The organism is Paraburkholderia tropica, from assembly GCF_914484835.1.
Taxonomy (GTDB): domain Bacteria; phylum Pseudomonadota; class Gammaproteobacteria; order Burkholderiales; family Burkholderiaceae; genus Paraburkholderia; species Paraburkholderia tropica_A.
Window position 1 is genome coordinate 113,755 of record NZ_CAJZAR010000049.1, and the last position, 54,472, is coordinate 168,226.

A 54,472-nucleotide genomic window follows, 5' to 3' on the forward strand; every position below is an offset into this window, starting at 1 on the left:
GTACTCGTGATGAGCGGGCGCGGCCAGTCGGTCTGGTTCGGCTCCGCCTTGTCGATCGCGCGTGCCCGCGAACTGGCGCCGTACAACAACGCGACGAGCTTGCAGGTGGCGTCGAGCATCGTCGCGGGCATGCAGTGGATGCGCGAGCACCCGCGCGAAGGCATCGTCGAATCCGACGCCATCGACGACGAAGCCGCATTCGAACGCGCGCGTCCTTACTGGGAGCCGATGCAATGCGCGACGACAGCGTGGCGGCCCGAACCCGCCTCACCCGCGCTCACCTTCGACGAATTTCTCCTGCCCGGCCGCACGCTGGCGACGCCGGACTCGCCCGATCCGGCGCTCGCGCACGCGGCTTGATCATCGCCATTCCACACTCGACACCATGCAACGTATCCGCCAGATTCCACGCCGGGGCTGGCCCGCGCGCCTCGAATCGATTGGGTTTCACTTTCACTCGCTCGACGAGCACGACGTGCCGCAAGCGGTGGACGACCACACCTTCGTGTACTGGCGCGAGGACCACGCCTATCGGTTTTCATCGGAAGAAGTCGAGCGCATCTACGCGGCGGCGCTGGAGCTCAACCAGCGCTGTCTCGACGCGGTCGAGCACGTGATCACGAAGCGCGACTTCGCGCGCCTCGGCATTGCCGCGCCGATGGGCGACTGGATCACGCAATCGTGGGAGCGTGACGACCCCACGCTGTATGGGCGTTTCGATTTCACGCTCGACGCGCTCGGCACGCCGAAGATGTTCGAGTACAACGCCGACACGCCCACCTCGATCATCGAGGCGAGCCTCGCGCAATGGTTCTGGAAGCAGGATGTGCGCCCCGAGGCCGACCAGTTCAACAGCCTGCACGAAGCGCTGATCGAGCGCTGGCGCGCGCTGCGCGCGCATTACCGCGACATCGATCTGCTGCATTTCGCCTGCATGTTCGACAGCCAGGAAGATGTCTGCAACGTCGAATATCTGATGGATACGGCGGTGCAGGCGGGCTGGTCGGTCAAGCTGATCGCGATGCAGGACATCGGCAACGACGGCTGCGGCCAGTTCATCGACCTCGAAGGGCGCGTGATCCGGCTGATGTTCAAGCTGTATCCGTGGGAGTGGCTGGCCGGTTCCGATTACGGCGGCGAATTGCTCAAGGATCGCTGCGCCTGGGTCGAGCCGCCGTGGAAGATGATTCTGGCGAACAAGGGCATCTTGCCGATCCTCTGGGAGCTGTTTCCGCATCATCCGAACCTGCTCGAAGCGTCGTTCGATGCCGCGCGCTTCGCGGGGCGTCCGCATGCGAAGAAGCCGCTGCTGTCGCGTGAAGGCGCGAACGTCACGCTCATGACGCCGGACGGCGTGATCGAGCGCGGCGGCGATTACGGGGCGGAGGGTTTCGTCTATCAGGACTACATGCCGTGTCCGCGCATCGGGACGGCGGAGGGCGAGCGCTTCGTCACGCTCGGCGCCTGGATCGTGGACGACACGCCCGTCGGGCTCTGCGTGCGCGAGCAGGCGTCGCTGATCGCGAGCAATACCTCATGGTTCGTGCCGCACTATTTCGTGGCGGAGTGAAGGCGTTGAAACATCATTCGGGAAGACCTGGCAAGCCATGAGCAAGCGAAACAACAAGAACGCGTCGAATGGCGCGAAGCAGGCACGCCGTGCGCCGCTGGAGAGCGGTTCGCGCCGCCCGGCGTCGAGTAGCGGTGGCGCGGGCAAGGGCGCGCCCACGCCCACGCCGCCCGCGCGTGGCAACTCGAACATGCTGACGCTCGTGCTGATCGGCGTGGGCGGCGCTGTTGCGCTGGGCATGATGCTGCACGCCTGTACCGATGACGACGACGACGATCAGGCCGCGCAGGTCGAGCAGGTCGAGCGCGCGCGTTACGACTCGCAGGCCGCGTGTCTGGCGGACTGGAATCAGCCGTCCGATTGCGGTTTCGTCTGCGAGGCGCCGGACGCGTCCGGCACGGCGGCGAACGGCGCCAGCGCCGCGCTCGCGTCCGCCAGCGACGCGGCGATCGACAGCGGCCTCGCACCGAACACGAGCGCGTGCGCGCAGACGGCCGCCAGCACGCAGACGAGCGGCGGCGGCCATGGCTATGGCGGCGGTGGCGGCGGGCATTCGAGTTTCGTCTACGCAGGCCATTGGTACGGCCCGTACTACACGCAGGCCGGCACGGTCTATCACGCCAACGGCACGCAAACCCGCGACGCCCCAAGCGGCCCGCTGCACGGAACCGCCTCCTCGCTGCTCGTGCGATCGAGTTCGCTACACGCGGGGAGCGACGTGTTTAGCCGTTCGCCGCGTTCGGTCTCGGTCAGCGAAGGCCGCGCCATTTCGCGTGGCGGGTTCACGTCGGGGCACGGCGGCGGGGGCGGTCACGGTTCGCGCGGCGGCTGAACGCCGCGCCGTCTCGCACGCAACGCTCACGCCTGACACACCAACCCCGGCTTAGGCTCCAGCAAATTCCGCAACGTCTGCAGCGAAACCGGCCGCGAGAACCAGAAGCCCTGCGCCTCGTCGCAACCGAGTTCGCGCACGCGCTGCGCCTGCGCGGCGGTCTCGATGCCTTCGGCGGTCACGCTCAGATCCAGCGCGTGTCCCATCGAGACGATCGCGCCCACCAGCGCGTCGCTGCGCGCGTCGGTGCCCATCTTCGCGATGAACGAGCGGTCGATCTTGAGGCGGTTCAGCGGCAGGCTCGCGAGCCACGCGAGGCTCGAATAGCCGGTGCCGAAATCGTCGACGGCCACCTCGATGCCGAGCGCGCGCAACGCGTGCAGCGTGCGCACGGTGCGCTCGGTGTCGGTCAGCAAGAGGCTTTCGGTGATTTCGATTTCGAGCTGCTCGGGCGCGATGGCGGCTTTTTCCAGCGCGCGCTCGATCTGCTCGATCAGACGCGGATTGGCGAACTGCTGCGGCGAGACGTTGACGGCGACCTTCGTGGGCGTGCGCGCGAGGCGCTGCAACTGGCCGATTTCGCGGCACGCCGTGTCCATCACCCACGCGCCGATTGCGTCGATGAGCCCGGCCTGTTCGGCCACGGGAATGAATTCGGCGGGACTCACGAGCCCATATGCCGGATGACGCCATCGTAGCAATGCTTCGGATTGCGTAATATGCCCCGTCTTCAGCGAGACGCGCGGCTGATAGTGCAGAAAAAATTCGCGGGCGTCGATGGCGCGCCGCAGCGCCTGTTCGAGTTCGAGCTGGCGTGTGGCGCGCGTTTCCTGCGCGCGCGCGAAGCGGCAGAGCTGGCCGCGTCCCGCGCGCCGCGCTTCCGAAACGGCCACGCCCGCGCGGCGCACGAGCGTGGCGGCGTCCTCGCCGTCGGCGGGAAAGCGCGCCGCGCCTACGCTCATGGTCGCGCCGCGCGTCGGCTGCGCGCGGTCCGTGCGTGCGAACGCGTCGATCAGCTGCTGCGCGAGGCGGCTCGCATCGTCGCCGAGACCGGGCAGCGCAATCGCGAACTGATCGCCGCCAATCGAGCCGACCACGCTCTCGCCGCACTCGGTCTGCACGAGCCGACGCAAGCGCTCGCCCGCGTATTCGAGCACGAGGTCGGCGCCATCGGGACCGAGCGCGTCGCGCGTCTTGTGCAGATCGTCGATCTCGACCACGAGGACGGTGAGCGCCATGTCCGCGCGCCGGCAGCGCGCGAGCGAGAGATCGAGCCGTTCGAGGAACAACTCGCGATTGGGCAGATGCGTGGCGCGGTCGTGATGGGAAACGTACCAGAGCTGCGCCTCGGCCTGCGCGTGACGCGTGGTGTCGACGGCGATGCCGATGTAACGCGCGTCGCGCGCGCCCGGCAGCGGCGCAAGCGCGAGCGAGACTGGCACGCGCGTGCCGTTGCGCTTCACATAGGCCCATTCGCCCCGGAAACGTTCGATGGCGCTCGCGCCCGCGAGCGGCCCGATGCGGCGCGCGAGTTCGGCGGGATCGTGCAGCGCGATGAATTTTCGCTGGCCGATCAGGTCTTGCGCGCGATAGCCGGTGAGCTGTTCGTAGGCGGGATTCACGCGCGCGAACACGCCATCGGCGCGGCACAGAAATGCGCCGAAGGGCGCGGCGAGAAAGGCCGTTTCGTAGACGGTGGACGTGCTCATCGAAGTCGCGTGTAGTCCGTGCGGGCGTGCGCCGCACGTGGGGTTATGCGCTTCGTTCAAGCAGGAGCCATGCCACGGCGCGGCGGCATCCGGTGCGTGCGCAACGGGCTCGGCGTGTTCCCGGGCGCGCGCAGGTTACGTAACGCGGCGCGCGCGCCGACTGCGCGCGTTACGTTACGCCGGACGATGGCGCGTGGCGGTCACGCGCGCTCATACGCAGGCACGCGCGCGTTACGGCGCTTCGGGCATCGGCAGATTCAGAGCGGGCGCGAGCCGCGTGGCCTTGAACTCGGTGACCGCATAACTGGCGAGCCCTTGCTGCGCGAACGGATCGGCGGCGAGGATCGCATCGAGACGCGCGCGATCCATGTTCGACGCGACGATCACGCCGCCGTCGCGCGGCAGCTTCGGCCCGGCGGCGATGAAGTTGCCGGCGGCGAACTGAGCATCGAGATAGACGCGATGCGCGGGCAGCGCGTCGTCGATGCGTTCGTGCGAGACGAGATAAGTCAGGTTGACGATGTACATGATGATTCCGTGACAGTGGGCGCGGCCATTGTAGCGGCGCGCTGATCAGGCGGCGCGGGGGCGATCCGTGAGGCCGCGCAGCGCCGCATACTGCAACAACATAATCGTTTTCCCATCGACGATCTCGCCGCGCTCGATCATCGCCAGCGCCTCGCGCAACGGCAGTTCGAGCACTTCGAGATCCTCGCCTTCATCCGCGAGCCCGCCGCCGTCGCCGGTGCGCAGCGAGGCATCGTATTCGCCGAGATAGAAGTAGAGCTTCTCCGTCACCGAGCCGGGGCTCATGAACGCCTCGAATACCTTGCGCAGATTGCGCACGCGATAGCCGGTTTCCTCTTCGACTTCGGCGCGGATGCGGTCCTCGGGCGAGGCGTTGTCGAGCAGCCCGGCCGCCGTTTCGATCAGCATGCCGTCGTGGCCGTTGACGAAGGCGGGCATGCGGAACTGGCGCGTGAGCACGACATTGCCGGTCGCGGGATCGTGCAGCAGGATCGTCGCGCCGTTGCCGCGGTCGTAGGTTTCGCGGCTCTGGCGCTGCCAGCTGCCGTCGCCGCGCCGGTAGTCGAACGTGACCTTCTTCAGCACGTACCAGTTGTCGGACAGCAGGGTGGTATCGACGATGCGGACGCGGTCGCGGGTGGCGGTCATGCGAGTCTCCAATGACGGTTTGCTGGGCGCGAGCCGGGACGCAGCGCGTGCGTGAGCAGCACGAATCCGGCTCGATCTGCCTCGCATGGTAACGTGCAGACTCGTGCAATTTCAAGAAAATTCGTGCAAACCGCCGATGGAAAAAAAGGACGCCTATCGGCTCCGGCTTTTCCGCGCCGTCCCCGCCGCGGTTTTGCCACGCGCTTTCACCGCAGTCGCTTCGTCCACCTCAGTCATCTCCGCAGCCGCTTCATGCTGCGCGCGCACGATCTCGATCAACCGCCGCGCGGCGGGCGACAGATAGCCGTCATTGCGATGCACGACGCCGAATTCGCGCGTCATCGTCGTGACCGGGTTCGGCAGTTCGACCAGCGCGGGCGTGAAGCGGCCCGCCTCCAGGTTGCGCCGCGAAATAAAGCTCAGCAGGCCGGTTTCGGCGATCAGGCGCGGCACCGCCGCGATCGAACTCGTCATCACGGCGGCGCGGGGCGCGGGCAGGCCGTGCGCCGCGAACACGGCTTCGAGCCATTGCCGCGTCGCGACCGACTGCGCGGGCAGCACCCAGCCGCACGCGGACATCGCTTCGAGCGTCGCGCGCTTGCCCGCGAGCGGATGCGTGGCGCTCGCGGCCACCACCACGTCGTCGGCGAGGATGGGGATTTGCACCAGCGCGTCGTCGTGACGGCCGAGCGGGCCGATCACCACGTCGAGCTGGCGCTTGCGCAAGGCGTCCTGCAGCACGTCGTTCATGCCGATCTGCAGTTCCACGACCACGGCGGGCGCTTCCTCGTGCAGCACGCGGCAGGCGGTCGGCATGATGAATTCGGCGATGGTGGCGGCCGCGCCCACTTTCACGAGCCCCGACAAGCCCGCGCCGAGCGTGGCGATTTCGCGCTGCGTCTCGTCGAGCGTGCGTTCGACCAGACGCACGCGCTCCTGCAGCAGCCGCCCGGCGTCGGTCAGGCGGATGCCGCGCCCGCTGCGCTCGAACAGCGCCGCGCCATAGGTCTGCTCCAGCCGGTCGATGCACTTCGAGAGCGCGGGCTGGCTCACGTGCAGCGCCTCGGCGGCGCGTCCGAGATGGCCGAGTTCGGCCACTTTCGCGAAATACATCAGGTCGCGCACCTGCAGATTCATGACCATGCGCGCCGCCTTCCGGCGTCTGCGCCGCGTGAGGAATTCATAGCTGACAGGAATGAAAATATGAAAAATCGAAAATAGACATTATGAGTCGCGGTGTCAACAATGGCGTGAGGAAGCCATCAGGCCTTCGCTTTCAACAAGGAGACACCCGATGTCGTATCGCATTCTCGTCACCGCGCCGCGTCTGGCGCCCGCCGGTCAGCGCGTGCTGGCCGCCGCGCAGTGCGAGACCGTCTATATCGACGACGCCCAGGACGCCGCGCAGGTCGCGCGCATTCTCGCCACGCAGCCCATCGACGCGGTCATCTCGCGCACGGTCGAACTGAGCGGCGCGGCCATCGCGGCCTGCCCGACGCTGCGCGTGATCTGCAAGCACGGCGTGGGCGTGACCAATATCGACGTCGACGCCGCCACGCAGCGCGGCATTCCGGTTTTCACGACGCCCGGCACGAACACGCATTCGGTCGCGGAACTCGCGATCGGCCTGATGCTGGCCGCGGCGCGCAAGCTCAACTTCTTCGACAGCGAACTGCGCGCGGGCCGCTGGACCCGCACGGGCGACGGCCGTCAGCTGCATGGCCGCACGCTCGGCCTCGTCGGTTACGGGCAGATCGGCCAGCGCGTCGCGGCGATCGCGCATGCGCTCGGCCTGCACGTGCGCGCCTTCGATCCGGTCGCGAAGCAGGCCGACGCGCAGCCCTTCGTCACGCTCGAATCGTCGCTCGACGCGCTGCTCGCGCAGGCCGACGTGCTGAGCCTGCATTGCCCCGTCAACGCGCACACGCGCAATCTGCTCGACGCCGAGGCCATCGCGCGTTTGCCGGATGGCGCGATCGTCGTCAACACGGCGCGCGGCGAACTGATCGACGAAGCGGCGCTCGTGGCCGCGCTGCGCAGCGGCAAGCTGGCGGCGGCGGGCCTCGACACCTTCCGCAACGAACCGATGCCCGCCGACGATCCGCTCGCCGCGCTGCCCAACGTCGTGCTCACGCCGCACGTGGGCGGCTCGACGCCCGACGCGCTCGACGCCGTGGCCGTGTCCGCCGCCGAAACCTGCCTGCGCTTCCTGCGCGGCGAAGGTGTCGACAGCGTCAATGCGGCCGCCTGCGTGAACGGCGCCGTGCTCAAACATCATCAATCCGATATCAAGGTCATCGCATGAACTCCAACCAGGATCGGGCCGGCTGGCCCGCAGGCTTTTTCGTCGGCCAGCGCACCTCGCTGCCCAGCGCCGCGCAGATTGAGGCGTTCCGCAGCGTGCCGGTCGCGCACGCGGGCGACTGCATGGGCCGCAGCACCGGCGCTTACGGTCTGAGCGCTTATCACCACTCGGTCACGCTGACGATGTGCGGCCCGGCCATCACGGTGCGCGTGCGTCCCGGCGACAACATGATGATCCACAAGGCGATCGAACTCGCGCAGCCGGGCGATGTGATCGTCGTCGACGGCGGCGGCGATCTGACCCAGGCGCTGATCGGCGGGCTGATGCGCACGTCCGCGCTGACGAAGAAGATCGGCGGCTTCGTCATCGACGGCGCGATCCGCGATCTGGCCGAGTGGGCCGAAGGCGGCATTCCGGTCTACGCGCGCGGTCACACGTTCCGCGGTCCGAGCAAGGAAGGTCCGGGCGAGGTGAACGTGCCGATCGCGTGCGCGGGCATGGTCGTGAATCCGGGCGACCTGATTCTCGGCGACGCCGACGGCGTGATCGCCGTGCCGGTCGACCGCCTCGACGCGCTGCTGCCGCTGGTGCGCGCGCACGCCGACAAGGAAGACACGATCCGCGCGACCAACCAGGCGGGCAGCGCGGACCCGGAGCGCTTCAACGCGCTGCTGCGCAAGAAGGGCTGCCCGGTTTAAAACGCCGACGCGAACGCGAACGCAAACGCGAACGCAGCGACATCAAAAAACAAGACAGGAGACAAGGCTATGCAATCGAGCACCCCCGTCGCCGGTGTGCATGATGCGCGCGAGGCGGCCGATGGGCCGCGTGCCGCAGACGGCGCGCACGAAGTCCATCGCGCCTATGCCGCGCCCGAGGTCCACGCGCGCCAGATTTCGGCGCGTCTCGACCGGCTGCCGCCCAGCGCGCCCGTGTGGCTCCTGATCGGCGCGCTCGCGCTTGGCGGCTGGTTCGAGATTTACGACATGTTCCTCACGGCCTATATCGGGCCGGGGCTCGTCAAGGCCGGCATCTTCACGAAGACGACGGCCTCGCTGTTCGATCTCGGCGGCCTGGGCGCGTTCGTCGCGGCGCTGTTTCTCGGGCTCTTTATCGGCACGATCGGCGTGGCGTTTATCGCGGACCGGCTCGGCCGACGCCGCGTGTTCGTCGGCGCGCTGCTCTGCTATACCTTCGCCGCCGTGATGATGTCGCTGCAGGACGCGCCCGGCTGGATCGTGTTCTGGCGCGTGGTGGCGGGCATCGGCGTGGGCGCGGAACTCGTGACCATCGACGCTTACGTATCCGAGTTCGTGCCCGCGCGGCTGCGTGGCCGCGCCTTCGCGTTCGTGCAGGCGATCCAGTACACGTCGATTCCGACCATCGCGTTTCTGTCGTGGCAGCTCGTGCCGATCGCGCCGTTCGGTCAGGACGGCTGGCGCTGGGTCGTGTGGATCGGCTGCTCGGGCGCGGTGTTCGTCTGGCTGATCCGGCTGGGTTTGCCGGAAAGCCCGCGCTGGCTGATCCAGCATGGCCGCATCGCCGAGGCCGAAGCGATCGTCGCGCGGCTGGAAAAGCGCATCGAGCGCGCGACGGGCAAGCCGTTGCCGATTGCTCATGTCCCGCAGGTCGCGCCTCATATCGAGAACGTTGCGCATGCAACTACATCGGCAGAAAGCGACAGCCCGTGGAGCGCGCGCTACCGCCGCCGCACGATCATGCTGCTGGTGTTCAACTTCTTCCAGTCGATCGGCTATTACGGTTTCGCGAGCTGGGTGCCCACGCTGCTCGCCGAAAAAGGCGTGACGCTCACGCACAGCCTCTGGTATTCGTTTCTGATCGCCATTGCGAGTCCGCTCGGGCCGCTGCTGTCGATGCTGATCGCCGACCGCGTCGAGCGCAAATGGCTGATCGTCGGCGCGTCGGCGGCGATGGCGGTGCTCGGCATCATCTTCGCGCAGCAGCGCGAGCCGATGCTGCTCGTCGCGATGGGCCTGCTGATGACGCTCGCCGGCAACTGCATGACGTTCTCGTACCGCACCTACCAGGCCGAACTGTTCCCGACGCGCATGCGGGCGCGCGCCATCGGCCTCGTCTATTCGGCGAGCCGTATCAGCGCGATGCTCTCGGGCTTCCTGATCGGCTTCTTCCTGCGTCACCTCGGCGTGCCCGGCGTGTTCGCGCTGATCGCCGGATCGATGTTCGTGGTGATGCTCACGATCGGCCTGTTCGGCCCGCGCTCGCGCGGCCTGAGCCTCGAACAGATCTCCGGTTAATTTCGCTTAATCTGGTTTTGCCCGAGGGCACCGCATGTTCTATCTCGATGAACCGCCGCGCGTCGTGCAGACGCGCGTGTTTTCCACGATGCCCGCGCGCTTTCGCCAGACCGGCGTGGGCTCGGCCTGGGCCAACGCCAACAAGGCGGGGCAGAGCGTCGACAGCTTTCTCGAAGGTCCGGCGTTCGACGCGCAAGGTCGGCTCTATGTCGTCGATATTCCGTTTGGCCGCATTTTTCGCATCGAAGGCGACGGTAATCGCGATACCGACTGGACGCTCGTCGCGCAATACGACGGCGAGCCGAACGGGCTCAAGTTCCACCCCGACGGCCGCATTCTGATCGCCGATTACCGCAACGGCATCATGCAGCTCGATCCGCAAAGCGGCCGCGTGGAGCCGCTGCTGACCTCGCGCAACGGCGAGTCGTTCAAGGGCTGCAACGACCTCGCGATCGCCGCGAATGGCGATATCTATTTCACCGATCAGGGACAGACGGGCCTGCAGGACCCCACGGGCCGCGTCTATCGCCTGCGTGCCGATGGCCGGCTCGACTGCCTGCTCTCGAACGGCGTGAGTCCGAACGGACTCGTGCTCGATCCGTCGGGCCGCGTGCTGTTCGTGGCGATGACGCGCGACAACGCGGTCTGGCGCGTGCCGCTGCTCGACAACGGCGGCACCGCGAAAGTCGGCCGCTTCTGCTCGCTGTTCGGCACGAGCGGCCCCGACGGCCTCGCGATGGACGAAGCGGGCAATCTCTACGTCGCGCACGCCTCGCTCGGCCATGTGTTCGTGTTCGCGCCGAACGGCGCGTGCATCGCGCGCGTGAAGTCGTGCGCGGGCGAGACGGTGACCAATCTCGCCTTCGGCGGGCGCGAACGCCAGCAGATCTTCATCACCGAATCGAAGCTCGGCAACGTGCTGGTCGCCGACGCCGTCGCGCCCGGCATCGCCTTGCCGCGCGTGGCCTGATCCGCTGCGAGGAGCGCGCCATGACCGCCGCCTTCAGCCTGAGCGACTATCCGCTCGCGAACCATTCCGCGCCGCGCACGGGCGCGTCGCCGCCTGTGCCGCGCCGTCTCGCGCGCGTGCTCTCGCTCGCCGATTTCGAAGCGGCGGCGCGCCGCCATCTGCCGCGCCCGATCTTCGCCTACGTGAGCGGCGGCTGCGAAACCGACCGCTCGCTGCGCGAGAACCGCGCCGCGTTCGATGAGTACGACTGGGTACCGCGCGTGCTCGTCGATACCTCGCAACGCACGCTCGACACGACGCTGTTCGGCCACACCTATGCCGCGCCGTTCGGCATTGCGCCGATGGGGATCAGCGCGCTCTCGGCGTATCGCGGCGATCTGATCCAGGCGCAGGCGAGCGCGCTCGCCAATCTGCCGATGATCATGAGCGGTTCGTCGCTGATCCGCATGGAGGCCATCGCGCAGGCGAATCCGCAGGCGTGGTTCCAGATGTATGTGCCGGGCGAACCGGAGACGATCGCGGCGCTGGTGGACCGCGTCGCGCAGGCGGGCTTTCGCACGCTGGTGCTGACCGCCGATGTGCCGGTGTCGGGCAATCGCGAGAACAATCTGCGCGCGGGCTTTTCCACGCCGCTGCGCCCCGGCCCGCGTCTCGCGTGGGATGGGCTGACGCATCCGCGCTGGCTGCTCGGCACGGCGCTGCGCACGCTCTGGCGGCACGGCATGCCGCATTTCGAGAACTCGCGCGTCACGCGCGGCGCGCCGATTCTCTCGTCGAACGTGCTGCGCGACTTCGGCGCGCGCGACCATCTGAGCTGGGAACATCTGCGGATGATCCGGCAGCGCTGGCGCGGCACGCTGGTCGTGAAAGGCATTCTCGACGCGGACGACGCGCGCCGCGCGCGCGACCTCGGCGTGGACGGGCTGATCGTTTCGAATCACGGCGGACGTCAGCTCGACGGCTCGATTGCGCCGCTGCGCGCGCTGCCGCGCGTGGTGGCCGCCGTCGACGCGGACTGCCCGGTGATGATCGACAGCGGCTTCCGTCGCGGCGGCGACGTGCTGATGGCGCTGGCGCTCGGCGCGCGCGCGGTGTTCATCGGCCGGCCGTTCAACTACGCGGGCGCGGTGGCGGGGCAGGCGGGCGTGCTGCACGCGTTCGCGATCGTCGCGGCGGAAATGCGCCGCAATATGGCGCTGCTCGGCGTGACGCGGCCCGATGAGGTCGATGCGAGCCGGTTGAGGCGGCGCGGCGAGTGATGAGTCAGTAGCGAGTCAATGTCGCGTTAATAACGAGCGCGCGGCTTCGTTCGCCGCGCTTCGCTCAGGTGAGGTTCAGCCCGCCATCCGAGAGCAGAATCTCGCCGGTCAAATAATCCGAAGCAACGAGCATGGCGACCGCCTGAGCGATGTCCTCGGGGCTGGCGGCGCGCCGCATCGGCGAGCGTTCTCTCCAGAGTTGCTGCGCCTGCGTCCACTCCGCGGTGAGCGGCGTATCGACGAGACCCGGCGCGACGGCGTTCACGCGCACATCGGGCGCGAGCGTGAGCGCGAGCAGGCGCGTGACGTGATTCAGCGACGCCTTGCTCGCCGCGTAGGGAATCGACGCGCCCTTGGGCCGCACGCCCGCATGCGAACTCACGTTGACGACGCAGCCCGCCTTGCCGCGCGCGGCGGCCTCGCGCAGCATCGGCAGCGCTTCGGTGACGAGGCGAAACGGCGCGACTACGTTGACCTCGTTCATTTCCTGCCAGACATCGGGCGTGGCGGCCGCGAGATCGTCGTGAGGAATCACGCGGCTGATGCCCGCGTTGTTCACCAGCACATCGAGGCGGCCCCAGACGGCGCCCGCTTCGCGGATGAGCCGGGTTCGATCCGCATCGTTCGCCAGATCGGCCTGCACGTAGGCGGCGGATTCGAGTTCGCGCGCCATCGCGTGTCCGGCTTGCGCCGAACTTCTGGAATGCAGGATAACTGAATAACCGTCGGCGCAAAGACGGCGCGCAATCGCGGCGCCGATGCCGGAAGTCGAGCCCGTGACGAGGGCGACAGGTCGAGTGGTTTGCATGAGGGCAGTGAGGGAGGGGAGCGAGCCAGCCGTCGATTGTCGATGATTCGGCGGAGGCTGTCACCCGTTCTCCTCGCGCAGCCAATCGTTCGACGCCCGCAGCGACGCGCCGTCGCGCGCGACTCGCGTCAGTTCCACTCGCCTGCGGCGTTCGCGAAACAGCGCCGCGCACGCCGCATCGAATCGCCGACGCGTCCGCTTACTTGAGCAGATCGCGGATCGCTTCGCCCACGCCGGTCGCCGACTGCGGGTTCTGGCCGGTCACGAGTTGGCCGTCGACGGCCACGGTGCGGGTCCATGGCGCGCCCGGCTGCATCTGCGCGCCGCGCTGCGCGAGCGTGCTGGAGAGCAGGAACGGCACGACGTCGGTGAGCCCGACCGCTTCTTCCTCGGCGTCGGTGAACGCCGCGACCTTGCGGCCCGCGACCAGATAGCGGCCGTCGCTGAGCGTCACGTTGACCAGCGCGGCCGGGCCGTGGCAGACCGCGCCCACGACGCCGCCCGCTTCCCACACCGCGCGGGTTGTGTCGTTGACGGCCGCGCTCGCCGGAAAGTCCCACATCGCGCCGTGGCCGCCCGCGAAGAAGATCGCGGAAAGCGTGCTCGCATCGACATCGGCGAGCGCTTTCGAGCCTGCAATCGCGGCGCGAAAACGCGCGTCGTTCCAGTAGCGCGCGTTGACCGGATCGTCGAGATCGAGACCGTCCACGGGCGGCTCGCCGCCCTGGATCGAGGCGAATTCGACCGGGATGCCCGCGGCTTCGAGCACGGCGAGCGGATGGGTCACTTCCGAGAGGTAGAAGCCCGTCGGGTCGCCGCCTTCGCCTTTGCTGCCGTGGCTGGTCATGACGATAAGTACCGGTTTCATGTCGATGTGCGAAAGAGTGAGTGTGGGGACAGTGTGTGGGGACAATCAGGCAACGACGTCGTGCGCGCGTTCGTCTGCGCGTTCGTCCGCAACATCGCCCGTGTAATGCGGATAGTCGGTGTAACCGCGCGCGTCGCCGCCGTAGTACGTGCGCTGATCGACCTTCGCGATGGCCCAGCCGTGGCGCAGGCGCTCGACCAGGTCCGGGTTCGCGATATAGGGCGCGCCGAACGCGGCGAGATCGATCGTGCCGTTGCCGATCAGCGTGCTGGCCTTCTGGAAGTCGAGCCCGCCCGCGAGGATCAGCGTGCCACGGTAGGCCTCGCGGAAGCGTTCGAGAAAACCTGCCGGCATGGCGGGCGCGCCGCGGCTCGCCTGATCCATGATGTGCACGTAGGCGATGCCGCGCGCGCCGAGTTCACGGGCGAGATAGAGGAAGGTTTCCGCTTCGCCCTCGAAGTCGCCGAGTTCGTGCAGGCGGCCAAACGGCGAGAGCCGGATGCCGACGCGCTCGCGGCCGATGCGCGCGATGCAGGCGTCCACCACGGCGAGCGCGAAACGCGCGCGGTTTTCCACGCTGTCGCCGCCGTAGGCGTCCGTGCGGTCGTTGACCGCGCCGTTGATGAACTGCTCGACCAGATAGCCGTTCGCGCCGTGAATCTCGACGCCGTCGAAGCCCGCGGCCACGGCGTTCTGCGCGGCGTTCGCGAAGTCCTCGATCACGCGCGCGATCTCGTCGATCGTCAGTGCGTGCGGCGGGCTGGCCGTCACGAACGCGGGCTGGCCGTGGTCGTCGTAACCGAACGCGGAACTCTTCGCCGCCTGCGTGGACGTCGAACTGACCGGCGCCGCGCCGCCCGGCTGCAGCGAGACGTGGCTCATGCGGCCCACGTGCCAGATCTGCGTGAAGATCGTGCCGCCGAGATCGTGCACCGCATCGGTGACGTGGCGCCACGCGGCGACCTGCGCATCGTTCCAGATGCCGGGGCAATCGACGAAACCATTGCCTTCGGGGCTGATCGGCGTGCCCTCGGTGACGATCAGGCCCGCGCTCGCGCGCTGCGCGTAATAGCGGACCGTTTCCTCGTTCGGCACGTGGCCCGGCGCGCGGGCGCGCGTCATCGGCGCCATCGCCACGCGGTTGCGCAGCGGTCGGCCCGCGAGATCGTATGCGTCGAAAAGTGTCGTCATGTGGCTTCCTGTGCTTGGCTGCGGCGTGCGTGCGCCTTCGAGACATCCATTGTGGCCGCCGCCCATTCCTTTTCCTAGCCGGTGCAATGGAATATCATTTATGAATTAAATTCTCGAATAAGCGGTGACATGGACAGTCGAAGCGGAGAGATGCGGGTCTTCACGCGCGTGGTCGAAACCGGCAGTTTTTCGGCGGCGGGCAAGACGCTGGAGCTGACGCCGTCGGCGGTCAGCAAGGTGATCAGCCGCCTCGAAGAACGGCTTGGCGTGCTGCTGTTCCAGCGCTCCACGCGGCACCTCGCGGTGACCAACGAAGGGCGGCTGTTCTATGACAGTTGCGTGCGCATTCTCGACGACATCGACGAAGCCGAGCACGGCATTTCGGAAGGCATCACGGCGCCGCACGGCGCGCTGCGCATCAACGTGTCGATTCCGATGGGCACGCATTACATCGTGCCGCTGATGCCGTTGTTTACGGCGCGTTATCCGGGCATCCGCGTGGATCTGTCGTTGACGGACGCGGTGGTGGATCTGCAGCGCGAACGCGTCGACGTCGCGGTGCGCACGGGGCCCTTATCGGATGCGAATTTCCACGCGCGCAAGCTCGGTTCGACGGGGCGCGCGGTCGTGGCCGCGCCGGGCTATCTGAAGGCGCACGGCTTGCCGCGCGCGCCCGAGGATCTCGCGGGCCACCGCTGCTTCAATTTCAATTTCCGCCGCTCGATGGACGAATGGCCGTTTCGCATCGACGGGCGCACGTTTCACTTTCCCGTGCGCGGCGACATTCTCACCAACAACGGCGCGACGATGCGCCAGCTGACGCTCGCGGGGCTCGGCATCAGCCGCCTCGGCCTATTTCATATCAAGGACGATCTGGCTTCCGGGCGGCTGGTGGAATTGCTGGCGGATTACAACCCCGGCGATATCGAGGATATCCACGTGATTTTCAGCAATCAGCGCCATATGACGGCGCGCGTGCGGGTATTTATCGACTTTCTGGTGGAGAAGCTGGGGCCGGTGTTGCAGGGGTGAGGGTCGAGCGAATCGACGCGACGACCGTGGCGAGAAACTGCGTGATGGCCGCTTCGTTGTCGGGCGTTTGCAGCGTGGTTTTGACGTCTTCCGGCGATTTTCCGACCAGAGGAATGCGCAGAAAGGCGGAGTCGAGAAAGCCCTCGCTGATGGTGGAGAGAACGAGCCGCAGCGAGGCGAGCATGTCTTCGCCGCGATGCGACGCATGCGCGATGGCGATGGGTTTGCCGATCACTTCGAATCGGGAAACCATCCAGTCGATGGCGTTCTTGAGCCCGCCTGGCAGGGCGTGGACGTACTCGGGGCTGGCGATGATGATGCCGTCGGCGCGCGAGACGAGTTCGATGAATCGGGCCACTGGTGCGGGCAGCGCGCCGTGCTCGGCGTCGGGTGAAAAAACCGGCAATTTGTCGAGCCACGCCACGACGGACAACTCGGCGCCTGGCGGCAAATAATCCTGCATCGCCATCAGCAAGGCGGTATTGGTGGACTCGCGGCGCGTACTTCCGGAGATGGCCAGCAACTTCATGTTGTCGAATTCCTGGTCGGAGAATCTGGTCGGTTGAGCCTGGTCGGTTAAGCCTGGTCCCTTAAGCCGGGTCGGGCCGTGATTCAGCAATAGCCGCTGCGCAGCGCCGTCGCCCAATCGGGTCGTCCGTTTTGTTGCGCGATTGCCGAGGCGGTGTCCCAGTCATAGGCCACGGCGCGCAATTCCGCGATCCAGCCCGACTCGGTGAGCGTGGCGAAGGCATAGCGCGCGTGCGGCGAGCCCATTTCCATCCGATGCGGAAATGGCCGGTCGTCCGCGTAAGCCTGAAGGCCGACGCTGCCCGGATTGACGATCAGGCGTCCATCGTCGAGTTGAACCGCGCGCTGAATGTGAGTGTGTCCGCACAGAATCAGCTTCGACGCGACCTTGCCCGCACGCTCCTCGATTTCCTCGACGGTCGCGGCGCGGCATCCCGAAGGCGTGACGGTTTCCAGAAAGTAAGCGAGATCGTCGTCGGGCGTGCCGTGCACCAGCAGAACGTCGTCGCCAATCGCCAGCGTGCCGGGCAAACTTTCAATCCACTGGCGTTGATCGGCGCGCAGGCAGTCGAGCGCCCAACGGTCGGAGGGACCCATGCGCTCGCGATCGCCGGCCAGCACCTGCCGCTCGTGGTTGCCACGGATCGTCGGCAGGTCGAGCGCGATCAGGCGGTCGGCCGTTTCGCACGGATACAGCGCGCCGGAAACAATATCGCCGAGATTGACGATCACGTCCGCGCCCAGCGAACGGATCTCGGCGAGCACGGCGTCCAGCGCGGCGATGTTGCCGTGAATATCGGAGAGCGCGGCGATTTTCATGACGATAAACCGTAAAGGGCGAGAGGAGATTGTCGCCAGTTTCGGGCCGTTGATGCAACGGCTCATTTCAACGCCGATAAAAAGGGAACTGCGCCATCCATCGTAAGCGTGCCGCTGACGTTCTCGAACACCGCATGGAATAAGCGGCCCGCCTCGCGTGTTTCGGTGAGGTTGAGAGTGGCGTGCATAACGGGAGGCATCATGCGGTTCGCGGTACTGGGCGCCGGCGCGGTCGGCTGTTATTTCGGCGGCATGCTCGCGCGCCATGGTCATGACGTGGTCTTGATTGGCCGGGCGGCGCATGTCGCGGCGATGAATCAGGACGGTTTGCGCATTCAGTCGCAATCGTTCGACATTCGGCTGCCCGTGCGCGCCGCAACCGATATCGAGGCCGCCGCCGACGCCGATGTCGTGTTCGTCTGCGTGAAGTCGACCGATACCGCCGAAGCCGCTCGCGGGCTCGACGCGATGCTCGCGCCGGATGCGATCGTGGTGAGTCTGCAAAACGGCGTCGACAACGCCGCGCTCTTGCGCGAACGCCTCGCGCAGCCCGTGATTTGCGCGGCGGTCTATGTCGCGAGCGAAATGGCCGGGCCCGGTCATCTGCTGCATCACGGCCGGGGCGAACTGGCGATCGAAGCGTCGCTTCAGAGCGAAGCCCTGGCGCGCGTGCTGCGCTCGGCCAGCATTCCCACGGAAATCGCCGCGGACGTGCGAACGACGCTGTGGCAAAAGCTCATTCTCAACTGCGCCTATAACGCGGTTTCCGCGATCGTGCAGTTGCCGCTCGGCGCCATGGCGCATCGCGATGCGCTGCGCGACACCATGCGCGAAGTGGTCGCCGAATGCCTGGCTGTGGCCGCCGCCGAAGGCGTGCACTTCGAGCACGACGCGGCGCGCATGGTCGAGCAGATCGAAGCGACGATTCCGGGCGGTCAATATTCGTCCACCGCGCAAGATCTGGCGCGCGGCAAATCTAGCGAGATCGACTTTCTCAATGGCGCGATCGTGCGGCGAGGCGAGATCGCGGGTATTCCAACGCCCGCGAATCGCACGCTGCATACGCTGGTGAAGCTGCTCGAAGAAAAGAACGCACGTCATTTTGAGCGCTGATTTTTTTGCGCGCTTCAGTAATCACGACGATCGTCTTTATCACAATCAGATAACACGTTGAGAATATGACCAACGCAATGAATTACGCAAACGAGTCCGTCGATCTCGCCGTTGCCGCGTGGCATGACGCGATCGAAACATTCTGCCGATTGCAACCGGACGGCGACGTAAAAGCAGAACCGCGCGGCACGCGAGCGATGGTGAGCGGCACGCCGGTATCGGTATTGAACGCGGTCATCAGCACGAGGCGCGAGCCCGATGTGGACGAGTTGAGCGCGTTCGCTGCATCGTTTGGCAACAAGGGCCTTCCGTGGAGCATTCAGTCGCGCGGCACGGGTGGCGATGCTGCGATTGAGCCAATCGCGATGCGCTGCGGGCTGACGCAGTCCTTCGCTCTGCCGTTCATGATGCGGCGTCTGGATGCCGACGTAACGAATGTGCCGCTGCCCGATGCGGTCAGCATTCGGCGTGTTCCTCCGCAAGATCACGAGGCGTATAACCGCGCGCTGGCCTGCGGCTATGAAGCGCCCGAACAGGTCTTCAGAGGTTTCAGCGCGCCCGCTGTTTTGGGTGCCGAAGGCATGACGGCTTATCTGGTTGAAGAAAAGGGCATTGCCGTTGCGACATCGTTCGGCGTGCTCATAAATGGACACGTGGGCGTATTCAACATATCGACGCAACCCGCCTACCGGCGACGCGGCTACGCGCGCGCGGCAACCGCCGCAGTGCTGCGCGACGCGTATTTGCAGGACGCTCACACCGCCTTTCTTCATTGCACGCCCGCAGGACGCGGCGTTTATGAATCGATGGGCTTTGCGATTGCGGAAACGTGGCAGGTCTACGCGACGCCGTAATGTGCGCCGATTGACACACTCGTATAAACGTTGATGCGATGAGGTAAAAACATCATGAATCTGCAACTGAATGGCAAGCGTGCGCTGGTGACGGGTTCGACCGCCGGACTCGGCGAGGCGATTGCGAAACTGCTGGCGGCGGAAGGCGCGACGGTAATCGTCCACGGCCGCAGCGGCGATCGTGCAAGCGCGGTCGCGGAAGCGATCACGGCTGCGGGCGGCCACGCCGAGATCGCGCTGGGCGATCTGGCCACCGACTCGGGAGCGGACGCCGTGGCCGCGCAATCGCGCGAAGGCGGTGCGATCGATATTCTGGTCAACAACGCTGGCTATTATCACCATCTGAACTGGGTCACGGCGTCGCCCGACAAATGGATCGAGACTTACGAGGTCAACGTGCTGTCCGCCGTGCGCATGATTCAGCGTCTCGTGCCCGCGATGCGCGAGCGCGGCTGGGGGCGCGTGATCCAGATCGGCGGCGGGCTTGCGGGTCAGCCTGTTCCCATGCAGCCCGATTACAACGCGTCGCTGGCGGCGCGGCACAATCTGGCGGTGTCGCTGGCGCGCGATCTCAAAGACTCGGGCGTGACCTCGAACATCGTGGCGCCCGGCGCGATTCTCGTGCCGTCCGTCAAGGCGCTGCTGGAGAAGATCGCGCCGCAGCACGGATGGGGCGAGACGTGGGAGGACATCGAGCGCGGTTGTGTGCGCGATATGGTGCCGAACGACGTGGGCCGTCTTGGCCGCCCGGAAGAGATCGCGGCGGCCGTTGCCTATCTGGCGAGCCCGTATGCCGATTATGTGAGCGGTGCGACGATCCGGGTCGATGGCGGCACGATTCGGTCTGCGTTTTGAGCGGGAAAGCGGGCCATCACTTCGGATGACTCCGCCGCCAATCGCGCGGCGTCTCACCAAATCGTCCACTAAACCAGTTCGTAAAAGAGCCTTGCTGGGAATAACCCAGCAAGGCCGCCACGCGTCCGATCGGATAGCGTGGATTGCTCATATACCGCACCGCGAGTTCACCGCGCACTTCTTCCACCAGACGCGAGAAACTGGTTTGCGCCACTTCGAGCTGGCGCTGCATCGTGCGCACGCTCATATGCAAATGACTGGCGACGCACTCGACCGTCGCCTGCTCCAGCGGAAGCAGCAGGTAGATCGCCTTGCGGACTTCGAGCGGGGTCGTGTCCGCGCCCGAGACGTTCAGGGCGTCGGCGAGGCTTTCGGCGTATCGCACCAGTTCGGGATCGGCGGCGGGATTCGGGTAGTCGAGATCGGCGGTTGCGCAGACGAAGCCATTGAAGTCGCTGCCGAATTCAAGAGGACACCCAAAGAATCGCCGATGAAACGTCAGGCTGGCGGGGCCGCGATGAACGAAATGGACTGAGCGCGGCTTCCAGTGTTCGCCGAGCAGCGCGCTGGAGTGACGCGCCAGCACGCCGACCGCGAGTTCGATCGCCTGGTTCGTCGGGGTGCCGGGTTCGACGACCATTTCTTCGCGGATGGTCACGGTTGCGCCGGCATCCTCGACGAACACCGCGAGCGCCTCGTTCAGCAGGTGCCGGTATTCGGCGGTGGCGAGCAGCACTTCGCGCAGCGTGCGCTTGTGCGCCAGCAGGACATTGACCACGCCGGTGCCGAACTTCTGCCGTGTTTCCGCCATCTGCAAGGCAAAGGTGCTGCACGATGCCTGTTCGGCTGTGAGTTCGAGCAGCCGGCAGGCAGCCGCTGCGGAAATGCGTTCGTCGGGGCTCGCGAGCGCCGTGGCATCGATCCCCACCTGTTTCGCCAGTTCGACGGGATTCAGGCCCACACGTCGCGTCACGTCGAAATACCCGCTCAGGGCGACCGAGCGCAGCATTGTCTCCATCGTTGTGTCTCCGTGCTGCGGACGGACTGCGCCTCGCCGTCCGTATCTCCATGTTTATCAACGTTTATTCGTGCGCGCGCGTTGGGATCGGTGTTAACGCCTGGTTTAACGCCGGTGGCATCGAAAGCTAAAACAATGGCGCGCTATCACAAAAGTATAGTGCGGGATTGCCGTATCGTGCCATCTCATCAGTTCGTCATCTTCCGGTCGCAACTCGGGTAATCAACCGATCGTCGTGACCGGAATATCGCCACCCAACACGGAGAACACGATGCAATTTCTAGACGATTCGCTGCATCCCGAGAATCAGAGCAAGGTTGTCATCACGACGGCGCCCTATGGTCCCGAGTGGATGCCCGAGGACTTTCCCGAAGACATTCCGGTGACGATGGAGGAGCAGATCCAGAAGGCGGTCGACTGCTACAACGCCGGCGCAACCGTGCTGCATCTGCATGTGCGCGAACTCGACGGCAAGGGTTCCAAACGTCTGTCGAAATTCAACGAGCTTATCGCGGGCGTGCGTGATGCGGTGCCGGACATGATCATCCAGGTGGGCGGCTCGATTTCGTTCGCCCCCGAAGACGATGGGCAAGCGGCGAAATGGCTCTCGGACGACACGCGCCACATGCTGGCCGATCTCGATCCGAAGCCGGACCAGGTGACCGTGGCGATCAACACCACGCAGATGAACATCATGGAGCTGCTCTATCCCGAGTATCTGGCTGGCACGTCGCTCGCCAATCCGGCGTTCATGGCGGCCTATAGTGAAATGACGGTGCCGGCCGGTCCCGCCTGGGTCGAGGAGCATCTGCGCCGCCTGCAGGCCTCGGGCATCCAGCCGCATTTCCAGTTGACCGGCATCCACGCGCTGGAGACGCTCGAACGCCTCGTGCGCAAGGGTGCTTATAAGGGACCGCTGAATCTCACGTGGATCGGCATCGGCGGCGGCTTCGACGGGCCGAATCCGTTCAACTTCTTCAACTTCGTGCATCGCGCGCCGGACGGCTGCACGCTGACCGCCGAATCGTTGTTGAAGAACGTGCTGCCGTTCAACATGATGGCAATGGCGATGGGGCTGCATCCGCGCTGCGGCATCGAAGACACGATCATCGACCAGCACGGCAAGCGCATGACCTCGGTGCAGCAGATCGAGCAGTGCGTGCGCGTGGCGCACGAACTGGGCCGCGAGATCGCGACGGGCAAGGAAGCGCGCGAGATCTACCGGATTGGTGTGCAGTACCAAACAATCGGCGAGACGCTCGCGGCAAACGGCATGGCGCCGAACCGCGAAGCCGGTGTGAAGAATCTGCCGCTGCGCGTGGCTTGAGGAAGCGGGCGGCCGCGCGGACGCAGCGGCTCGCCAGGATGGGCAAGGCCGGTTCCATCGGAGCCGGATCGAGATGAAGGAGACACACATGCTCACGCATGCGGAGCCCGCAGCGGGCGAAGTGACGAAGGGACAGACGGATGTACGGGCTTATGCCTGGGTCGTGTTCGCGTTGACGGTCGGATTGTTGCTCTCCGACTATATGTCCCGGCAGGTGCTCAACGCGGTATTTCCGCTACTCAAGTCCGCCTGGCAGCTCTCCGACACGCACCTCGGATCGCTCAGCAGCGTGGTCGCGCTGATGGTGGGCGTGCTCACCTTCCCGCTCTCGGTGCTCGCCGACCGCTGGGGCCGCGTGCGAAGCATCGTCCTGATGGCCGCGATGTGGAGTCTCGCGACGCTCGGCTGCGCGGTCTCGGCCAACTATGGCGAGATGTTGCTGGCGCGTGCGTTCGTCGGCATCGGCGAGGCGGCGTATGGCAGCGTGGGCGTCGCGGTGGTGCTGAGCATCTTTCCGGTGCGGTTGCGCGCCACCGTGACGGCGGCGTTCATGGCGGGCGGCGCGTTCGGTTCGGTGCTCGGCATGGCGCTCGGTGGCGCCGTCGCGGCGCACCTCGGCTGGCGCGCGGCGTTCGGCGCGATGGCGATCCTCGGATTCCTGCTGCTCGTGATCTACCGGATCGCGGTCTCCGAAAAGCGCCTCGCGCCGTTGCAGGCCTGCCGCGCAACCCGCCGCACGCCCGCGACGATGAGCCTGCGCAGTCTGCTCCGCGAGCTGTTTTCGACGAGGTCCGTGGTCTGCGCCTATATCGGCAGCGGGATTCATCTGCTGGTGCCGGCGGCGGTGTGGGCGTGGATGCCGAGTTTCCTCAACCGCTACTACGGCATGGCGCCAGGCCAGGCGGCGATGGGCGCGGCGCTGTTCGTGCTGACGACCGCGCTCGGCATGGTCACCTGCGGGCATCTGGCCGATCGCTTCGGCAAGCATGCGCCCGTGCGCAAATGGTCCACGGCGATCGCGTGCTGTCTGCTCTGCTTCGTGCTGCTCGGGATCGGTCTGCATCTGCCCGCCGGGCCTGCCCAGCTGCTCATGATCGCAGCCGGCATGTTCTTCTGCGCCGGTGCCACGGGCCCGTCGGGCGCGATGGTCGCGAATCTCACGCCGCCTTCCATCCATGCGTCGGCGTTCGCGACCCTGACGCTTGCGAACAACCTGCTGGGTCTCGCGCCGGCCGCGGTCCTGACCGGCATGGTCGCCGACCGGATCGGCCTGCTGGGCGCGCTGCAAATCGTGCCGCTCGCGCCGCTGGCCGCCGCCATTGCGTTTTATATCGGGCGTCGCCGCTATGCCGCCGACCTCGATCGCGTGAACAACCTGCGTGAGCAGGCCGCGTCCTGAACGGGCAGGCGGCCTGGCGCTCCGCGCAGTGAACAAGTAATCTGGATAAGCAAAGGAGATTCTCCATGGCAAAAGCAGTGCGTTTCCATGAAACCGGTGGCCCTGAAGTCTTGCGTTACGAGACCGTTGAAGTCGGTGAGCCCGGCCCGGGGCAGGTGCGTCTGCGCCACGAAGCGGTCGGCCTGAATTTCGCCGATACCTATTTCCGCTCGGGTCTCTATCCGGTGCCGCTGCCTGCGGGCATGGGCGTCGAGGCGGCGGGCGTGGTCGAGGCGGTCGGTCCCGATGTGGCCCACGTTGCCGCTGGCGATCGCGTCACCTACACGGGCTTTCTGAACACGCTGGGCGCGTACAGCACCGAACGCCTGATTCCGGCCGCGGCGCTCATCAAGCTGCCCGATGCGATTGCGTGCGAAACGGCTGCGGGCATGACCATGCGCGGCCTGACCGCTGCGTATCTGCTGCGCCGCATTCACGACTTCAAGCCGGGCCAGTCCGTTCTGCTGCACGCGGCGGCCGGCGGCGTCGGCCTGATCGTGTCGCAATGGGCGAAGCTGCTCGGGTTGACGGTGATCGGCACGGTGTCGAATGCGCGCAAGGGTGAAGTGGCCCGTCAACACGGTTGCGAACATGTGATCGACTACAGCCGCGAGGACGTCGCGAAGCGCGTGCGCGAGCTGACCGATGGCATAGGTGTGGATGTCGTGTTCGACAGCGTCGGCAAGGATACTTTCGAAGGCTCGCTCGATTCGCTCAAGCGGCGCGGACTCATGGTGTGCGTCGGCACGGCGTCGGGCCCGATCCCGCCGTTCAATCCGCAAATCCTCGCGATGAAGGGTTCGCTGTATTTGACCCGCCCGGCGCTGGCCGACTATATCGCCGATCCGGCGGAAAAGAACGCGCTGGCCAACGAGCTGTTTGCGCACGTGGCCACGGGCCGTATCCAGATCGAGTTGAACCAGCGCTACGCGCTGGAAGATGCCGTGCAGGCGCATCGCGATCTCGAATCGCGCAAGACGACCGGCTCGTCGGTCTTCGTTATCTGAGGAGGCACGTTGTGCGAGTCGAACCTTTGACCTGCGCGATCGGCGCCGAACTGACGGGCGTGCATCTCGCCGATGCGATCCGCGACGACGGCCTCTTCGCCGAGATCCGCGCGGCGCTGCTCAAGCATCGCGTGCTGTTCCTGCGCGATCAGAACATCACGCGCGCCGAGCACGTGACCTTCGCGCGGCGCTTCGGCGAACTGGAGGATCATCCGGTTGCGGGCAGCGACCCGGAGTATCCGGGCCTCGTGCGCATCTACAAGAACCCGGAGCAGCCCAACGACCGCTACGAAAACGCGTGGCACTCGGACGCGACCTGGCGCGAAGCGCCGCAGTTCGGCGCCGTGCTGCGTTGCGTGGAATGTCCGCCCGTCGGCGGCGATACGATGTGGGCCAACATGGTGCTCGCCTACGAGAATCTGCCGGAACACATCAAGACGCAGATCGCGGACCTGCGCGCGCGGCACAGCATCGAGGCGAGCTTCGGCGCTGCCATGCCGATCGAGAAGCGGCTCGCGCTGAAGGCGCAGTTTCCCGACGCGGAGCATCCGGTCGTGCGCACGCATCCCGAAACCGGCGAGAAGGTGCTGTTCGTGAATGCGTTCACCACGCATTTCACCAACTATCACACGGCGCAGCGCGTGCGCTTCGGGCAGGATGCGAATCCGGGCGCGGGCGATCTGCTGCGTTATCTCGTCAGTCAGGCCTATATTCCCGAGTACCAGGTGCGCTGGCGCTGGCAGCCGAACAGCATCGCCATCTGGGACAACCGCAGCACGCAGCACTATGCGGTGATGGATTACGCGCCTTGCCATCGCAAGATGGAGCGCGCGGGCATTATCGGCGACAAGCCTTACTGAGCGCGCGGGGGAGTGCATCGTGACTGTCGATACGACACCGACCATCCTGATGGTCCCCGGGCTGCGCGATCACGTCGCCGAACATTGGCAGACGCTGCTCGAACGCAAGCTGCCCAAGGCGGCTTCGGTGCCGCCGCTCGAACACGACAAGCTCGGCTGCGCGGCGCGCGTGGCCGCGCTCGACGCGGCGCTCGCGAAGATCGAAGGGCCGGTGATTCTCGTGGCGCATAGTGCGGGCGTGATGATCACGGTGCACTGGGCGCAGTGGTGCCGCCGCCAGATTCACGGCGCGCTGTTCGCCGCGCCCGCCGATCTGGAAACGCCGTTGCCCGCCGGGTATCCCGCGATGGACGCGCTGGCCATCAATGGCTGGCATCCGCTGCCGCGACAGGCTCTGCCGTTTCCGAGCATCGTCTGCGCGAGCCGCAATGATCCGCTCGCGTCGTTCGAGCGCGTCTCGGCCATGGCGGACGACTGGGGCAGCCGTCTCGTCGACCTGGGCGACGTCGGTCATCTGAACCCGGCCTCGGGTTTCGGCGACTGGCCGATGGCGCAGTTGCTGATCGACGAACTGGTCTGAAAACACGCGCCGTTGACGGCGTGATGCTATGGTTTTTAATTTGGATTGCTGATTAAAGGTGGGGCGAATGCAACGTGAAATTCAGATCGGCACACTCGACGGCCTCGCGCCGGGCGAGCGCAGATTGGCCTTCGTCGACGGGCGCAGCATTGCGATCTTCAATATCGAAGGCACGCTCTGCGCCATCGACAACGCATGCCCCCACAACGGCGCAGCACTGGCCGGAGGCCAGCTCGAAGGCAGCGTGCTGCGCTGTCCCGCGCATGGCCTGCGTTTCGACTTGCGCACGGGCCGCATGGCGGGGGCCGGCGGACTGTGCCTCACGACGTTCCCGGTCGAGGCCGTAGACGGGACATGGAGGGTCTGCATCGACGATCCCGTAGCGCCCGGCCCGGCGGCTTAGCCAGCGCCGAAAGCCGGACCTGAACCTGAGAGACAAGCAGTTATATTTCCCACAATAACCCCAAGACCTACGGTGCCGCCACGACAGCGCACGCGGATGTTTCTGGAGGAGACGACGAAATGAAAGTGAAGTTGAGCAGCCTGGCAGCGTTGGCCTTGTTCGCCACGGCCGCCCATGCGCAGTCTTCGGTCACGCTGTACGGCGTGATCGATAGCGGATTCCTGTACCAGAGCACCTCGGCGGCCACGTTCCTGCCTACTGCGAAGAACCAGGGGCATACGTATCAATTGAAGGACGGGGGCATCTATTCGAGCTTCTGGGGCATGAAGGGCAGCGAAGACATTGGCGGCGGCTACAAGGTCAACTTCAAGCTGCAAGGAACGTTCAACAGCACGAACGGCAAGTTCGGGCTCTCCGATACGCCGGGCACGACCGCGATCTTCAACCAGTTCGCGACGATCGGGGCGTCGGGGCCGTTCGGCACGTTCGACGCCGGCCGCCAGATCATCCCGATGATCTACGCGATGGCGGAGACCGACGTTCGCGGCGCGCAGTATTTCGGCAGTATTCTCACGGCCTGGCTGGGCATGAACCAGGCCGCGGGCTGGACCGGCACGAGCACGAACGCGCCGATCGGCGCGCTGTACGACAGCAATGCGCTCGTCTATACGTCGCCGAAATTCCATGGCGCGTCGTTCGCGCTCGAATATGCGCCGGGCGGCGTGGCAGGGCATTTCCAGGGCGGAACGCGCGAATCGGCCGTGCTCAAGTATTCGAACTATGGCCTGAATCTCTCGGCGGTTTACTACAACGGGCACGACACCAATCCGTTTCCGTTGACCTATCCGGCCGCACCGGCAGCCGCGGCGACCGGCGTGGACAACAATCGCTTCTACTACTTCGGCGCGATGTACACGATCTCCGGGTGGTCGGTGTCCGGTTCGTATGCAATCGGCAGGAATCCTGAGAAAAGCAATCTCGTCGACTACGAAATGGCATCGGGCGGTATCGGCTACCAGTTCGGCCCGCGCTTCAAGGTCACGTCCGGTTTCTACTACCTGAAGGACCGCAATCACTCGGCGAATCATTCGACCGAAATCGCCATCGGCGCCGAATACAACCTGTCCGTGCGGACCAAGGCCTATGCCCAGGTCGGCTACGTGGACAACAAGGGGACGATGAACCAGACCATTATCTACGGCGCGCCGGTTGCGCCGGGCGTCTCGACCACGGCGGCCATGATCGGCCTCCGGCACAACTTCTGATCCAGCCATGCTGATCAAGCGGAGCAAAAAACTGATGAAAACATCCACGGTATTCGGGCTGGCGGCGGCCTCGATCGTCGCGATCTCGCTGAGCGCGTGGTCGCAAACGCCGGCAACGGCCAGTGACGCGGCGGTCGGCGCGTCCGGCGCCAGCGCCAGCGCGCCGACGGGCAGGAAAGCCGATCGCGCGCTGCGCAGGAAGGTCTATGCGGAGATCGTGAAGGTCAAGGAGATTCGCGCGGGCGATATCAGCGTGAGCGCGAAGGATGGCGCGGTGACCTTGAACGGCACCGTGACCGATGCGGCGCAGATTCCGAAAGTCGAAGCGATTGCGCGAGGCGTGCCCGGCGTCGTGTCGGTGACCAACAAACTGACGGTGAAGAAGCCGTTTGGCGGCATGTGACGCGTTCGTTCGCGTGACGTCGTAGTTGGGTCATGGCTGTGGCGGGGAATGTCCTCGCCACGGCCTTTTTTTATGGCTTGTCGGACTGCGGCGCCACCAGGTCGTCATAGCCTTTCAGGCGATAGATCACAAACGACGCGACCCACGAAAAAATGAACACGCCGATGATGATGAAACCGAGGTTGTTGAAGTTGTCGTTGAGGCTGCCGATGATGTCCCAGAAGCCGCCGGTCAGGTTGAAGTGGTCCGCGAGCAGCCCGAGCGTTTCGATGCCGCCGATCAGCACCGCCACCGCGACCGAAACGAGCGTGATCGTGAGGTTGTAATAGAGCTTGCGGATGGGGCGCACGAAGGCCCAGTCGTAGGCGCCGAGCATCAGGATGCCGTCGGTCGTGTCGACGAGCGACATGCCCGCTGCGAACAGCACGGGAAACACGAGCACCACGCCCATCGACACGCCTTGCGCCGCCTGGCTCGCGGAAATGCCGAGCAGGCTCACTTCGGTCGCGGTGTCGAAGCCGAGTCCAAACAGAAAGCCGAGCGGCAGCATCCACAGCGGTCGCGAAACGAGACGAAACAGCGGGCGGAACAGACGCGAAAGCAGGCCGCGGCTATTCAGCAGCAGATCGAGATCGTCGTTGTCGTAACGCTCGCCGCGTCGGACCTTGCCGAACGCGCGCCATACGCCGCGCAGAATCACGATGTTCATCGCGGCGATCAGAAACAGAAACAGCGCGGAGACGCTCGTCGAGATGACCCCGCCGATATCTTTCCAGGCCTCGAAGCGGCTCTCCAGCGCCGCCGCGGTCGCCGCGACGGCGATCGCTACGAGCAGCACCACGGCCGAGTGGCCGAGCGCGAAAAAGAAGCCCACGGAGACCGGACGCTGGCCGTCCTGCATCAGCTTGCGGGTGACGTTGTCGATGGCGGCGATATGGTCGGCGTCGACGGCATGCCGCAAGCCGAATCCATAGGCGAGCAGGCCGGTGCCGAGCAACAGCGGCTGGGCGTGAAAGGCGATGAAGGCCCAGATCCATGCGCCGATATTGAATACCGCGAGCACGACGTAAATGCCGGCGACGCGGCGGCGAAGGGCTCCCGGCGCGGCGGCCGTTTCGAGAGCGATGGACATATGACAGTTCCTGAGGTCGGGGCTGTCCTGCAACGGACCACCGCACGAAGCCGTGGTTTGCGCATTGGGACACCCCGCCCGTTGCGGCTGCATGGACCTCGGTCGATGGCAGGTCTCCTGGCTTGCGGGTCACGGTTCCGATGCCGGCCTTCCCGGTTTCCCAGTGGCGCTCAATGGCACGAACTCGCCGCTTACAGTTGCGGGGGCAGCCGCAGACTCGACGCGGGGCGTCGTCACTGCGTTCCCTTTTGATCCCGTTGCCGGGAACCATCAGTGCGCAAGGGTAAAGGGCCGGGGGTTGCGCGTCAATTGCGAGGGGAGAAAAAAGCGCGTGGTCGGCTCGATGAATCGACGCGGTGGGCGTCTATCAACGCGCATCGGGCAGCAACCTCATCGACGGCAAGCGGGTTCCGGTTCAGGCGGAAATTGGATCGAGCACGAGTTTCATCGGCAATTCGGGGACGGGCGAGCGCCGCGAGTGCGAAGTCTCAATCCCGGCCCATGCGTTTGAAAATCGAAAGCAGGATGACGGGGATCGGTAGTGCAAGCAGCAAAATCCAGACGAGCACGTACACCGATTGCAGCCCGTCGTTTTGCAGGTTGACGAACAGTTTGACGGGCACGCCCTGGGGAAAATACGAAAACACCGCTGCAATGCCGAATTCACCAATGGTTCTCACCCAGGCAATGACGGCGCCCGTCGTGATTTCTCGCGCGGCAATCGGAAGATTCACGAGCCAGAATGTTTTCCACGGCGTGCAACCGAGATCTTGTGCCGCTTCCTCAAGCGTCGGCGGTATGTTTTCGAAAGCGGTTTTGGAAGACGTGATGAAATACGCCAGCCCGCCATAAATCTGCGCGACGATGAAAGAGGGTGTGTTGTTGTTGAGCGACAGGCCCAGATGAGCGAGAAGCGAGCCGATTGGCCCATAAGGACCATACGCACTGACGAGCAGAATGCCGGTTGCGAGCGACGGCGTGAGCAAGGAAAACAGCACGAGTGTCTCGACCGTCCGGGCCAGCCATCCTTTTGCTTTCGCGAGCCAGAATGAAAGCGGCGTGCCGATTGCGACGATGATCGCCAGTGCGCAGGTACTGAGGCTGAATGAAACACGCACGGCGTCCCAATCGCCGTAGGCCGCTTCGAGGCGGCCCCAATGTGTCTCCCAGATCAAGGCGAGCAACGGCACGGCAATAATGGCGAGCGCCGGAAGACGCAAAGCCCAGCCGAAAATGCGATGACGCTTTCGGCTGGGCGCAGTGAGGTGGGCAAGCATCGACCTAGTGCAGCGTATCGCCCTTCGGTTGTCCGTATCCTTTTTCCCTGAAAATGGCCTGCCCGCTGGGACTCAGGGCAAACGCGGCGAACTTCTGCGCTTCCTCGGGATGCAGTGCATTCTTCAGGATCGCGACATAAAACACGAGCGGCTGCGGCGTCAGTGTTTTTATGTCGCCTTGAGCATTGCGGATATCGAAAGAGACCGTGTTGTACCAGTCTTTCGCATAAGCCGGATTGCTCAAATTGATCTGATCGGGAAGCGGAATATAGGGCAGGCCGGCCGACTTGACGGCGCTTTCATATCCCGACGATGCGTCGACCTGACCCGCTTCCAGGCGAGTCAGCAGACCGCCTTCCGCAAAGACCTCCTGCGGATTCTCCACGTCGCCGAGAAGTTTTTTCTCGAGACCCGGTTGCCCGTAATAACGTTCGGCCAGCTTCATCGTGAAGATGATGTTCTGCCCTTGCGGATCGATCCTCGCGTCCGTTCGACCAAAGCGCAGGCCCGGTTGCGCAAGCACTTCCCACCACGGCTTCGCGCCGTTGGATTGACTGCTGGCGAGTTGCTGCGCGTAGGCGCTCCTCGGGTTATACGCGATCACCATGCTGGTGCTGGCCACGGGAATCGCTTCATCGATGAGTCCCGCGCGCTTCAGAATAGCCATCGGCCCTGGTGTGATGGAAAAGAATACGTCGGCGACCATTTTCTTCGACGCCAGAAGGCGGGCCATGCCATAAGCGCCTTCGCCTTGCCCCTGGTACTGCACGTTGTTCGCCTTCGCGAAGGCCGGCCCCAGGCCCTGATCCATCACGACACCCATCGAACCGGCATAGGTCACTCTCACGGTGTCTTCAGCATGTGCGGTTCCGAAAGACAGTGCGACGACTGCGGTGGACATCCACGCAGCGATACTTGATTTCATGCTATTCCTTATTCGTGTTTCACAAGCGAGAGGCCGTTAAGCCATCCTCAATGTAGAGTCTCGTCGTTGTATTGGACGATTACAGTTTGCGTATTTCGTATGGACCACAGTGGCGAATGGGATGGAATTAACCAGGGCGCTTCGTTGCCTATACACGTTCTTTCATCAAGAAAATGTTAAGGCGCGCGCGCTTGCGAATGCCTCATCGAAAAAGAAAATCGGAAGGAAATGGTAAGCTTCGTGCAAATAATTCCGATGCAAGAACAATGAGCAGCGAATGGGAAGAAGATGACGGGGAAAGCGGCGAGCGGGAAGAGGCTGCGCCGGAACTGGTCGGTCCTCGATTGCCGTCTGTGAGTGGGATTGCCTGGCGCGTGTATCCGCGCCGCCGCGTGAGCGCAGACGGATTGCGCGGCACGATGGAGCACCGCGCCAATGTGCTCTTTGGTCACGAATTACCGCGTGATCCCCAGGCGGGATTGAGTTTCAAGCGAACGACGCCTGCGCCATTTCAGATCGTGCCATCCGAATTCCTGCGCCGCGCCCAGCGGATGCGGCCGGAAGATCCGCAAGCCACCGTATCGGCATTCTCGCAATGGATCTATTCGCTTTACGCCTCTGCATACGGCGACGAAGAAGATCGCGAACGCGGCAAGGCGCGCGAACCGTTGATTTACCAGACGCGATTGCAGGGGCAAGGCGGCGTCCATAACGGCTTTCTACGCAGCATCGGCTCGGAGTGGCGGCTGATTCACAATGGGCTGCACATGCCCGGTCAGGATCATGTCGATTACTTCACCATCGACTCATTGCGCGTGAACGGTGAGGCGTTGCGAGCGGCGCCCGACCTGATTTATCGGCATCCGCGCTTCAACGAAGTCATGGTGGTGGAGATCAAAAACTCCTGGATGACCATTCCGTCGAATCTGTGGCCCAATATCTGGGGGCAACTCTGGTGCTATGCGCAACTCGACGTTGCCCGAAACGCTAATCGGGTGACGGTTGTTGGCGAGGTGTGGGGCGAGCACAAGATCTGGGTCGGGCGCGGCCGCAAGCGCGAGGAGTATGAATCCGTTTATCTCCGCGCATGCGAGCGCCGCGATCCTCGCGCGCCGGCCTATGACCGGTTCTTTCGCGCGTTATTCGACGTTTACTCTGGACGCGGTGGGATTTAATCGGTCCTTGATCAATCCTCCATGATGGCCGTAATTCTGCCCTCACGAATCGCCTTGATGAATTCCCGATAATCCCGTTTGTTCTGCGAACTGTATTCCGTGGCGAATTCGGTAATGGCATCGTCGAAGGTCTGACCGGATCCCATATAACCGGCAATGGCGGCGGCATCGCCCGAACGCGCGTGCGCACGCGCGAGCGCGTGGGCGCACATGCGTCCGTATTGGCGGAGCATGCCCGTATCGAGCGATTCGATCACCACCGACATTTTCATGTCGCGCAATTGCCGGAGATAAAAATCGCGCCCATTCTTTCCCCGGCACCAGCCGAGGAAAACATCGCTGGCGGACTGCATGATGCGCTGCCCCGCAATCACGCGCTGGCCATGATTCGCATGCAGACTCTTTCCCGCATAGGCTTCGAGCACCGACGCCTTCGCCTCCTTGACCTGCAGAAATAGCGGGTCGTTGTCGGAGGCCATGAACAGGCCGACCGCGCACATCGTCCCGACGCTGCCCACGCCCACCACCTTGATCGCCAGATCGACGAATGTGAACCGGTCGAACAGCACGCGCACGTGCTCGGCCAGGCTCTCCCGATACGAGGCGATCGCCTCGGCATAGCCCGATTCGAGTCCGGGGACGCTGTCGCCCGTGGGATGGTAAATCAGCGGCGGCTCGTCCTTGATGCGCGGATGGCCGCCTGCCTCCGTGACGAGCTTCGGATAGAGGTGGTCGGGAACCGTCTTGCGCCGCTCGGTTTCGATGCGCTGGGCGATGCGCTTGCGCACCCTCTCCACGACGGCGGGATCGCCCGCGCGGTCCTCGTACTTTTGCAGATCGATGCGCTCGTACCAGACATCGAGCGCGCGCATGGACGCATAGTCGAGCATCCGCTCGCGATATTCGCGCGCGAGGTCGGTGGTCACGCGCAGAATGTCGCTGTAGGGCAGTTCCAGATGCTGCGCGGCGATCACGACGCTCGCGGCAAGACGCTTCAAATCCCATTCGAACGGCGCGGGCAGCGTCTCATCGAGATCGTTGATGTCGAAGATCACGTTGCGTTCCGGCGTCGCGAATCCGCCGAAGTTCATCAGATGCGCGTCGCCGCATGCCTGCACGCGCAGGCCGCTGGTGGGCGTCGTCGCGAGGTCCGCGGCCATCACCGCCGCCGCGCCGCGATAGAACGCGAAGGGCGACGCCGCCATGCGGCCGAAGCGAACCGGAATCAGGCCCGGAATGCGGCCTTCGTTCGAGGCTTCGAGCAGTTCGACCAGATCGGGGCGCGGCTCCGGTGTCTTCCACCCGGCCTGGGACGAGCGGGGCACCGCGTCGCGCAGGGTCCGCCCCTGTGCGGCCCGTTCGTCCGGCGAGCTGTAAGCGGGCGCCGGCGTGCCGTGTTGCTGCGCGTTTTTGCGTGAAATGGCCTTGTCCACGACATCTCCCATCAGGTAGGTCAGCGCAGTAGAGGTCACGCCTCCAGACGGCGTGACAGGCCGGGAGCGATGGCTCGAACGGCGTCGATGTTCGCAAACCGTCGTCGAACGCGATACTGGCGGCTGGATCTTATGGTGGCGCGGCGGGATTTTGAGTCAATCGGACGTTGGTCCTATGGCCGTTGACCGGTCGCGCACGGCGACGATAACGGCGGCATGGCAGCGCATTGACATTGCTGCATCGCGTTTCGGCTGCGTGAACTGCGCAGCCGAAGCGATATGGAAGGGGGCGTCGTGTTCGGCGCGATCAGCGCGCGTGTGTGCGTGTGAGGACGCCTGCGCGCACCGCTTCGCGCCCAACGCTTACGCGTAAATGATCTTGATGCCGAGCTTCGTGACCCAGTCGGCGAATTCCGCGTCCAGGCCTTCGTCGGTGATCAGATAGTCGATCTGGTCCATCGCGCCGAACGTGGCGAATTCGCGCTTGCCGAACTTCTTCGAATCGGCGAGCAGATAGACCGTTTTCGCCGCGTCGATCATCGCGCGCTTCACGTGCAGGTCGATGAAGTCGGGATACGAAATGCCCGATTCCATGGCGACGCCGCCCGCCGCGAGAAAGAGCTTGTCGACGAACATGCCTTCGAAAAACGTCGACGCTTTCTCGCCCGACACCGCAATCGTCTCCGCCTTGAAGATGCCGCCCGTGAGCATCACGCGGTTGGTCGGCTCGGCGCCCAGCAGGATCGCGATATTCAGCGCGTTGGTGACGATGCGCAGGTTCTGGCGGTCGAGCAGATTCTTCGCAAGCTCGGTCGTCGTCGCGCCGCAATCGAGAATGACCGCGTCGCCGTTCGCGATCAGCGTCGCCGCCTTGCGCCCGATCTGCGCCTTTTCCTCGCTCGTCGGCAGGATGCTGGCGCTCGGCAGTTTCTGGGCGGGCTCGGCTTGCGCGGTCTTGAGGCGCACGTTGCCATGGACGCGTTCGACGTGTCCGAGGCGCTGCAGCTCGTCAATGTCCTTTCGAATGGTGGGCATCGAAACGCCGAATTCGCTGGAAAGCTCGGAAAGCTTGACCAGCTTGGCCGCCTGCACCTTTTCGAAAATCTTCTCTGTTCTGGTCCTTTGGTCCATGTTTTTTCCCTGCAAGCCACCCGCCCCGCAAATCCGCACGTTACGGCCTGTATTTTGCCCGATTCGAGGCCGTACCGCGACCGGCCTGGTGTTTTCCCTGTTTGCTTTGATTTCTCTTTGACTTTCGATAGAAAGTAACAGAAACTCGATTTCACGCAAACAGGAAGTTCGGGAGCAGGGAATGGAAAACCCCTACAAGCAGTCTGGCGAGCCGCTGCACAGGCGGGCGCAGGAAATCCGCAAGAAGATTTGCACGATGAATTCGGCGGCGAAAAGCGGTCATACGGGCGGCGACATGTCGGAAGCGGACATCCTCGCGGCGCTCTATTTCCATGTGCTGCGCTACGAGGTGCAGGCCGACCGCACCGTGAAGTGGCAGGACGAGTTCATCCTCAGCAAGGGGCACGGCGTGGGCGGCCTCTATTCCTGCTTCGCGGAACTCGGCTGGATCGAGGGCGCCGAGCTGCCCACTTATTTGCAGGACAATTCGCGGCTGCCGGGCCATCCGGTGCGGCAAAAGCTGCCGACGCTCGTGACCGTCAATACCGGCGGCCTGGGCCATGGCCTGCCGATCGCGGCGGGTCTCGCGATGGCGAAACAGCGCCACGCGGAACAATCGGAAGGTCCGACGGGGCGCGTGTTCGTGCTGACCGGCGACGGCGAACTGGAGGAAGGTTCGAACTGGGAAGCCGCCATGGCGGCCGCGCACTTCGAACTGTCGAACCTCGTGGTGATCGTCGACCGCAACCGTCTGCAACTCGCCGATTTCACCCACAACATCATGGACCTCGACCCGCTCGACGAGAAATTCCGCGCGTTCGGATTCGAAGTTCACGACGTCAATGGAAACAATTCCGATGCAGTTTGGAAACTAATCGAAAGTCTCGACTACGCCAATCGCAAGCCGAAAGTGCTGATTGCGCACACGATCAAGGGTCGCGGCGTGTCGTTCATGGAGAACGTGCCGGCCTGGCATCACAAGTTCCCTGACGAGAAACAACTCAAGCAAGCACTGGAGGAGCTGGACCATGCGTGATTCCGCCGATTTGCGCGATGGCGCGGTGAGCGCGCTGAGCCGCCTGACGGCCGCGGGCCAGGACATCATCGTGATGGTGGCCGACTCCACGTCCACTTCGAAGATCGGGCCGTTTCTCGAAAGCTGGCCCGAGCGCGTTATCAACGTGGGCATCGCCGAGCAGAACATGGTCGGCATGGCCGCCGGTCTCGCGCTGGGCGGGCACATCGTGTTCACGGCCAACGCCGCGCCGTTCCTCGTGGGCCGCGCGAACGAGCAGGTCAAGAACGACATCTGCTACAGCGCGACCAACGTGAAGATGCTCGGCCTGAACGCAGGCGTGGCCTACGGTCCGCTGGCGTCGACCCACCATGCCATCGACGACATCTCGATCATGAGCGGCTTCGGCAACGTGCAGATCTTCGCGCCGTGCGACGAAGCGGAAGTGGTGCAGGTGATCGACTACGCCGCCGCCGTCGACGGCCCGGTCTATATCCGCCTCGACAACGCGAAATTCCCCGTGGTCCACGACGCGTCGTATCGCTTCGAGCCGGGCCGTCCCGATGTGCTGATCGAAGGCCGCGGCGTCGCCGTCATCGCGCTGGGCTCGGTGGTCGGCGAGGCGCTCGAAGCCTGCGAGCGTTTGCAGCAGCAAGGCATGAATCCGACGCTCGTGAATCTCTCGTCGCTGCGCCCGCTCGATCAGGACGCGCTCGCCACGATCATCGAGCGGCACGACGCCGTGGTCACCGTCGAGGAACATTCGCTGCATGGCGGGATCGGCGCGATCGTCGCGATGCTGATGGCGCGCCGCCAGATTCCGCGCCGCCTGACCACGCTCGGCGTGACCGAGGGCGAATTCGCGCACTACGGCACGCGCAAGGGCATTCGCCGCCATTACGGTATCGACGCCGATGGCATTGCCGAAGCGGTGCAGGCACAATCCGCGCGCTGAGCCGCGCGACGCATCGGACAGCATCCAATTTCAGCCCCGAGAGGCACAGGAAGGAGACGGAAAAGTGAGCATTCAATATGACATGTCGCTGCGCCACGGCGTCGATTTCGACTTTCGTCTGGACGGCAAGGTCGCGGTCGTGACGGGCGGCCTCGGCGGCATCGCCATGGCGACCAACGCAGCGCTGATCGCGAAGGGCGCGCGCGTCGCGATCCTTTATCCGGCGTTCGAGGAGCCGCGCGTGCAGGCCGCGGTCGAGGAACTGGGCGCGGCCAACGCGAAGGCCTTCGCCTGCGACGTCGCCAACGAAGCGGATGTCGAGCGCGCCATCAAGGCGGCGGTCCAGCACTTCGGCGACCTCCATCTGCTCGTGAACGCGGCGGGCTGCATCACGCTCACGCCCGCCGTGGACATCGGCTTCGACGAATGGCAGAAGCAGATCGGCGTGAATCTCACTGGTCCATTCCTCTGCTCAAAACACTTCGCGCGCCATGTGCTCGCGAGCGGCCACGGCGGCAAGATCGTCAATATCGCCTCGCAGGCGGCGACGGTCGCGATCGATCAGCACTGCGCCTACACGTCGGCGAAGGCGGGTCTGATCGGCATGACCAAGGTGCTCGCGAAGGAATGGGCCGCGCGCGGCATTACCGTGAATACGGTCTCGCCGACCGTGGTGCTGACGCCGATGGGCGCGGCGGCGTGGGACGGCGAAAAAGGCGAGAACATGAAGAAGCTGATTCCGGTGGGCCGCTTCGCCTACACCGACGAAATCGCCGCCGCCATTCTGTTCCTGCTGTCGAACGGCGCCGACATGATCACGGGCGCCGACATCATGATCGACGGCGGCTACACCATTTGCTGACACGGCAGGTCTGGTGCGGACCCGCGCGATGCGGGCCGCTTCATGAAAAAAAGACGTTCAATCCGGAGACAAAACATGTGGAAGAAGCTTGCACTCACGGCCGCGGTCGCCGCCACCTGCGTGGCTGCCCTGCAACCCGTCAACGCGCTCGCGGCGGGTAAAGGCACCATCGCGATTCTCGTGAATGCGCTCGACAACCCGTACTACGCGGCGGAAGCGAAGGGCGCGGAAAAGGAAGCGAAGAAGCTCGGCTACGACACGATCGTGCTTTCACATGGCGAGGACGTCAACAAGCAGAATGAACTGGTGAATCTCGTTATCGGCAAGGGCGTGAAGGGCATTATTCTCGACAATGCCGATTCGAATTCCAGCGTTGCCACGGTTCGGACTGCAAAAGAGAAGCACGTGCCCGTGGTGCTGATCAATCGCGAGATTCCGAAGGACGGCATCGCCATCGCGCAACTGAGCCACAACAATCTCGAAGCGGGTTCGGAAGTCGCGCAGCGCTTCGTCGAAGCCATCGGCGAAAAGGGCGAATATGTCGAATTGACCTGCAATCTCGCGGACAAAAATTGCGTGACGCGCTCGCAGGCATTTCATCAGGTGCTCGATCAGTATCCCGACCTGAAGATGGTCGCGCGCCAGGACGTGAAGGGCGCGCTGCTGCCGGCCAAACAGGCGATGGATTCGATTCTTCAGGAGCATCAGCATATCAAGGGTGTGATCGCCGGCAACGGTCCGGCAGCGCTGGGCGCGATTGCCTCGCTCGATTCGGCCAATCGCAAGGACGTGATCGTCATGGGCATCGACGGCAGCAACGACGAACGCGACTCGATCCGCGCGGGCAAGCTGAAGGCGACCGTCATGCTCCAGGCGCAAGGCATCGCGCAGCACGGCGTCGATCTGCTCGACAAATACATCCGTACCGGCGCGACGGGCGAACCCGAGCGTCAACTCACGCGCGGCATTCTGATCACGAAAGACAACGCCTCCAAGGTGAACGATTTCTACTACACCAAGTAAAAGCATTTCGGTGTCACGCGGGCGCGGCCGGCAAAGTGTGGCATGCGCCGCGCCCGTGGAAGTCTTCAAGTGAGGTCGTCATGGTTGATTCGATTTGCACCGTGGTACGAAGCCAGGGTGGTCGTGCCGCGAAAAGCTGGCTCGTTGTGCTGGGTGTCGCCTCGCTGGCGGGCTGTCATGTCGTGACGGATCAGGAACTGGCCGCGATACGCGCGCAAGGCCAGCATCACGGACCCGATCCGGTCGCGATGTTCAATGAGCAGATGATTCCCTACGCCGACAAGAACGCCAAACCGGCGGCCCAGGTCATCGGCGCGCTCAGCCAGAATTTCGACGACGCCTGCAAGCAATACGGCGTGCGGCAAAGCTCGGCATTCCCCTGCAATTTCTGGATTCGCGTGCAAGGCAAAGTCACGCGTATCGACACCACCTCGCGCGTCGGCCGCGCCTATGTGGACGTGACGCCCGCGAGCGGCGGCGAGCCGGTGCACGTCGCGCTCGAAACCGGCCCGGTCGTGATCGGCACCGGCGTGCGCGACGGTTTCCCCGGCGTGAAATACGGCGACTTCGACGATCAATCGAAGTTCGCGGTGTTCGGTCAGGCAATCAACAAGCTCGTCGTGGCACGCGCGCAGGAATCGCTGAAGCTCAAGGTCGGCCAGACCGTGGATGTCGCGGCCGTCTATAGCAGCTGGAGCGAACCGGCAGGCGAAATTCGGGCGATACCGGTGGCATGGAAATGAGCGAAACGATCGAAGCGAACGAGTCGCGGCTCGCGAACGCCGCGAATGTGATCGAGACGCGCGGGCTGTCGAAAATCTATCCCGGCACCGCGGCGCTCGTGGACGTCGATTACAAGGTTCGGCGCGGCAAGGTCAATGTGCTGATCGGCGAGAACGGCGCGGGTAAATCGACGCTGATGAAATTGCTCGCGGGCGCGGAAACCGCGACGTCGGGCGAGATTCATATCGACGGACAACTCGCGACGATTAGCGACGTGCGCAGCGCCGAGGCGCATGGCGTCGGCATCATCTTTCAGGAACTGAATCTCTTTCCCGATTTGAGCGTCGCCGAGAATATCTTCACCGGCAACGAATTGACGAGCGGCGGCGTGATTCGTTCGAAAGACGAAATTCATCAGGCGAAAATCCTGCTGGACCGCCTGCAGATTCCGATCAATCCGCGCACGCGTCTCGGCGATCTTTGCGTCGGTCAGCAGCAGCTCGTGGAAATCGCCAAGGCGCTGTCGCGGCACATCAAGGTGCTGATCATGGACGAGCCCACGTCGGCGCTCTCGCGGCACGAGGTGGAGATTCTCTTCAAGATCATTGGTCAGCTGAAAGAAGAAGGCGTGACCGTGATTTATATCTCGCACCGCCTTGAGGAAATCATGGCGATCGGCGACTGCATCACAGTGCTGCGCAACGGGCGGCTCGTCGCGGAAGACGATATTGCGAATATCGACATTCCCTGGATCATCGAAGCGATGGTCGGTTCGTCGAAAAAACGTTTCGCGTTCGAACAGCACGCGATCGGCAACGAGGTGCTGAAAGTCAGCGATGTTTCGCTCAAGCGCTCGAACGGCATTTACGCGGTCGATCATGTGTCGTTCTCGGTGCGCGCCGGCGAAGTGATCGGCATTTACGGACTCATGGGCGCGGGCCGCACCGAATTGCTCGAAACGCTATTGGGCGCGCAGCCGAACGCAGTGGGCGAAATCGAACTGGCCGGCAAGGCCATCGAGGATCTGCCGATTCCGAAGCGCATCGAAGCGGGCATCGCGCTGGTGCCCGAGGACCGCCAGAAGCAGGGCATGATCCAGCTGATGTCGATACTGGAAAACATGACCTTGTCGAGTCTCGGCAAATTCGCGAACCGGCTGAAATTCGGCGCGCTCAAGCGCGAGAAGCAGGTCGAAGCGGCCGACGATATCGTCAAGCGGCTCGCCATCAAGGCCGCTTCGGTGGACGCGCCGATCACGTCGCTCTCCGGCGGCAACATGCAGAAGGTGGTGATCGGCAAGGCGCTGCTGACGTCGCCGAAAGTGCTGCTGATGGACGAACCCACGCGCGGTATCGACGTGGGAGCGAAGGAAGACGTCTACAAGACGATCAGCCTGCTCGCGAAGTCCGGCATTGCGGTTATCTACGCGACCTCCGAACTCGACGAAGCCGTGGCGGTTTCCAATCGGGTCTTCGTGATGGCCAGCGGCAAGCTCACGGCCATCATGGAGCGCTCGCAGTTTGACAGCGAACGCATCGTGCGCGCATCGACACCGGCCACGGCAGTGGTCTGAGGCAACCGAGGTAGACACCATGAATACTCCCAATAGCAGCAATCCGTCGCTGCATCCGGTGCACACGAAACACAACCGCCAGGGCGCCTATGTGGCGGCGCGCTTCGCGGTCAATCTGCTCAAGCTGCGCATCTTTATCGCGCTGTTCGCGATCTTTATTGTTTTCTCGCTCACCGCGGACAATTTCCTCTCGACCGGCAATATGCTGATCATGGCCAAGCACGTGACGGTCGTGGCGATTCTGTCGATTGGCATGACGCTCGTGATCCTGACCGGCGGCATCGATTTGTCGGTGGGTTCGATCGTCGGGATCAGCGGCATGGCGGCCGGTTATCTGCTGCTTCAGGGCATACACATCGGCCACTACGTGGTGTTCTTCAATCCGGTTGGCGTCGCGCTGATTGCGTGTCTGCTCGGCGCGCTGATCGGTGCGGTGAACGGTTATCTGATCACCGCGCTCAACGTTGCGCCGTTCATCGCCACGCTGGGCATGCTCTATGTCGTGCGCGGCGCCGCGCTGCTCGTGAACAACGGCAGCACCTATGCGGACCTCGAAGGCAATCCGGCGCTCGGCAACACGGGTTTCGAATTCCTCGGCAACGGCACGATCATGGGCCTGTCGGTGCCGGTGTGGATCATGCTCGCGCTGGCGGCCATCACCATTTTCATCGCGCGTAAAACGCCGCTCGGACGGCGCATCTATGCGATCGGCGGCAACGAGCAGGCGGCGCGTTTCTCCGGCATTCGCACCAATCGCGTGAAGCTGTTCGTCTACACGTTCTCGGGTTTTTGCGCGGCCATCGTCGGGCTGGTGATTACGGCGCAATTGCAGACCGCTCACCCGCTGACCGGCGAGACCTACGAACTGAACGCCATCGCGGCCGTGGTGCTCGGCGGCACCGCGCTGATGGGCGGACGCGGCACGGTGTTCGGCTCGGTGGTGGGCGCGTGCGTGATCAGCATTCTCGGCGACGGCATGGTGATGTGCGGGATCAGCGACTTCTGGCAGATGGTCATCAAGGGGCTCGTGATTATCTTCGCCGTGGTCGTCGACCAGTTGCAGCAGCGTCTGCAATCGCGCATGGTTTCGCTGACCGCCTGATCCGATACCCGGGAAAAAAACATGCACTACGTTCTGGCTATCGATCAGGGAACCAGCGGCACGAAGGCGCTCGTCTTCGACGCCGAAGGGCAGGTTCACGCGCGCGGCTTCGCGGCGGTGGCGTGCACGCATCCGCAGGCGGGCTTCGTCGAGCAGGACGCCGACGCGCTTTACGATTCGGTCTTGCAGGCCGTCGCGGCGTGTCTGGCTGCGTTTGACGGCGAGCCGCGCGACATCGTCGGCGTTGGGATTTCGAATCAGCGCGAAACCGTCGTGCTGTGGGACGAACAGGGCAAGCCGATCGTGCCCGCCGTGTCGTGGCAATGCCAGCGCTCGCTGCCGATCTGCGAGCGGCTCAAGCGCGACGGCATGGCGCCGCTGATCGCGCAGAAAACCGGCTTGCTGATCGACCCGTATTTTTCCGGCACCAAACTCATCTGGCTCAACGAAAACGATGCGCGCGTGCGCGAGCACATTCAGCGCGGCAGCGCGCGCTTCGGCACCGTCGATAGCTGGCTGCTGTATCGGCTGACGAAAGGCGCGGCGTATCGCGCCGACTATACGAATGCGTCGCGCACGATGCTGTTCAATCTCGCGAAGCTCGAATGGGATCAGGAACTGGTCGACGCGTTCGGCCTGCGCGGCTTGCGTCTGCCGGAGCTGAAGCCGTCCGCTTCGCACTTCGGCGAAACGGATTTCAACGGCTTGCTTGCGCACCCCGTGCCCATCGTCTCGATGATCGGCGACTCGCACGCGGCCGCCGTGGGCGAGGGCTGCCTGATGCCCGGCATCGCGAAGGCCACCATGGGCACGGGCTCGTCGATCATGATGAACGTCGGCCGCGAGCCGCAGCCGCCCGCGCATGGCCTCGTCTCGACCTTGTGCTTCGCCACGGGTTCGCGCGTGGACTACGCGATGGAAGGCATCATCATCAGCGCGGGTTCGACGCCGGCCTTCCTCAAGGAGAAGCTGAATCTGTTCGGCGATTTCGCCGAGGCCGAGCGCGCCTTCACGGAGTACGACAACGGCGGCGTGTTTCTGATTCCGGCTTTCTCGGGCATCGGCTGCCCGCACTGGAAATATCCGGGCGGCGCGCAGATCGTCGGCATGCAATTCTCGACGTCATGGCAGCACGTCGCGCGCGCCGCGTATGAATCCATCGTTTATCAGATCAAGGATGTGATCACGGTGATGGAACAGTCCGCGAACGTGCGCCTGAGCGAACTGCATCTCGATGGCGGTCTGGTGCAGCGCCCCTTCCTGCTGCAATACCTCGCCGATACCTTGAATCGCCCGGTCAGCACGCTCGCGCTCAGCGAGATTTCGGCGGCGGGCGCCGCGGCGCTGGCGCTGCTCGAAACCGGCTTGATTCCCTCGCTCGACGCGCACCGCGAAAACCGAGCGATCGCGCGGCGCGTGGAGCCGGGCAGCGGCGTGGAAGCGGCCGCGCGCAATCACGAGCAATGGCTGAAGTGGATCGGCCGTCTTTAAACGCAGGGTTTTGGGAGAGAGCAACGTGAGTGACGAAGCAAAGCGGTTCGTGGGCAAGGTGGTCGTCGTGACGGGCGGCAGCCGCGGTATTGGACTGGGCATTGCCGAGCGCTTCGCGCGCGAAGGGGCGAAGGTGTGCGTGTCGGCGAACGAAAAGAGCGTTCACGACGCGGCGGCGGGCTTGCGCGACGCGGGCTATGAAGCGATCGCCGTCGAGGCCGACGTGACGAGCAAGGCGCAGGTGGTCGCGCTCTACGACGAAGTGGCGGCCAAGTTCGGCGAAGTCGATATTTCGGTGCAGAACGCGGGCGTGATCACGATTGCGAAGCTGCCCGATCTGAGCGAAGCCGATTGGGACAAGGTGATGGCCGTGAACACCAAGGGCGTGTTCCTGTGCTGCCAGGAAGCGGCGACGCGCATGCTGCGCGCGGGCAAGGGCGGGCGGCTGATCAATACGGCGTCGGGGCAGGCGCGTCAGGGCTTTGTCTATACGCCGCATTACGCGGCCAGCAAGTTCGGCGTGCTCGGCATCACGCAGAGTCTCGCGAAGGAACTCGCGCCCACGGGCATCACGGTCAACGCGTTCTGTCCGGGCATCATCACCACGGATATGTGGGCGTACAACGACGAGGCCTGGGGCAAGCTGCTCGGCGACTACAAGCCGGGCGAGCTGATGAAGGAATGGGTCGACAACATCCCGATGAAGCGCGCGGGGAGCGGCAAGGACGTGGCGGGGCTGGTGGCGTTTCTGGCGTCGGACGACGCGTCCTATATCACCGGCCAGACGATCAACGTGGACGGCGGCATGTTCATGTCGTGATGCGGGTGTGATGCAGACGTGATCCATGCGGGCGACACCGTGCGAGGCACCGGCGTCGCTCGCGGCTGCCTCGACGGGCAGCCGCGCGAAAGTGCTCTTTAGCGCACCGGCAGGGCGGCGAGCTTGCTGACCGTATCGGCGCAGGCGTGCGCGGCTTCCGCGCCCTTCACGACGAAGTGCTCGCGGAAATACTTCACGTGTTCTTCGCCGTGGAAATGATGCGGCGTGAGCACGACCGAAAACACCGGCGTGCCGGTTTCCAGCTGCACTTGCATCAGGCCGTCGATCACGGCCGTCGCGACGAAATCGTGACGATAGATGCCGCCGTCCACCACGAGGCCCGCCGCGACGATGCCGGCGTAGCGGCCCGTTTGCGCGAGGCGCTTGGCGTGCAGCGGGATTTCGAAGGCGCCGGGCACTTCGTAGAGATCGACGTCGTCGGCGCTATAGCCGTACTTCTGGATCGACTGCACGAAGGAATGCTTCGCCTGATCGACGATGTCGCGATGCCAGCAAGCCTGGATGAAAGCGAGACGCGGACGGTTGTCGGCGGAGGCAGCGACGGCCTGGGATTCGATGTTGCTAGAGATGTTCATGGACTTCAGCCTGTTTTGTGTGAACAGGGCGAAGGACGGCCGCGCCTCTCGCGAGACGCGAAAATGCGCGGGCCATCCTGTTCTCTTTCATCCGGACTATACCGTCGGCCCCGGAATCCAACCGGGTCTGCTGACCTCTGCGATCGCGTCAAGCAGGTTGCGATGGCAGAGCGCTCGCGGGCTACGTCGTATTGGACGATTACCGCCGGTGGGGAATCTCACCCCGCCCCGAGAACGTGTTCGTGAGCATGCTTATTCACGAACGGGTTGTACGGTAGCACGAATCAGCCGTTTGTGCACAGCCGCAAACAGCCTGAGTTTCCCTTCTAAATCTGGCACTGAATTCAATGCCGACGCCATGCTGGCGGTTGCGGCAGTCGAGCAGACAAGGAGCGAATGCAATGAAGCATGAGCGTGATTTGAGCGTCGGGCGGCGGGTGGGCATGGCCGTGACGAACGGGGCCTCGTCATGGCGTCCGTGAACCGTCGTCGCGCGCCGGGACGCGGCGTGGGCGGACCGCCGCGCTGGTCGAAGCAATGGCTGCTGCCGATGCCGCACGAGTCGGTGCGCAGCCTGTCGCTGAATGCGCATCTCGCGCTGGAAGCGTGCCGTGCGGAACGCGGCAATCAGCACATGCTCAACGAACTCACGCGCCTGACCTACCTGTCGTTCTTCATGTGGGAAGCGGGCGTGGGCCACGCGCAAGCGTGCGTCTATGCGGAAGTGGAGGAGGTACTCAACGTGACGGTCGAGCATGCGGTGCGCAGCGGGCAATGGATCGTGAGCGCCGATGACGTTGCTGCGATCGAGGCCTTGCTCAAGGTGTACGACGAACAGTTGTCGTCTGTGACTGCGCGAGTTTACTGCGATGCCGTTCAGCGGTTGGACAGGCTGCTCGCAACGCCGCAAACGGTATCGCCGCTTGTACGCAAGATGCCGCGCGAAACCGTTTCCGATATCAGTATGTAGGCATCCTGACGAATCTGGCGAACGGCATGGCGGATGCCCAATGCGATGATCAGGCCGCCGCACGCGATATCGATCCAGGCCTTCGCGCGCCGATACGCTGCCGCAATCGACGCATGCGAGAGCACGAGCGCGACCGCGCCGTACCAGCAGCTCGACGTGGCGCCGACGGTGGCAAGCATGGCAACGAAGGTCGGCGCGGAAACGTGGGCGGGCGCCGCCGAGGAAAATACGGCCGCGTAGAAGGCGATCGACTTCGGATTCGCGATGTTCGTCGCGATGCCTTGTATGAAGGCGTTTTTGGAAAGCGGTGATGTCTTCGCAGGAGGCGCGGCGACAGTGTTCGTGCGGGCCGACACAACGAGCTTCAGGCCAAACCAGATCAGGTAAGCCGCGCCGACCAGCCTGACGCTCAAGGCGAGCCACGGGAACATCGCGAACACGAGTCCGATGCCGAAGATGGCGCACGTCGCCCAGAACAGATTCACAGTCACGATGCCCGCGACCAGCGCGAGCGCATCCGGGCGTCTGCCCGCGACCGCCCTGTGCGCTACGGCGACGAAGTTGGGGCCCGGCGTGACGACACCCGCCACGTAGACAGAAAAGACCGCCGCGACCGCAGACGAATCAACCATGGTAAGCCTCGGTAAGGGGTGGCTGCGCACAGCCGGGAACATCGACGCACGCTATTCTGACGTAATCCGCTTGCGTGCGCTGATGGCGAATGCGCCCGTCTGCCGATTCGACAGAAACCTCCCCCCGTGCTACCGTGCAGGCTCGTGAAATTACAAGAAAATTCGTGCACATCATGCTGACGAGCCAACGCAAGAAAGCGATCCTCGACGCACTCGAACGCGAAGGCCAGGTGCTGGCGGGCGAGTTGAGCGCGGCATTCGGCGTGTCGGAGGACACGGTGCGGCGCGATCTGCGTGAACTGGCCGCCGAAGGGCGTCTGCAGCGCGTGCATGGCGGCGCGCTGCCGGCGTCGCCGGCCGTCGCGCCGCTCGCGCAGCGTCAGGACATGGACGTGGCCGCGAAGCAGCGCGTCGCGCGCAAGGCCGCCGCGATGATCGAGCGCGGCCAGGTGGTGATCGTCGACGGCGGGACCACGTCGGCGCTGCTCGTGCAATGCCTCGCGCCCGATCTGGAGGCGACCGTGGTGACGCACAGCCCGAGCGTGGCCGTCGCGCTGGCGGCGCATCCGTCGATCGAGGTCGTGCTGATCGGCGGGAAGCTCTACAAGCATTCGCTCGTGGCGGTGGGCGCGGCGGCGGTCGAGGCCATGTCGCACGTGCACGCCGACCTCTACTTCATGGGCGTGACCGGCGTGCATGCGAAGGCGGGCCTGAGCACCGGCGACTTCGAGGAGGCCTACGTCAAGCGCGCGCTCGCACAGCGCGCGGCGGAAACGGTCGTGCTCGCGTGCGCTTCGAAGCTCAACACGGCGTCGCCGTATCGCATCGGCGAACTCGATCTGGCGCAGACGCTCATCGTCGAAGCGGGCGCCGACGCGCGGCTCGTGAAGCCGCTCGAAAAGGCCGGATTGACGATCGTGAAGGCGTAGCGCGCGGCGCGACTCAAGCGGCGGTAGTGGTGTTGGTGGCGTTAGAGCGACATGCGCTGCAACACGCGGTCGCCGAGCACGAAGCGATGATAGAGCGCGCCCGCCACATGCAGGACGATCAAGCCGAACAGCACCCACGCGAGCACGCCGTGGACGTCGCCCATCGCATGACCGAATGACGAGCCTTGCGCGGCCAGCGCGGGCAAGGGCGCAAGGCCGGCGAGTTCGACCGTCCACGCGCGCGACGACGCATTGATCCAGCCGAGCAGCGGCACCGCGAACAACAGCACATAGAGTGCGCCGTGCGTGAGCGCGGAGACGGCGCGCATCCACGCGGGCAGGCGCGCCGAGAAATCGTCGCGCGGCGGACGGTGCGTCGCGCGCCACAACAGGCGGCACACCATTGCCGCGAGCAGTGCGCTGCCGACACCGAGATGCCACGCGATCTCGCCAACGGGCTGCGTGTCGCGATGCACGTCGGGCATGGTCCAGCCGATCACGAACTGCGCCGCCACGAGCAGCACGACGAGCCAGTGAAGCAGACGGGCGACGAGGTCGTAACGCGCGTGAGTGTCGGCGTGCATGAGGTCTCCTTGGGTCGATAAAAAAACAGTCAAAACCGCGATTTTAGGAAACCGAAACTTAGCGGAACATTAAGGCGTGAATAAGTCGCTGGCCGAAGGTTTCGCGGACGTTTGCAAGCTGCATGGCCGTCATCGTCGGCTTCCGCATCGGCTTCCTCATCGACGTGCGTGTCGAGCCGTTTTTTTATGCGCTAAGATCGGATAAACACGGACTTACGCCCAATAAAACCACGCTCGAACCACACGATCGATAACGTCCATGAAAGACAAGCTCAGCAGCGATCTGATCGTCGCCTCGGCGCATTTGTCGCCCGATGCGATTTTCCTCGTCGATGAGAAAGGGCGCATCCGCCATGTAAGCGCTGCCTGCGAATCCATTTTCGGCTATGTGCCGCGCGATTTCACCGATCAATTCATTATCGACTTCGTGGTGCCCGAGGATCAGGACGCCACGCGCAAGGAAGCGAAGGAAGTGCTGGCGGGACGCAAGCGCGTCGGTTTCGAAAACCGCTACCGGCATAGCGATGGCAGCGACGTGTCGATCTCGTGGTCCGCGCATTGGCTCGCGCGCGAGCGGCTGCGCGTGGGCGTGGCGCGCGACGTGACTTCGCTTCGGCGACCCGATCACACCGCGCCGCTGCTCGCGATGCTCGCGCCGCACGAGCGGCGCGTGGTCGAGTTGCTGCTGACCGAAGCCACGGAAAAGCAGATCGCCGAACGTCTGGGGCTGGCCGTATCCACCACGCATTCCTATATCACGGGAATATTTCGCAAATATGGCGTGCGCGGCCGCGCGGGTTTGATGAGTCTGTGGCTCAAACATCTATCCGGCGCGAATCTGCTTTGACGAACCGCTAGCGGGACTGGGTTCTGGAGGCGGCTTCGGAAGCCGTGTCTGAAGCGGCGCCGCCGTTCATCGCAAGCAGGCCGTCCAGAAGGCGCTGAACGCGCGCGCGATGCGCCGGCAGCAGGCCGGGCGTGGCGTAAAGATGCATCAACCGTTGACGCCAGTAGCGCTGGTCGAAGATCGTGCAGTCGACGTCGATCGACAGCGCCCGTTCGAGATGCGCGAGGGCGGCGTCGATCGTCTTCGCGCAATACGGCGCCATGCCGGGCTCCTGTCCGGTTGCCTGCGCTTTCATTGGGAATCTCTCAGGTTGCTGCGGCGTGTTCGGTTTGTTGCGCCCGTGGCCGACTGCCGTGCCGCGAAGCGCCTGGTTCGCCTGCTTGTAAGCTGATGGTAGCGAAGCTGTCAGACGGCTCATACCCTGCTAATCAGAGGGGTGGTTCGGCGGCGTCGAGCGCATTCATCATGCCGAATAATTACTTTGGAATCCGTAGCATCGACGAAAAATTTAGAGCATCGATAAAAACAATTCGTGTTACGAAGTAAAAGAGAAATTCAGCGCTTTCAAACCGTCGATACGCGATCAATGACGAATGTTTTACGGCTGGCAATGTCCGATCGGTAAAAATCGACTAATGCACCAATATGTTGCGTTTTAAATAGCTCGCACCAATTTGATTCATTTCACTTAAACTGAAATCAAATAGAAATGTTCATTCTGGTTTTTGTAAGTTATTCGACTTCCTGCATTTAAATTTAAAGTGGGTCAATATCCAGGACGCGCTCTGGGTGGTATTTCTGGCGATTTAGAGTGATTTTTCTAATTTCGGTAATCTCCCATCAAAAAAAGTTTACTGAGCCTTTTTTTACTTGCTATCGTTCAGTCCGCCACACGCGTCATGAGTTTCGACACACGATTGTCACCGCGCCATGCGAGGCGCGGCTGTCGAAGCGCCTGAAATGACGCGATGCCGTAGACAGCTTCCGTGCCAGTGCATGAATCGGGTTTGCCGCGACGGTTCCCGATGCAATCCATGCCATTCGGACTGCGAAAGAAACACCTGACTTGATGCGACGCGTCGCGCCGGACTTGCGGCCAGCGTCGCTGCACAGCGGAAAGTGGGCGCAAGGCGCCCGAGGGAGCGAAGGTGGTGATGAAAGGGGAAGTCGCTTTGCAATCGGCGCAATCGGTGGAGTCGGTGGAATCGGCGGGCGCCGCGCTGCAACGGCCCGCGCGGCCTCGCGAGTTCGGCCGCAAGCAGCAGAACCCGGTGCGCCGTTTCGGCGGCATCGCGATCGTCCTGCTGCTGCACATCGTGCTGATCTACGCGTTGATCAACGGCCTCGCGACCAAGGTCGTGCAGGTCATTCAGCATCCGATCGAAACGAAGATCATCGAGCCGGTGAAGCCGCCGCCTCCGCCGCCGTTGCCGACCGTGCAGCTGCCGCCGCCGAAGTTCACGCCGCCGCCGCCGCCGTTCGTGCCGCCGCCCGAGGTGCCGGTGCAGGCGCCGCCGCAGGCGACCATCACGCATGCGCCGACGCCGGTGCAGAGCGCGCCGGTCACGGCGCCGCCCGCGCCGCCTGCGCCCGTGACGGCCCCGGCCAAGCCGGTGAGCCACGAAGTGGGCGTGGTGTGCCCGAACTCGGACCAGATCCGTTCGTCGATCAAGTATCCGCAGGAAGCGCAGGAAAACAACGTGACCGGCGACGTGATGATCGAGTTCGTCGTCGACGCGCAAGGCCATATCACGAACGAGCGCGTGGCGAAGTCCGCCGACGACGACAGCCTCGATCGTGCGGCATTCAACGCGGTGAAGCAGTTCAATTGCATTTCGCAGGGGCAGCCGGTCCGCGTGCAGGTGCCGTTCTCGTTCAACCTCAACTGAGGCGCGGGCGGCAGCATTCGGGTGGCGATTCATTAGTCACGATTCACAAGTTCAACGATTGAACTGGAGCAGGCATGAAGAAGCGTTCTTTCGCCGCACTGGCGGCCAGCATGTTGTTCGCCGTAGCCACGGTCGACACCTTTGTTGCACCTACGCTCGCCAATGCGCAAGCAAGCGACGCGAGCGCCACGGCCTCGGCCAGCGCAACCGCAAGCGCGACGGCCATGAGCGCCGCGGCGCCTGCGCCGGTCCCGGCAGCCGACCAGCCGCCGCCGCCGCCCGCCACGTCCGAGACCGTGAGCAACCCGTACGGCCTCGGCGCGCTGTGGAAAAACGGCGACTTCGTCGCGCGCTTCGTGCTGCTGCTGCTCGTGATCATGTCGATGGGCAGCTGGTACATCATGATCACCAAGTTCATCGAGCAGGCCCGCGCGAACCGCCGCGCCAAATCGGCCGACGATCAGCTCTGGAACGCGCCCACGCTCGCCGACGGCGCGAAGCAGCTCGAAGAAACCTCGCCGTTCCGCTTCATCGCCGAAACGGCCATCGAAGCGGGCGAGCATCACGACGAAGCGCTGCTCGAAGCGGTCGACCGCAACACGTGGATCGACGTCTCGGTCGAGCGCGCCATCACCAACGTCTCGAACCGTCTGCAGGACGGCCTCGCCTTCCTCGGCACGGTCGGCTCCACGGCGCCGTTCGTCGGTCTGTTCGGCACGGTCTGGGGCATCTATCACGCGCTGACCGCCATCGGCATCGCGGGCCAGGCGTCGATCGACAAGGTCGCGGGTCCGGTCGGCGAAGCGCTGATCATGACGGCCATCGGCCTCGCGGTCGCGGTGCCGGCGGTGCTCGGCTACAACTTCCTCGTGCGTCGTAACAAGGCCGTGATGGAGCGCGTGCGCGCCTTCGGCGCCCAGTTGCATGCGGTCCTGCTCGCCGGTGGCAAGCGTCGCGCGCAGGCCGCGTCGCGCGCCGTCGCGATGGCCGAATAACTCTGTCGAGCGAGGTACGCCATGGCCATGAGCGTGGGGCAGGAAGGCGACGACGACGAAGTCATCTCCGCCATCAATACGACGCCGCTCGTCGACGTGATGCTGGTCTTGCTGATCATCTTCCTGATCACGATTCCGGTGGTGACGCACACGGTGCCTGTGCAGCTGCCCAAGCAAACGGTGCAGCCGCTGCAGACCACGCCGAAAAGCGTCGAGATCGCCATCAATCGCGACGGCAACTTCTTCTGGAACGAGTCGCTCGTCGACGCGCCCACGCTGCTCGAACGCCTGAAAACGGCCTCGCAGCAGACGCCGCAGCCGGAAGTGCACGTGCGCGGCGATCAGGGCACGCGTTACGAGTTCATCGGCCGCGTGCTCACGTCGTGCGAGCGCGCGGGTATCGCGAAGGTGTCGTTCATCACGGAGCCGCCCGCACGCGGCGGCTGAGCGCAGCGAGCGGGTTCCATCCGCCCGCTTGAGGGCGGCGGTTTCATAGAGCAGGGGAAAGTCATGGGTATGAACGTGGGGTCGGGCGGGGGCGGCGAGCCGGAAGTGATGGTGGACATCAACACCACGCCGCTGATCGACGTGATGCTGGTGCTGCTGATCATGCTGATCATCACCATTCCGATCCAGATGCATTCGATCAAGATGAATCTGCCGGTGGGCAATCCGCCGCCGCCCGCCACGCAGCCGCAGATCGTGCAGATCGACATCGACTTCGACGGCACCACGACGTGGAACGGCCAGCCCGTGCCCACCGAGGCGGACCTGGAGTCGCGGCTCGCGCAGGCGGCCGCGCAGCCCGAGCAGCCCGAGATTCACGTGCGGCCGAACCGGCTCGTGCCGTATCGCGACGTGGCGGCCGTGATGGCCGCGGCGCAGCGCGAGGGCGCGACGAAGATCGGCCTGATCGGCAACGAACAGTACATGCAGTGAGGAACGACGTGGCGCGTATTTCCCGACGATTCAGACAGGCCGTGCTGGCTGCCGCGCTGGGCGGCGCAGGCGTGTTCGGCGCGGTGCCGTTCGCGATGCAGGCCGCTCAGGCGGCGCCGACCTTGCGGCCCGAAGTGGCGAAGCCGCTCAACGACGCGCAGACGCTTTATCGCGCGCATCGTTATAGCGAGGCGCTCGCGAAGATCGCGCAGGCGGCCGCCGTGCCCAACCGCACCGACTACGAGACCGTGATGGTCGAAGAGATGCGCGGCGCGGCAGCGGTGGCGGCAGGCGACAACGCCACCGCCGAGCGCGCGTACGAAACGCTGCTCGCGGGCGGCCAGGTGAAGGGCGAGGACGAGCAGCGCACGGCGGCCGCGCTCGCCGGGCTGTATTTCCAGCAGAAGGATTACGCGAAGGCGATCAGGACCGCGCAGCGCTATCAGAAGGCGGGCGGCAGCGATCCGCAGATGCAGACGCTGCTGATCGAGGCGTATTACCTCTCTGGCGACAACGCAGGCGCGCTCGCGTTGCTGCGCGCGAATGTCGACGCGCAGGTGCGCGCCGGTCACGCACCCGAGGAAGACCAGTTGCAGCTGCTCGGCACGGTCGCGCAGAAGGCCAACGATCAGGCGGCGTATCGCGGCGCGCTCGAAAAGCTCGTCGCGTATCACCCGAAGCCCGCTTACTGGGACGATCTGATTCACGCGATCCGCGCCAAGCCCGGTTATCTCTCCGCGCTCGACGTCGATGTTTACCGGCTGCGCCGCGCCGCCGGTTCGCTTTCGGGCGCGAACGACTATATGGAATTCACGCAGCTCGCGATCGTGGCGGGCTCGACGGCGGAAGGCAAGCAGATCGTCGATCAGGGCTTTACGAGCGGCGCGCTGGGCCACGACGCGCAAGCGGACCGCGAGCGCCGTCTGCAGGCGCTCGCTGCGAAGCGCGCGAGCGCGCCCGCCGATCCGCAAAATCCGCTCGCGCCGTT

58 protein-coding genes and 2 riboswitches (2 of these 60 running past the window's edge) are annotated in these 54,472 nt (G+C 64.4%); of the genes, 39 read left to right on the forward strand and 19 right to left on the reverse strand.

Features of this window, described 5'->3' with window-relative positions:
• The 3 genes in view from LDO54_RS16680 to LDO54_RS16690 are tightly spaced (at most 37 nt apart) and all read left to right on the forward strand, a layout consistent with a single transcriptional unit that may run on beyond the window.
• Positions 1 to 360, forward strand: partial view of a saccharopine dehydrogenase NADP-binding domain-containing protein gene (locus tag LDO54_RS16680; RefSeq protein ID WP_224011793.1) — the final stretch only. Its footprint begins 1,122 nt before the window's first position; 360 of the gene's 1,482 nt are visible here — the last part of the coding sequence; the start codon falls outside the window, past its left edge; its stop codon occupies positions 358 to 360.
• 25 nt (positions 361 to 385) lie between these two features.
• Positions 386 to 1,570, forward strand: coding sequence for a glutathionylspermidine synthase family protein (locus LDO54_RS16685; protein WP_224011794.1), 1,185 nt, complete (start codon positions 386 to 388; stop codon positions 1,568 to 1,570).
• A gap of 37 nt (positions 1,571 to 1,607) precedes the next feature.
• Positions 1,608 to 2,402 (forward strand): hypothetical protein, encoded by a 795-nt coding sequence (locus LDO54_RS16690; RefSeq protein WP_224011795.1) that lies wholly within the window; start codon positions 1,608 to 1,610, stop codon positions 2,400 to 2,402.
• 26 nt (positions 2,403 to 2,428) lie between these two features.
• Here the strand turns inward: LDO54_RS16690 and LDO54_RS16695 are convergent, their stop codons facing one another.
• The 4 genes from LDO54_RS16695 to LDO54_RS16710 all read right to left on the reverse strand — a co-directional run bounded on the left by LDO54_RS16695 (position 2,429) and on the right by LDO54_RS16710 (position 6,430).
• The gene (locus tag LDO54_RS16695) at positions 2,429 to 4,111 is read right to left on the reverse strand and encodes a putative bifunctional diguanylate cyclase/phosphodiesterase (protein WP_224011796.1); all 1,683 of its coding nucleotides are present in this window, start codon (positions 4,109 to 4,111) and stop codon (positions 2,429 to 2,431) included.
• 231 nt (positions 4,112 to 4,342) lie between these two features.
• On the reverse strand, positions 4,343 to 4,639 hold the full coding sequence (locus LDO54_RS16700) for a YciI family protein (protein ID WP_224011797.1): 297 nt from the start codon (positions 4,637 to 4,639) through the stop codon (positions 4,343 to 4,345).
• A gap of 45 nt (positions 4,640 to 4,684) precedes the next feature.
• Entirely contained in the window at positions 4,685 to 5,287 is a 603-nt protein-coding gene (locus LDO54_RS16705; RefSeq protein ID WP_224011798.1) for an NUDIX domain-containing protein, read from the reverse strand.
• 153 nt (positions 5,288 to 5,440) lie between these two features.
• Entirely contained in the window at positions 5,441 to 6,430 is a 990-nt protein-coding gene (locus LDO54_RS16710; protein WP_224011799.1) for a LysR family transcriptional regulator, read from the reverse strand.
• Positions 6,431 to 6,581: 151 nt separating this feature from the next.
• On the opposite strand from LDO54_RS16710, the gene LDO54_RS16715 reads away from it, so the two are divergent.
• The 5 genes from LDO54_RS16715 to LDO54_RS16735 all read left to right on the forward strand — a co-directional run bounded on the left by LDO54_RS16715 (position 6,582) and on the right by LDO54_RS16735 (position 12,097).
• Positions 6,582 to 7,592, forward strand: a complete 1,011-nt coding sequence (locus LDO54_RS16715; RefSeq protein ID WP_224011800.1) for a hydroxyacid dehydrogenase — start codon at positions 6,582 to 6,584, stop codon at positions 7,590 to 7,592.
• Positions 7,589 to 8,290 carry an RraA family protein gene (locus LDO54_RS16720; protein WP_224011801.1) on the forward strand — a complete coding sequence of 234 codons (702 nt, stop codon included), beginning with the start codon at positions 7,589 to 7,591 and terminating at the stop codon, positions 8,288 to 8,290. Before LDO54_RS16715 ends, LDO54_RS16720 begins: the two co-directional genes overlap by 4 nt.
• Before the next feature lie 69 nt (positions 8,291 to 8,359).
• A complete protein-coding gene (locus LDO54_RS16725) occupies positions 8,360 to 9,868 on the forward strand; it encodes an MFS transporter (RefSeq protein WP_224011802.1) in 1,509 nt (502 codons plus the stop codon).
• 34 nt (positions 9,869 to 9,902) lie between these two features.
• A complete protein-coding gene (locus LDO54_RS16730) occupies positions 9,903 to 10,838 on the forward strand; it encodes an SMP-30/gluconolactonase/LRE family protein (RefSeq protein ID WP_224011803.1) in 936 nt (311 codons plus the stop codon).
• Between the two features lie 20 nt (positions 10,839 to 10,858).
• Positions 10,859 to 12,097, forward strand: coding sequence for an alpha-hydroxy acid oxidase (locus LDO54_RS16735; RefSeq protein WP_224011804.1), 1,239 nt, complete (start codon positions 10,859 to 10,861; stop codon positions 12,095 to 12,097).
• A 64-nt stretch (positions 12,098 to 12,161) separates the two neighbouring features.
• Here the strand turns inward: LDO54_RS16735 and LDO54_RS16740 are convergent, their stop codons facing one another.
• The 3 genes from LDO54_RS16740 to LDO54_RS16750 form a co-directional block, all read right to left on the reverse strand.
• Positions 12,162 to 12,905, reverse strand: coding sequence for an SDR family NAD(P)-dependent oxidoreductase (locus tag LDO54_RS16740; RefSeq protein ID WP_224011805.1), 744 nt, complete (start codon positions 12,903 to 12,905; stop codon positions 12,162 to 12,164).
• 199 nt (positions 12,906 to 13,104) lie between these two features.
• Entirely contained in the window at positions 13,105 to 13,773 is a 669-nt protein-coding gene (locus tag LDO54_RS16745) for a type 1 glutamine amidotransferase domain-containing protein (protein WP_224011806.1), read from the reverse strand.
• Between the two features lie 45 nt (positions 13,774 to 13,818).
• Positions 13,819 to 14,964 (reverse strand): alkene reductase, encoded by a 1,146-nt coding sequence (locus tag LDO54_RS16750; RefSeq protein ID WP_224011807.1) that lies wholly within the window; start codon positions 14,962 to 14,964, stop codon positions 13,819 to 13,821.
• Between the two features lie 81 nt (positions 14,965 to 15,045).
• Between LDO54_RS16750 and LDO54_RS16755 the strand changes: the two genes are divergently transcribed.
• The gene (locus LDO54_RS16755) at positions 15,046 to 15,996 is read left to right on the forward strand and encodes a LysR family transcriptional regulator (RefSeq protein WP_224011808.1); all 951 of its coding nucleotides are present in this window, start codon (positions 15,046 to 15,048) and stop codon (positions 15,994 to 15,996) included.
• On the opposite strand, the gene LDO54_RS16760 is transcribed toward LDO54_RS16755, so the two are convergent.
• Together LDO54_RS16760 and LDO54_RS16765 are read right to left on the reverse strand one after the other, a co-directional pair.
• Entirely contained in the window at positions 15,950 to 16,642 is a 693-nt protein-coding gene (locus tag LDO54_RS16760; protein WP_224011809.1) for an NADPH-dependent FMN reductase, read from the reverse strand. The genes LDO54_RS16755 and LDO54_RS16760 overlap by 47 nt on opposite strands.
• A complete protein-coding gene (locus LDO54_RS16765) occupies positions 16,609 to 17,343 on the reverse strand; it encodes a metallophosphoesterase family protein (RefSeq protein WP_224011810.1) in 735 nt (244 codons plus the stop codon). The genes LDO54_RS16760 and LDO54_RS16765 overlap by 34 nt, the downstream gene beginning before the upstream one ends.
• Before the next feature lie 201 nt (positions 17,344 to 17,544).
• Between LDO54_RS16765 and LDO54_RS16770 the strand changes: the two genes are divergently transcribed.
• From LDO54_RS16770 to LDO54_RS16780, 3 genes are all read left to right on the forward strand, one after another.
• Positions 17,545 to 18,456, forward strand: coding sequence for a ketopantoate reductase family protein (locus LDO54_RS16770; RefSeq protein WP_224011811.1), 912 nt, complete (start codon positions 17,545 to 17,547; stop codon positions 18,454 to 18,456).
• Between the two features lie 65 nt (positions 18,457 to 18,521).
• Positions 18,522 to 19,310, forward strand: coding sequence for a GNAT family N-acetyltransferase (locus LDO54_RS16775; RefSeq protein WP_224011812.1), 789 nt, complete (start codon positions 18,522 to 18,524; stop codon positions 19,308 to 19,310).
• A 54-nt stretch (positions 19,311 to 19,364) separates the two neighbouring features.
• Positions 19,365 to 20,165 carry an SDR family NAD(P)-dependent oxidoreductase gene (locus LDO54_RS16780; protein WP_224011813.1) on the forward strand — a complete coding sequence of 267 codons (801 nt, stop codon included), beginning with the start codon at positions 19,365 to 19,367 and terminating at the stop codon, positions 20,163 to 20,165.
• 16 nt (positions 20,166 to 20,181) lie between these two features.
• Here the strand turns inward: LDO54_RS16780 and LDO54_RS16785 are convergent, their stop codons facing one another.
• Positions 20,182 to 21,183 carry an AraC family transcriptional regulator gene (locus tag LDO54_RS16785; protein ID WP_224011814.1) on the reverse strand — a complete coding sequence of 334 codons (1,002 nt, stop codon included), beginning with the start codon at positions 21,181 to 21,183 and terminating at the stop codon, positions 20,182 to 20,184.
• 271 nt (positions 21,184 to 21,454) lie between these two features.
• Between LDO54_RS16785 and LDO54_RS16790 the strand changes: the two genes are divergently transcribed.
• The 8 genes from LDO54_RS16790 to LDO54_RS16825 all read left to right on the forward strand — a co-directional run bounded on the left by LDO54_RS16790 (position 21,455) and on the right by LDO54_RS16825 (position 28,466).
• Positions 21,455 to 22,510 (forward strand): 3-keto-5-aminohexanoate cleavage protein, encoded by a 1,056-nt coding sequence (locus LDO54_RS16790; protein WP_224011815.1) that lies wholly within the window; start codon positions 21,455 to 21,457, stop codon positions 22,508 to 22,510.
• Positions 22,511 to 22,598: 88 nt separating this feature from the next.
• Positions 22,599 to 23,909 carry an MFS transporter gene (locus tag LDO54_RS16795; RefSeq protein WP_224011816.1) on the forward strand — a complete coding sequence of 437 codons (1,311 nt, stop codon included), beginning with the start codon at positions 22,599 to 22,601 and terminating at the stop codon, positions 23,907 to 23,909.
• Between the two features lie 65 nt (positions 23,910 to 23,974).
• The gene (locus LDO54_RS16800) at positions 23,975 to 24,955 is read left to right on the forward strand and encodes a quinone oxidoreductase family protein (protein WP_224011817.1); all 981 of its coding nucleotides are present in this window, start codon (positions 23,975 to 23,977) and stop codon (positions 24,953 to 24,955) included.
• Between the two features lie 11 nt (positions 24,956 to 24,966).
• Positions 24,967 to 25,815 (forward strand): TauD/TfdA dioxygenase family protein, encoded by an 849-nt coding sequence (locus LDO54_RS16805; RefSeq protein ID WP_224011818.1) that lies wholly within the window; start codon positions 24,967 to 24,969, stop codon positions 25,813 to 25,815.
• Between the two features lie 49 nt (positions 25,816 to 25,864).
• The gene (locus tag LDO54_RS16810; protein WP_405044935.1) at positions 25,865 to 26,395 is read left to right on the forward strand and encodes an RBBP9/YdeN family alpha/beta hydrolase; all 531 of its coding nucleotides are present in this window, start codon (positions 25,865 to 25,867) and stop codon (positions 26,393 to 26,395) included.
• 67 nt (positions 26,396 to 26,462) lie between these two features.
• Positions 26,463 to 26,798, forward strand: a complete 336-nt coding sequence (locus LDO54_RS16815) for a Rieske (2Fe-2S) protein (RefSeq protein WP_224011820.1) — start codon at positions 26,463 to 26,465, stop codon at positions 26,796 to 26,798.
• Between the two features lie 119 nt (positions 26,799 to 26,917).
• Positions 26,918 to 28,063: a porin gene (locus LDO54_RS16820; protein WP_224011821.1), complete on the forward strand. Its 1,146-nt coding sequence runs from the start codon at positions 26,918 to 26,920 to the stop codon at positions 28,061 to 28,063.
• A 34-nt stretch (positions 28,064 to 28,097) separates the two neighbouring features.
• Positions 28,098 to 28,466: a BON domain-containing protein gene (locus tag LDO54_RS16825; RefSeq protein WP_224011822.1), complete on the forward strand. Its 369-nt coding sequence runs from the start codon at positions 28,098 to 28,100 to the stop codon at positions 28,464 to 28,466.
• Between the two features lie 70 nt (positions 28,467 to 28,536).
• Here LDO54_RS16825 and LDO54_RS16830 read toward each other — a convergent pair whose 3' ends face one another.
• The 3 genes from LDO54_RS16830 to LDO54_RS16840 form a co-directional block, all read right to left on the reverse strand.
• Entirely contained in the window at positions 28,537 to 29,598 is a 1,062-nt protein-coding gene (locus LDO54_RS16830) for a HoxN/HupN/NixA family nickel/cobalt transporter (RefSeq protein ID WP_224011823.1), read from the reverse strand.
• Between the two features lie 90 nt (positions 29,599 to 29,688).
• A riboswitch (cobalamin riboswitch) is annotated at positions 29,689 to 29,885 on the reverse strand.
• Positions 29,886 to 30,086: 201 nt separating this feature from the next.
• Entirely contained in the window at positions 30,087 to 30,875 is a 789-nt protein-coding gene (locus LDO54_RS16835; RefSeq protein ID WP_224011824.1) for an ABC transporter permease subunit, read from the reverse strand.
• 4 nt (positions 30,876 to 30,879) lie between these two features.
• Complete coding sequence (locus LDO54_RS16840) at positions 30,880 to 31,800, reverse strand: extracellular solute-binding protein (protein WP_224011825.1); 921 nt, start codon at positions 31,798 to 31,800, stop codon at positions 30,880 to 30,882.
• Positions 31,801 to 32,066: 266 nt separating this feature from the next.
• Here LDO54_RS16840 and LDO54_RS16845 point away from each other — a divergent pair, with 266 nt between their 5' ends.
• On the forward strand, positions 32,067 to 32,975 hold the full coding sequence (locus tag LDO54_RS16845) for a hypothetical protein (RefSeq protein WP_224011826.1): 909 nt from the start codon (positions 32,067 to 32,069) through the stop codon (positions 32,973 to 32,975).
• An 11-nt stretch (positions 32,976 to 32,986) separates the two neighbouring features.
• Here the strand turns inward: LDO54_RS16845 and LDO54_RS16850 are convergent, their stop codons facing one another.
• Both LDO54_RS16850 and LDO54_RS16855 read right to left on the reverse strand, forming a co-directional pair.
• Complete coding sequence (locus LDO54_RS16850; RefSeq protein WP_224011827.1) at positions 32,987 to 34,408, reverse strand: DUF2252 domain-containing protein; 1,422 nt, start codon at positions 34,406 to 34,408, stop codon at positions 32,987 to 32,989.
• A gap of 363 nt (positions 34,409 to 34,771) precedes the next feature.
• Positions 34,772 to 35,539, reverse strand: coding sequence for a DeoR/GlpR family DNA-binding transcription regulator (locus LDO54_RS16855; RefSeq protein WP_224011828.1), 768 nt, complete (start codon positions 35,537 to 35,539; stop codon positions 34,772 to 34,774).
• Positions 35,540 to 35,720: 181 nt separating this feature from the next.
• Between LDO54_RS16855 and LDO54_RS16860 the strand changes: the two genes are divergently transcribed.
• The 9 genes from LDO54_RS16860 to LDO54_RS16900 all read left to right on the forward strand — a co-directional run bounded on the left by LDO54_RS16860 (position 35,721) and on the right by LDO54_RS16900 (position 45,103).
• Positions 35,721 to 36,575, forward strand: a complete 855-nt coding sequence (locus LDO54_RS16860) for a transketolase (protein WP_224011829.1) — start codon at positions 35,721 to 35,723, stop codon at positions 36,573 to 36,575.
• Positions 36,568 to 37,509 (forward strand): transketolase family protein, encoded by a 942-nt coding sequence (locus tag LDO54_RS16865; RefSeq protein WP_224011830.1) that lies wholly within the window; start codon positions 36,568 to 36,570, stop codon positions 37,507 to 37,509. Before LDO54_RS16860 ends, LDO54_RS16865 begins: the two co-directional genes overlap by 8 nt.
• A gap of 64 nt (positions 37,510 to 37,573) precedes the next feature.
• A complete protein-coding gene (locus LDO54_RS16870) occupies positions 37,574 to 38,371 on the forward strand; it encodes a GolD/DthD family dehydrogenase (RefSeq protein ID WP_224011831.1) in 798 nt (265 codons plus the stop codon).
• Positions 38,372 to 38,446: 75 nt separating this feature from the next.
• The gene (locus tag LDO54_RS16875) at positions 38,447 to 39,394 is read left to right on the forward strand and encodes a D-ribose ABC transporter substrate-binding protein (protein ID WP_224011832.1); all 948 of its coding nucleotides are present in this window, start codon (positions 38,447 to 38,449) and stop codon (positions 39,392 to 39,394) included.
• Between the two features lie 80 nt (positions 39,395 to 39,474).
• Positions 39,475 to 40,137 (forward strand): DUF2291 family protein, encoded by a 663-nt coding sequence (locus LDO54_RS16880; RefSeq protein ID WP_224011833.1) that lies wholly within the window; start codon positions 39,475 to 39,477, stop codon positions 40,135 to 40,137.
• Complete coding sequence (locus LDO54_RS16885; protein WP_224011834.1) at positions 40,134 to 41,690, forward strand: sugar ABC transporter ATP-binding protein; 1,557 nt, start codon at positions 40,134 to 40,136, stop codon at positions 41,688 to 41,690. Before LDO54_RS16880 ends, LDO54_RS16885 begins: the two co-directional genes overlap by 4 nt.
• A 19-nt stretch (positions 41,691 to 41,709) precedes the next feature.
• The gene (locus LDO54_RS16890) at positions 41,710 to 42,792 is read left to right on the forward strand and encodes an ABC transporter permease (RefSeq protein ID WP_224011835.1); all 1,083 of its coding nucleotides are present in this window, start codon (positions 41,710 to 41,712) and stop codon (positions 42,790 to 42,792) included.
• A gap of 21 nt (positions 42,793 to 42,813) precedes the next feature.
• The gene (locus LDO54_RS16895) at positions 42,814 to 44,283 is read left to right on the forward strand and encodes an FGGY family carbohydrate kinase (protein WP_224011836.1); all 1,470 of its coding nucleotides are present in this window, start codon (positions 42,814 to 42,816) and stop codon (positions 44,281 to 44,283) included.
• A 25-nt stretch (positions 44,284 to 44,308) separates the two neighbouring features.
• Positions 44,309 to 45,103 (forward strand): glucose 1-dehydrogenase, encoded by a 795-nt coding sequence (locus tag LDO54_RS16900; protein ID WP_224011837.1) that lies wholly within the window; start codon positions 44,309 to 44,311, stop codon positions 45,101 to 45,103.
• Positions 45,104 to 45,201: 98 nt separating this feature from the next.
• Here the strand turns inward: LDO54_RS16900 and LDO54_RS16905 are convergent, their stop codons facing one another.
• A complete protein-coding gene (locus LDO54_RS16905) occupies positions 45,202 to 45,699 on the reverse strand; it encodes a 6,7-dimethyl-8-ribityllumazine synthase (protein WP_224011838.1) in 498 nt (165 codons plus the stop codon).
• A 75-nt stretch (positions 45,700 to 45,774) separates the two neighbouring features.
• Positions 45,775 to 45,939, reverse strand: a riboswitch (FMN riboswitch).
• A gap of 229 nt (positions 45,940 to 46,168) precedes the next feature.
• Between LDO54_RS16905 and LDO54_RS16910 the strand changes: the two genes are divergently transcribed.
• Positions 46,169 to 46,669, forward strand: a complete 501-nt coding sequence (locus LDO54_RS16910) for a hypothetical protein (RefSeq protein WP_224011839.1) — start codon at positions 46,169 to 46,171, stop codon at positions 46,667 to 46,669.
• Here LDO54_RS16910 and LDO54_RS16915 read toward each other — a convergent pair.
• A complete protein-coding gene (locus tag LDO54_RS16915; RefSeq protein WP_436975606.1) occupies positions 46,576 to 47,301 on the reverse strand; it encodes a LysE family translocator in 726 nt (241 codons plus the stop codon). The two genes, LDO54_RS16910 and LDO54_RS16915, sit on opposite strands and share 94 nt — an antisense overlap.
• 173 nt (positions 47,302 to 47,474) lie before the next feature.
• On the opposite strand from LDO54_RS16915, the gene LDO54_RS16920 reads away from it, so the two are divergent.
• Entirely contained in the window at positions 47,475 to 48,230 is a 756-nt protein-coding gene (locus LDO54_RS16920) for a DeoR/GlpR family DNA-binding transcription regulator (RefSeq protein WP_224011840.1), read from the forward strand.
• Positions 48,231 to 48,271: 41 nt separating this feature from the next.
• On the opposite strand, the gene LDO54_RS16925 is transcribed toward LDO54_RS16920, so the two are convergent.
• The gene (locus tag LDO54_RS16925) at positions 48,272 to 48,814 is read right to left on the reverse strand and encodes a cytochrome b (protein ID WP_224011841.1); all 543 of its coding nucleotides are present in this window, start codon (positions 48,812 to 48,814) and stop codon (positions 48,272 to 48,274) included.
• A 122-nt stretch (positions 48,815 to 48,936) separates the two neighbouring features.
• Between LDO54_RS16925 and LDO54_RS38915 the strand changes: the two genes are divergently transcribed.
• Both LDO54_RS38915 and LDO54_RS16930 read left to right on the forward strand, forming a co-directional pair.
• Positions 48,937 to 49,068, forward strand: coding sequence for a hypothetical protein (locus LDO54_RS38915; RefSeq protein WP_290371098.1), 132 nt, complete (start codon positions 48,937 to 48,939; stop codon positions 49,066 to 49,068).
• Positions 49,069 to 49,073: 5 nt separating this feature from the next.
• A complete protein-coding gene (locus tag LDO54_RS16930; RefSeq protein ID WP_224011842.1) occupies positions 49,074 to 49,661 on the forward strand; it encodes a PAS domain S-box protein in 588 nt (195 codons plus the stop codon).
• Positions 49,662 to 49,668: 7 nt separating this feature from the next.
• On the opposite strand, the gene LDO54_RS16935 is transcribed toward LDO54_RS16930, so the two are convergent.
• Complete coding sequence (locus LDO54_RS16935; protein WP_224011843.1) at positions 49,669 to 50,079, reverse strand: hypothetical protein; 411 nt, start codon at positions 50,077 to 50,079, stop codon at positions 49,669 to 49,671.
• Between the two features lie 736 nt (positions 50,080 to 50,815).
• On the opposite strand from LDO54_RS16935, the gene LDO54_RS16940 reads away from it, so the two are divergent.
• The 5 genes from LDO54_RS16940 to LDO54_RS16960 all read left to right on the forward strand — a co-directional run.
• Positions 50,816 to 51,550, forward strand: coding sequence for an energy transducer TonB (locus LDO54_RS16940; RefSeq protein ID WP_224011844.1), 735 nt, complete (start codon positions 50,816 to 50,818; stop codon positions 51,548 to 51,550).
• A 74-nt stretch (positions 51,551 to 51,624) separates the two neighbouring features.
• Positions 51,625 to 52,545, forward strand: coding sequence for a MotA/TolQ/ExbB proton channel family protein (locus LDO54_RS16945; RefSeq protein ID WP_224011845.1), 921 nt, complete (start codon positions 51,625 to 51,627; stop codon positions 52,543 to 52,545).
• A gap of 21 nt (positions 52,546 to 52,566) precedes the next feature.
• Complete coding sequence (locus tag LDO54_RS16950; RefSeq protein ID WP_224011846.1) at positions 52,567 to 52,992, forward strand: ExbD/TolR family protein; 426 nt, start codon at positions 52,567 to 52,569, stop codon at positions 52,990 to 52,992.
• 63 nt (positions 52,993 to 53,055) lie between these two features.
• A complete protein-coding gene (locus tag LDO54_RS16955) occupies positions 53,056 to 53,484 on the forward strand; it encodes an ExbD/TolR family protein (RefSeq protein ID WP_224011847.1) in 429 nt (142 codons plus the stop codon).
• Between the two features lie 8 nt (positions 53,485 to 53,492).
• On the forward strand, positions 53,493 to 54,472 hold the 5' portion of the coding sequence (locus LDO54_RS16960; protein ID WP_224011848.1) for a tetratricopeptide repeat protein. It continues 232 nt past the right edge of the window; 980 of the gene's 1,212 nt are visible here — the first part of the coding sequence; its start codon is at positions 53,493 to 53,495; its stop codon lies beyond the right edge, outside the window.

What these genes read in the sequence shown, in the direction of transcription:
- LDO54_RS16685 (WP_224011794.1), top strand. Translation starts at nt 386, where the DNA reads ATGCAACGTATCCGCCAGATTCCACGCCGGGGCTGGCCCGCGCGCCTC.
- LDO54_RS16690 (WP_224011795.1), top strand. Translation starts at nt 1,608, where the DNA reads ATGAGCAAGCGAAACAACAAGAACGCGTCGAATGGCGCGAAGCAGGCA.
- LDO54_RS16695 (WP_224011796.1), bottom strand. Translation starts at nt 4,111, where the DNA reads ATGAGCACGTCCACCGTCTACGAAACGGCCTTTCTCGCCGCGCCCTTC.
- LDO54_RS16700 (WP_224011797.1), bottom strand. Translation starts at nt 4,639, where the DNA reads ATGTACATCGTCAACCTGACTTATCTCGTCTCGCACGAACGCATCGAC.
- LDO54_RS16705 (WP_224011798.1), bottom strand. Translation starts at nt 5,287, where the DNA reads ATGACCGCCACCCGCGACCGCGTCCGCATCGTCGATACCACCCTGCTG.
- LDO54_RS16710 (WP_224011799.1), bottom strand. Translation starts at nt 6,430, where the DNA reads ATGGTCATGAATCTGCAGGTGCGCGACCTGATGTATTTCGCGAAAGTG.
- LDO54_RS16715 (WP_224011800.1), top strand. Translation starts at nt 6,582, where the DNA reads ATGTCGTATCGCATTCTCGTCACCGCGCCGCGTCTGGCGCCCGCCGGT.
- LDO54_RS16720 (WP_224011801.1), top strand. Translation starts at nt 7,589, where the DNA reads ATGAACTCCAACCAGGATCGGGCCGGCTGGCCCGCAGGCTTTTTCGTC.
- LDO54_RS16725 (WP_224011802.1), top strand. Translation starts at nt 8,360, where the DNA reads ATGCAATCGAGCACCCCCGTCGCCGGTGTGCATGATGCGCGCGAGGCG.
- LDO54_RS16730 (WP_224011803.1), top strand. Translation starts at nt 9,903, where the DNA reads ATGTTCTATCTCGATGAACCGCCGCGCGTCGTGCAGACGCGCGTGTTT.
- LDO54_RS16735 (WP_224011804.1), top strand. Translation starts at nt 10,859, where the DNA reads ATGACCGCCGCCTTCAGCCTGAGCGACTATCCGCTCGCGAACCATTCC.
- LDO54_RS16740 (WP_224011805.1), bottom strand. Translation starts at nt 12,905, where the DNA reads ATGCAAACCACTCGACCTGTCGCCCTCGTCACGGGCTCGACTTCCGGC.
- LDO54_RS16745 (WP_224011806.1), bottom strand. Translation starts at nt 13,773, where the DNA reads ATGAAACCGGTACTTATCGTCATGACCAGCCACGGCAGCAAAGGCGAA.
- LDO54_RS16750 (WP_224011807.1), bottom strand. Translation starts at nt 14,964, where the DNA reads ATGACGACACTTTTCGACGCATACGATCTCGCGGGCCGACCGCTGCGC.
- LDO54_RS16765 (WP_224011810.1), bottom strand. Translation starts at nt 17,343, where the DNA reads ATGAAAATCGCCGCGCTCTCCGATATTCACGGCAACATCGCCGCGCTG.
- LDO54_RS16770 (WP_224011811.1), top strand. Translation starts at nt 17,545, where the DNA reads ATGCGGTTCGCGGTACTGGGCGCCGGCGCGGTCGGCTGTTATTTCGGC.
- LDO54_RS16775 (WP_224011812.1), top strand. Translation starts at nt 18,522, where the DNA reads ATGACCAACGCAATGAATTACGCAAACGAGTCCGTCGATCTCGCCGTT.
- LDO54_RS16780 (WP_224011813.1), top strand. Translation starts at nt 19,365, where the DNA reads ATGAATCTGCAACTGAATGGCAAGCGTGCGCTGGTGACGGGTTCGACC.
- LDO54_RS16785 (WP_224011814.1), bottom strand. Translation starts at nt 21,183, where the DNA reads ATGGAGACAATGCTGCGCTCGGTCGCCCTGAGCGGGTATTTCGACGTG.
- LDO54_RS16790 (WP_224011815.1), top strand. Translation starts at nt 21,455, where the DNA reads ATGCAATTTCTAGACGATTCGCTGCATCCCGAGAATCAGAGCAAGGTT.
- LDO54_RS16795 (WP_224011816.1), top strand. Translation starts at nt 22,599, where the DNA reads ATGCTCACGCATGCGGAGCCCGCAGCGGGCGAAGTGACGAAGGGACAG.
- LDO54_RS16800 (WP_224011817.1), top strand. Translation starts at nt 23,975, where the DNA reads ATGGCAAAAGCAGTGCGTTTCCATGAAACCGGTGGCCCTGAAGTCTTG.
- LDO54_RS16810 (WP_405044935.1), top strand. Translation starts at nt 25,865, where the DNA reads ATGGTCCCCGGGCTGCGCGATCACGTCGCCGAACATTGGCAGACGCTG.
- LDO54_RS16815 (WP_224011820.1), top strand. Translation starts at nt 26,463, where the DNA reads ATGCAACGTGAAATTCAGATCGGCACACTCGACGGCCTCGCGCCGGGC.
- LDO54_RS16820 (WP_224011821.1), top strand. Translation starts at nt 26,918, where the DNA reads ATGAAAGTGAAGTTGAGCAGCCTGGCAGCGTTGGCCTTGTTCGCCACG.
- LDO54_RS16825 (WP_224011822.1), top strand. Translation starts at nt 28,098, where the DNA reads ATGAAAACATCCACGGTATTCGGGCTGGCGGCGGCCTCGATCGTCGCG.
- LDO54_RS16830 (WP_224011823.1), bottom strand. Translation starts at nt 29,598, where the DNA reads ATGTCCATCGCTCTCGAAACGGCCGCCGCGCCGGGAGCCCTTCGCCGC.
- LDO54_RS16835 (WP_224011824.1), bottom strand. Translation starts at nt 30,875, where the DNA reads ATGCTTGCCCACCTCACTGCGCCCAGCCGAAAGCGTCATCGCATTTTC.
- LDO54_RS16840 (WP_224011825.1), bottom strand. Translation starts at nt 31,800, where the DNA reads ATGAAATCAAGTATCGCTGCGTGGATGTCCACCGCAGTCGTCGCACTG.
- LDO54_RS16845 (WP_224011826.1), top strand. Translation starts at nt 32,067, where the DNA reads ATGAGCAGCGAATGGGAAGAAGATGACGGGGAAAGCGGCGAGCGGGAA.
- LDO54_RS16855 (WP_224011828.1), bottom strand. Translation starts at nt 35,539, where the DNA reads ATGGACCAAAGGACCAGAACAGAGAAGATTTTCGAAAAGGTGCAGGCG.
- LDO54_RS16860 (WP_224011829.1), top strand. Translation starts at nt 35,721, where the DNA reads ATGGAAAACCCCTACAAGCAGTCTGGCGAGCCGCTGCACAGGCGGGCG.
- LDO54_RS16865 (WP_224011830.1), top strand. Translation starts at nt 36,568, where the DNA reads ATGCGTGATTCCGCCGATTTGCGCGATGGCGCGGTGAGCGCGCTGAGC.
- LDO54_RS16875 (WP_224011832.1), top strand. Translation starts at nt 38,447, where the DNA reads ATGTGGAAGAAGCTTGCACTCACGGCCGCGGTCGCCGCCACCTGCGTG.
- LDO54_RS16880 (WP_224011833.1), top strand. Translation starts at nt 39,475, where the DNA reads ATGGTTGATTCGATTTGCACCGTGGTACGAAGCCAGGGTGGTCGTGCC.
- LDO54_RS16885 (WP_224011834.1), top strand. Translation starts at nt 40,134, where the DNA reads ATGAGCGAAACGATCGAAGCGAACGAGTCGCGGCTCGCGAACGCCGCG.
- LDO54_RS16890 (WP_224011835.1), top strand. Translation starts at nt 41,710, where the DNA reads ATGAATACTCCCAATAGCAGCAATCCGTCGCTGCATCCGGTGCACACG.
- LDO54_RS16895 (WP_224011836.1), top strand. Translation starts at nt 42,814, where the DNA reads ATGCACTACGTTCTGGCTATCGATCAGGGAACCAGCGGCACGAAGGCG.
- LDO54_RS16905 (WP_224011838.1), bottom strand. Translation starts at nt 45,699, where the DNA reads ATGAACATCTCTAGCAACATCGAATCCCAGGCCGTCGCTGCCTCCGCC.
- LDO54_RS16910 (WP_224011839.1), top strand. Translation starts at nt 46,169, where the DNA reads ATGGCGTCCGTGAACCGTCGTCGCGCGCCGGGACGCGGCGTGGGCGGA.
- LDO54_RS16915 (WP_436975606.1), bottom strand. Translation starts at nt 47,301, where the DNA reads ATGGTTGATTCGTCTGCGGTCGCGGCGGTCTTTTCTGTCTACGTGGCG.
- LDO54_RS16920 (WP_224011840.1), top strand. Translation starts at nt 47,475, where the DNA reads ATGCTGACGAGCCAACGCAAGAAAGCGATCCTCGACGCACTCGAACGC.
- LDO54_RS16925 (WP_224011841.1), bottom strand. Translation starts at nt 48,814, where the DNA reads ATGCACGCCGACACTCACGCGCGTTACGACCTCGTCGCCCGTCTGCTT.
- LDO54_RS38915 (WP_290371098.1), top strand. Translation starts at nt 48,937, where the DNA reads ATGGCCGTCATCGTCGGCTTCCGCATCGGCTTCCTCATCGACGTGCGT.
- LDO54_RS16930 (WP_224011842.1), top strand. Translation starts at nt 49,074, where the DNA reads ATGAAAGACAAGCTCAGCAGCGATCTGATCGTCGCCTCGGCGCATTTG.
- LDO54_RS16935 (WP_224011843.1), bottom strand. Translation starts at nt 50,079, where the DNA reads ATGAGCCGTCTGACAGCTTCGCTACCATCAGCTTACAAGCAGGCGAAC.
- LDO54_RS16940 (WP_224011844.1), top strand. Translation starts at nt 50,816, where the DNA reads ATGAAAGGGGAAGTCGCTTTGCAATCGGCGCAATCGGTGGAGTCGGTG.
- LDO54_RS16945 (WP_224011845.1), top strand. Translation starts at nt 51,625, where the DNA reads ATGAAGAAGCGTTCTTTCGCCGCACTGGCGGCCAGCATGTTGTTCGCC.
- LDO54_RS16950 (WP_224011846.1), top strand. Translation starts at nt 52,567, where the DNA reads ATGGCCATGAGCGTGGGGCAGGAAGGCGACGACGACGAAGTCATCTCC.
- LDO54_RS16955 (WP_224011847.1), top strand. Translation starts at nt 53,056, where the DNA reads ATGGGTATGAACGTGGGGTCGGGCGGGGGCGGCGAGCCGGAAGTGATG.